Raw genomic sequence first — 57,671 nt, 5'->3', positions numbered from 1 at the left:
TTGACGATCCGATCGAACTCCTTATCCAAGATTATGATGTGACCTTGACCTTAGAAGACGGAACCGAGAGTGAAATCTTCATCCGCGGTAATTATCTCACGCTGAATAAACATAAGGTGGACGCGAAACGCGTAACCCGAATCCGAATTCATTTCTGCGCAACCTACGGTTCTCCTTACTATGAAGTGTTTGCTGTAAAATGCTTTGCTCCGAAATTAATAAGTGAGGGCAGGTGAAGTCGCGATGAAGGAACTTTTTTCTCGAAGAGGGCTGCCTAATGTCATTTCGAAGTTGGAAAACGGGGAAACCGTGACAATCGTCTATTTTGGCGGCAGCAATACGCGTTCTCAAGGATATAGGGTCATGACGGGAGAGTGGCTTCAAGGTAAGTATCCCCATGCGGAAATCCGCTCTGTGAACGCAGGCATTGATGGGACAGGATCGGACCTCGGCTGCGCCCGCTTGGATACGGATGTGCTGCGTCATCAGCCCGATCTCGTGTTTGTTGAGTTTGTTGGTAACGATGGCGGCGTTTCCGAGTCGAAGGCACGGATCGAAGGGATTGTCCGTCAAATCCGCAAGCGAAACCCATTTACCGATATTTTGTTCGTTTATACGCTGAAGGAGCGGGATGTGGCCTTATTCCAATCCGGCGAATACCAGAAGGGGGCTCATATGCAGGAGGAAGTGGCCGATTATTACGGCATTCCTTCCATTCATCTGGGCGTAGCGGTCAGTCAGTTGGTATCCGAGGGAAAACTCATTTTCACCTCTAGGGCAGATCAGCTCATTCCGGGAGCCGTTATTTTTACACATGATTCGGTCCATCCGACAATTCCCGAAGGGCATCAGATTTACACGGATACGATTACCCGATCATTTGAGAAAATAAGCGAGCTTCGCGACGATCAAGAAAGATCGGAACATCACTTGCCCCAGAATCCATTGGTTCCGGCTAATCCTTGGGAGTATGCATCCATGCTGCCGCTGGATCGTGTTGCTCTTTTTTCGGAAGGATGGTCTTACATGACCCCCGATGATTTTGCTTTAGTGCGCGAGTACAATTGGTTGTTCCCGGGCCTTTGGCGAGCAGTCGATCCTGGAGAGGCTATCACGGTGCAATTCGAGGGGACCCATATCGGGTTATTCGATATCGGAGGGCCTGATTCCGGCCGATTGAAGGTGTCGGTGGATGGAGGTGAATCCTTCCTTATCGATCGATTCACACCCTATAACGATCATAATCGAAATCAGTATGTTTTCTTGCCAGAGCTACCGAATGGGAAACATACGGTTCGCTTTGAAATCGATAACGAGAAGACAGACAAAGCGGCCATGTTTGAGGCAGGCGGCAATGAACGAAGCATGGAGCATGTTCGGCAGCATCCAGCTTGGTATGATCAAACGGTCATTCAGCTTGGAAAACTGTTAGTGGTGCAGCCGCCATTATAATTGATTTGTCCACTTGGAAAACCTACATTCTATCTGACTGCAATTGAGCGGTCAATTAGGATGTAGGTTTTTTCTTGAAATATCGGACAGGATATCATTTCCTTAAAATCTTATAAGAAATTGTTGAAATGAAAGAAATTTCATGATGGGGCGACATGCTATGATAAAAACGACGGAGCGGGGTTAGCCAGCAGGATAAGGCTAATTGCTTCTTTACGATCATTTTAGCAAAGGGGGCATTATTATTTTGGAAGCGTTATCATTAAAAGGAGAGGCTGTGAGTGGTTTGGTCAAAGGACTGGTCAAAAGGAAGCTGTTTTTCTTATTCGTTTTCATCGTGACGATAGTAGTTCCTTTCAGCCTAGCAGGAATAAGGACCGCTTATGCGGAGACCTTGCCTTATCAAACGATTATCATCGATGACGGGAGCATCACGATTAATGATGTTGTGACACCTGATGCGGGTAACGAGAACAATGGCTATTCTGCTCCCAATTGGACCACAAGCACAGGGGTGAAGGGGTATGACCAATCCAGCTCCAAATATACGAGTACAGCAGGCAGATCGATAACCTGGAATCCGCGCTTGGAAGCAGGAACGGCGAAAATATCGTTATACAAGCTTAACTGGGAGGATAAGGCAGACAGCAATGTGAAAATCGAAATCGTTCATAATGGAACGACGGATGTGCTCTATATGGATCTGAGGCCCTCATTTGGCGATCCTGCGGGATGGGTTGATTTGGGAGAGTACTATTTTTCCGGGGTTGGTGAAGAATTCGTTAAATTGACCCGGTCTACCGGCACCACGAGCACGATACTTACACGCGCTGATGCGGTCAAATTCGAAGGGAATATTCAGCAGAAAGAGCCTCATAAGACGATCATCATTGATGATGGAAGCCTTACGATTGACCATGTGGTCACCGTTGATGCAGGTAACGCGAGTAACGGGTTCTCTGCTCCTTATTGGACCACAAGCGCAGGAGTGAAGGGCTACAATAATTCCAGTTCCAAATATACGGATGCCGTAGGCAGAAGCATCACATGGAATCCGCGATTGGAAGCAGGGACGGCAAGAATATCGTTCTATAAGCTTGATTGGGCGGATAAAGCAGATAGTAATGTAAAGATTGAGATTGTTCACAATGGGATTACGGATGTTTTGTTTATGGATCTTAGGCCTTCGTCGGGCCCATCGGTCGGATGGGTGGATTTGGGGGAGTATTATTTTAGTGGCGACGATACCGAATTTGTCAGGCTGACCCGGACGCAGCCTACGACGGGCACGATTATTACCCGGGCCGATGCAGTCAAATTTGAAGGGAATATCCGGCAGCAAGCACCGCCGTTGCCCGCCTTGCGGAGCCGCACATTAACGAATCTCAGCTATACGGAAAAAGGGAGCATTGAAAATGCAAACTATAAGGCGACCTTCTATGAGGCAACATGGGATGGAGGCAAATCCATCGTTCGTGACATGTTCTACAAGAACGCGGACACGGGAAATTGGATGCCAATCCATAATGTGGCGGAAAGGCTTGAGGAGCAATGGGTTTTATTGGATGGTAATGCAGGGAGCCGAACCAATTACTACGATACGATGAACACACGCTGGATTACATTCGACGGGATTAGTTTTCCCAACAGCCAAACGGCGGTATTAACCGATGCTATGCATGGAAGCGATTACGATTTTGAAGTGAACTGGTCCATGGCAGGGAATAAACCAGATGTTTCCTTCAACTTTACGCCTCGCCGCGATGGCAATTATGTGATTGGATATCAGTCCTTCACAACAGAGCTAATCTCTGGCGTTAATGAAGTGTTAAATGGTTTCAGGTCGCATGCAAAAATGGTAGGTACGGTGGAATCAACAAGCTTGAGGGAGCTGAGCGCTCCGATGAGTCTGGTGGAGAAGAATGACGGTGCGGGAAATCCATTGACCTATGGGGTATTTGTACCTTCGGAAGAGCTTCCGGTTGAATTTGAACCGACGGGCGGCGTTACGAAACAGCGGCTTGGCATGAGCCTTGTCAACAACGAAGGCAGCGTGCAGCCGATTCTTTATGCCCCACAGCTGGGGACTTATTCGCAAATGGCCGCAGAAAGCACCTATCAATTTCATATGGGGCTAATCGCGGAGCGCGGCAACCTTTATGAGTCCTACGCGGATATTCTTCGCAATGAGTACGGTTATTCGGCATATCGGGAAAATGTCTCAGACCTGTCGCTTACCGACGCGATGTTCAATATGATCGATCTGCTAAAGGTAGAGCCGCAAGGGGACGACTCTGTTCAGTTTGTCCCGTCACCTAGCGGGTGGTGGAGCCGTGCCAAGGGCTTTATCGATATCGAAAACGAGGATAGTGTTCGAACAAGTTCGAATGCGGTTCTTCTGGGGGCTTACTATTTGACCGGGGACGACCAGCTTTACGATACGAGAGCATTGCCGTCCGTTCAGTATGGCGTATCGCGAAATGGCATCGGCTGGTCGCCGACGCAGAAGAAAGTATACGGGGTGCCTTCGTTATGGAAAATGGCCACCCTGCCGTTCGATGTTTCAAGCGTAGCCGCTGTTAATCAGATGATGGGCACTTCGGCAGGAATTAGGGCGCTGGCAGAGGAAGAATACCTCGTGCGCGATCCTGACCAGAAAGACCGGGGGCCAGTCATTCAGCCCCTCATGATGTATCGTATGACGGGAGAGGCGCAGTATTTACAGGCTGCCAAGGATGCAGCCGACAGCTACATCCTGCAGCATATCGATACTCCTGAATCCATCAATGTGAGCAAAAATGAGTTCATCTATTATTACAGCAAGCTGTGGATGGAGATTTTGGAGCTTTACGAGGAAACTCAGGATCCCAAATATTTGAATGCCGCATACAAGGAAGCCAAACGGTATGCCACCATGTTCGTTGCCCGTCCAGTTCCTGAAGGCACCGTTACGATTCCGCAGCCCGAGACGTATAATTACGCGGAGTCGTTCCATTGGCCGGAAAGCGGGAAATACCAATATCCTCGGAGCAAGCTCCCAGAAGACGTAGCCGGAGGCGTACAAGCGGATAGTTGGCTTGTTTCTCCGAGCGGATTGACGTTTGAAGCGGGAAGTACAACCGGCTATTATCGGATGAATGCCCAGGAAGCCCCATTCATGCTGAGATTGTCGCTCTATACCGGTGATAAACTGCTGCAGGATATTGCTCATAATGCGGTTATTGGACGATATTCCAGCTATCCGGGTTATTACTATAAGGGCTTTGCCGTCAGCCAACTTGAACCGGATTTTCCTCTGGAAGGACCAAGTGGGGCTACATCCATCTATTATCACCATATTCCGGGGCAGCTCGGGCAAACGATGGATTATTTGATCAGTGAACAATCCTTGAAATCGAATGGGAGCATTACCTTTCCTTCCGTATTCGAAACGAATTTTTTATGGTTTAAATATCACCTTTATGGCAATAAACCAGGTCATTTCTACGGCAATTCCGACGTTTGGCTCTGGATGCCCAAGGGGATTATCCAGACGAACGATCCTCAATTAAACTGGATAACGGGAGAGAGCGGGGATAAATTTTACATCGGGCTAAGCAATTCATCGTCCGAGGAAGTTCAGACTTCGATTGAATTGAATGCGCAAATCATTGGGTTCAACCCGGCACAGGATTATACCGTAACCATCATCCGCGATAATGGCACACCAGAGCAAGCGGTTATGCGCGGCGGAAGCATACAAGCTACGGTATCGAGCAAGGGAATAACCGCTATCATCGTAGAGGGACTTAATATTGACGTGCCGCTGCATCAGGTAAGAACGGCCGATTCATCGGATGCAAGCTATTTCTTCGATATCCATAGTCCAATCGATGCGGTTAAAGGCATGCTGATCGTAAAGCCTGACGAAACGGTTTATGATGCTTATGTGCAAGCAAAAACGACCAAACCGGCGACCATCCATTATTCCTTGGATGGTGGGGCTACGTATACGACCATCCCGGATACGATCTATCCGATGGAATGGTCGATTCGGGTGAACGATTTATCCGAAACCTTCACTTATTACGTGGAATCGGAGGGGAAACAGACCCGCAAGCGGACACTCTATCTGCCTGATCAGGTAACGGAAACTCCGGTCCAACCCGATTGGCAGGATGGTTCGTCTATCATTGTGGATAATACGGAGGCGGAGACAGAAGGAGCCTGGATAAGAGATACGACGGCTAACGATTATTACTATGATAATTATGTGTATGCCAAATCGACGGCCGGCACAGCTACAAGCAAAATCGTGTGGCGGCCGGAGCTGCCGGAAAGCGTGACTTACAGTGTGTATTACAAGCTTCCGCAAATAACCGCTGCGAGTGAAAATTGGGCAACGAATGCCTCATTTGCCGTTTATTATAGGGGGGGCTCCGAAACGGTTACCGTTGATGAGACAACGGCGAATGGCACTTGGGTGCACCTAGGCGATTATCCTTTTGCTGCAGGTGATAGCGGGTATGTGGAGCTAACCAATAAGGCCAACAAGTCGCGGGTAGTTGCCGATGCAATCATGTGGGTGGACCCGAACAGGATGCCGCAATTGGAGTCTGCGGTGATTCTGTCCGATCGGAACGAGCTCCAGATGACTCAAACCGCACAACTGAGCGTAACGGGCTATTTGGATAACGGTCTGATCGGTGATCTGACACAGGCCAGTGTGGAGTATTTCGTTGATCGTACGGATCTGGCCGAAGTGGACAGCAGCGGTAGCTTGACCCTACTGCATCTCGATGGGGAAACGGATCACATTGAGGTATGGGCCACGGTCACGATTGACGGAGCAACCTTAACAACACCGCCTTTGGCCATAACGATCAAGGACCTAACCGTTATCGTCGACAGTACAAATACAACGGGGCTATACACGACCGAAGGGTCTTGGAGCCAAAGCAATTTAGCCGGATACAAAATTGGGGTGAAGTCCCGCTATTCTACCGTTCAAGGATCATCAGCCACGTGGAAAGGCCAGTTCCCAGAGGGGACATATACGGTCTCCATCTACAAGCTTGTCCATACAACGGCAAACGATAATCATGTGAAAGTGGAAGTGAAGCATCAGTCGGGTACCGAGGTCAGCTATATCGATGCAACAGTCGGTTCATCGGGATGGCTTAATCTAGGAACGTTCGACTTTACGGGAGACGGGAGCGAGTATGTTCGCTTAACCAGAGTTACTCCTACAACGGTTGACCCGCCAACGCTTCCTGCCGATATGATCTATACGAGGGTTGATGCTGTCAAGTTCGAAAGGCATTCCGTTAGTCCCGAGCTGCTTGCGAATGAGGCTCCAGTTAACGAATAAAAGCGGTGTTGCGTCAGGCTTACATGGCAAAATAACCTTAAAAGCCGAGTGGATGGGAACGATCCGCTCGGCTTTTTCCTTGCTGCACGAAGGTTATCCTGTGCAACTATTAGTAAGCAACATAAACCTGAATATCTTGATCATAATTGCCGAACTGCTTTCCGAACATACTGAGGCCGCCGCTGTGCGCCGCCGTTTCCGGCGCGCTAATGCGGAACCGGATATCTTCGCCGATGCTTAGGCTGAGATCGTTTACCGCAGTGTCGGACATGCGGATGCCGTCGATAAAGGCACCTTCCGAGTCGACGGTGATTTGCTTAAGCAGCCCATGCTGGGTCCCGAGATCCCACCATTCTGGCGTATAGACGCCTCTTACGGCTCCAAAGTCGCCTGGGCATGTCCAGGTGCCGAGACATCTGTCGTTGATGTAAAAGGAAAGATCAGAGGGCCAATTTTCGTTGTAATGAGGAGCTTCCGAGCAGATTTCAAGCGAGATGGACAAGCTTCTAACGGTTTGTTTGCCAACTAAGTAATTAGGAATGCGGTATTCAATAAAGCCGCTGCCAAACCAGAGATGGCTTGCCTTCACATGCTCGGGGTCAGAGAAATAACGGGGATCGTCGACCATGCCGATAATTTTGGTGCTTGACGCAAGTCCGCAGGTTGGCTTGACCTCGTAATTCGAATACTGCCCAATCGGAATCGAAACGGCGTAGCGGTTTTGATCGGGCTTCTCTTTTACGCGAAATTGCAGTGTCGCCGAATCCAGCGTGAGATGGCAAATTTTTTGCCTGCCTCTAGTGCTTGGCACGCTTTCCGTCGTAACGATCGCTGCTTCTTCAAGCTTTTGAATATGCTTGGTGACGATCGCCGATGATATGCCGAGCGCCTCTGCCAGATCCTTGATGTTCATTGGTTTATGATTTAATAGTTCGATCATCTTGATTCTTGTTTCTGATGCGAAGCATTCAAGAAATTTGAGATTGCGGCTGTTTACCTCAATGTTCATGCGACTCAAGTCCTCATTCCGTTTGGTTTCTTTTAGTATATAACCCAAAAGTTAATGATACAATGTTTAGGTTCACTATAGTTGCAGCAAACATGCTGTATAGGCTGCTTTACAACAAAAAGATGCCCCGCTCAGTCGATATGACTTTGCGGGGCATCTTTGGCTGCCAATTCATATTAGTAAAGTGAAATTGTTAATGTATCACGCTCAAAATAGGAATGAAGCGTTGCTTCGCTGCCAACAATCTCTACGCTAATTAAAGATTTAAGACAGGTTTTCAAGGCGTTTTTGCCAGTGGTCAGTTTGCGATTAAGAACGGTAGACAGTTTTTCAATGGCTTGTTTATTCGTATCGGTTAAGTAGACGGGTATCGTTTTATTTTGGAACATCAGCATCGTTTTCATGGTATGGTCCTCCATCCCGTTAAGGATTTTTTTATAGTGTAAAGTATTTTTTTTATAGTGTAACTGACAATTATTAAATAATTCTTAAAATTCGGTGAGAATTTGGTTACAAAGCTGTAACTTTTGGCAAAAAAGCGTGCTGCGCCTACATTTTAACTTGTTATCCCCGGCGTTCTGACACGTCCAACTGTTTTTTTCGGAACTGGGAAGGTGTACATTTCATCATTTTGCGAAATACTTTAACGAAGTAACTGATGTGATCGAAACCGACATCTAGCGCCACCGCTGATATTTTGAGCTCGGGCCTCAGCAGCAGCTCGGTTGCTTGCCTGATCCTGTACGCGTTTAAGTATTCAATAGGCGTCTGTCTTGTCATCGTCTTAAAGAAGCGGCAAAATTGTCCTTCGCTCATGGGAATCTGGTCGGCGATTTCAGAGATGCGAACCGGACGATGGAAATTTTGCTGCATATAGACAATAGCTTTCTTCAGCCTGTCGATTTTGGTCGTGTCGGCCATGCTTGCCTCTGTGCGGTTGCAGAAGCAGCCTTGCTCCGCGATTTCTTGGAGCATCAGATACAAACGGCCCTTAACGGCAAGCTCAAGGCCGAGGGGTTGGCTCTCATAAGCTTTCATGATGCATTGCAAATGCTGGAGCAGGGCATGTCCCCATTCAGTGTCTGGTGTAATATGCCTTGGAAACGTACGTTTCTTATCCTGCAGGGGGGAGATAAAACGCTCCTGCGCAGCATCATAACTAGCACTTGCGAGCATATGGGTATCAAACACGATGGCGCAAAAAGAGCAGGCATCGTCTCCAAGGGCATGGCCCGCGTGGATATCGCCGCCGTCGATAAACACCGCCTCGCCCGCTCGTACGGGAAAATAATCGGTATCTACCTGAAATAGCACTTCGCCTTCAAGCACGTAAAAAAATTCAGCTTCTGCATGCCAGTGGCAATCCAGTACAGGTATGCCAGCCTCGGGATGCTCAATCCAATAAGCGGCAAGCGGGAACATATTGTCGCCATGCAAGCGGTCTTCCTTCAATGAATGACGAGTGGTTTGATCCATTTGTTACAGCCTCCTGCGCAGATATCGTTAGGTTTGGCTTTCATCAGAGGCAGATCGTCAAAATAGTGCTATAGATGAGCAGTATTCTGTTAGATTAGTACGATTAATTATCAGTATAATGCAATTATGAAGGATTGCAAATAAAACAAAACAGGAAGGTTGGTTCAGTCCATGAAATTTACAGACGGCAACTGGCTCATTCGTGATGAATACACAGTATTAGGAGCGGTACAGGTTCATGATTTTGAACAAAGAGACGGCAAGCTGACGGCATACGCTTCGCCGCAGCCGATCGTTACCCGGTCAAATATGCTAGATACGATGCTGCTGACGGTTCATTTCCATTCTCCATTGCCAGGCATTATTGGCGTTAAACTTGTACATCACGCAGGAGTTGCGGAACGAGGACCGGCATTCGAGCTGTCCAAGGCGACAGGCGACCACGTTATTATAGAAGAAACAGAAAACGAAGCGGTGCTTACCAGCGGGAATTTGAGCGTCCATATTCGCAAAGGCCCGGTTTGGGCGGTTGATTTCTTCCGCGGCGGCGAACGCATTACAGGCAGCACGCAGAAATCGATGGCTTACATTAAAGAAGACAACGGGAATACCTTTATGCGCGAGGAGCTGGATGTTGGCGTTGGCGAATGGGTATATGGTCTAGGCGAACGCTTTACGCCATTTGTAAGAAACGGACAAGTCGTAGACCTATGGAACAAAGATGGCGGCACTAGCTCCGAGCAAGCCTACAAAAACATCCCATTCTACATTACAAACAAAGGATATGGCGTATTCGTTAATCATCCTGAGCTTGTTTCGTTCGAAATTGCATCGGAAAAAGTTAAAAAAGCACAATTCAGCGTGGCTGGCGAATCGCTTGAATATTTCATCATCGACGGCCCAAGCATGAAGGAAGTTCTTAACCGCTACACGGATTTGACGGGCAAGCCATCCTTGCCGCCGGCTTGGACATTCGGATTGTGGCTGACGACATCCTTTACAACGAACTATGATGAAGAAACTGTTAACTCTTTCGTTGACGGAATGGCTGAGCGCGACCTGCCGCTGCACGTCTTCCACTTCGACTGCTTCTGGATGCGCGAATTCCACTGGACGGACTTCAAATGGGATGAGCGTGTGTTTCCGGATCCGGTTGGCATGCTGACTCGATTGAAAGAAAAAGGGCTGAAAATTTGCGTTTGGATCAATCCTTACATCGCGCAGCGTTCGCGCTTGTTCGAAGAAGGAAAACAAAACGGTTATTTGGTCAAAAAACCAAACGGAGATGTATGGCAATGGGATCTATGGCAGCCAGGCATGGCTCTTGTTGACTTCACCAATCCGGCTGCGTGCGAATGGTACGCGAGTTACTTGCGTGAGCTTGTAGACATGGGCGTAGACAGCTTCAAAACAGATTTCGGCGAGCGTATCCCAACTGATGTTGCTTATTTTGACGGCTCTGATCCGATGAAAATGCACAATTACTACACGCAGCTCTACAATAAAGTTGTATTTGAAGTGCTTGAAGAGAAGCTTGGCAAAAACGAGGCAGCTTTGTTCGCGCGTTCAGCTACGGCTGGCGGCCAAAAGTTCCCTGTACACTGGGGCGGAGATTGCTACGCGGATTATGAATCAATGGCAGAGAGTCTGCGCGGAGGCTTGTCGCTCGGCATTTCCGGCTTCGGTTTCTGGAGCCATGATATCGGCGGTTTCGAAAATACGGCACCTGAGCATGTATTCAAGCGCTGGCTTGCCTTCGGCTTGCTATCGAGCCATAGCCGTCTGCATGGCAGCAAATCGTACCGGGTGCCTTGGGCTTACGATACAGAAGCGGTAGATGTGACGCGTTTCTTCACGAAGCTGAAATGCCGCATTATGCCTTACCTGTTCAATACAGCCGTTCAGGCAACTGAATTTGGTTTGCCTTCCATGCGTGCGATGGTGCTAGAATTCCCTGAAGATCCGACTAGTGAAATTTTGGACCGCCAATATATGCTGGGCGATTCCTTGCTGGTAGCTCCTATATTCAATGAGCAAGGAAATGTTACGTATTACTTGCCAGCCGGCAAATGGACGCACTTACTGACGGGTGAGGTGGTAGAAGGCGGATCATGGCGCAAGGAGAAATATGATTTTTTCAGCCTGCCTTTGTTTGTTCGTCCGAATTCGATTATCGCACTGGGTGCTAATGACGTCCGTCCAGACTACGATTACGCGGACGGTGTATTGCTTGAGCTTCATAACCTGGAGGATGGCAAAACTGCAGAAACTCTTGTGCGTGACGTTAAAGGCTCGACGGAGCTTACGGTATCCGCAAGCCGAGATGGTAATGCTATTTCTGTGAAGGTTGATGGAAGCAGCAAACCATTTTCCTTTGGCATCAAAGGGCATGGCGACATCGTTTCCGTAAATGGCGTACAGGCTGAAGTAACCGGCAATGTGATCAAGCTTTCACCAAGCTCAAAATCATTGGCGTTCACGATTCATCTCTAAATGACAGGATAGAGCAGCTCTGCCGAGGCCGTAGGATGGCTTTCGCAGGGCTGCTCTTGTATTCTAAGCGAAATAAACAAGCTTTGACCAAAATCGCATAAGAAAAGGATAATAAAACAGCTGTTTTTAATAGATGACTGTCGATATAATGAAAGGCGTAAAGCAAAATCCAATACACTAAAATCAAAAATATAAGGGAGTGCAGCTCACATGACACGAATGAACGTAGGTTTGCAGTTGTACACAGTACGCGACGCAACAGCTCAGGACTTCGAAGGCACGCTTCGCAAGGTTGCTGCAATGGGTTATGAAGGCGTTGAATTTGCAGGATATGGCGATATCAAAGCGGAAGCAATGCGCGACTTGCTGCAAGAGCTGAACCTGAAAGCAATCGGAAGCCACATTGGTTTGCATCTCCTTGAGAGCCAGCTTGACGAAGAAATTGCATACCTTCAAACGATCGGTGCGAAATATGCGATTTGTCCATGGTTGCCTGCTGACGCGCGCGATACGGATGCATGGCGCGGACATCTCGTGAAATTCGAAGAGTATGGAAAGCGTTTCCGTGAAGTAGGCATTACTTTTGCTTACCATAACCATGAGTTTGAATTCGAAGTGGAAATCGATGGCCAAATCGTATTTGATGCGATGTACGAGCGTATTGATGCGCAGTATTTACAGGTTGAAATGGATATCGGTTGGGTGCAGTATTCGGGAGTAGATCCGCTTGCCTATATCGCGAAATATGCTGGCCGTTTGCCGCTTCTTCACTTGAAGGATTTCCGTGCAGGCGTAAAAGGCGAGCAAATCGATACGGTCGAGCTTGGTCGTGGTGATTTGCCGCTGCTGGATATTATCGATGCGGCTTCGAAAGCTTCTGTAGAGTGGCTCATCGTAGAGCAGGACACTTGCGCGAACCCGCCGCTTGAGGCTGTAGCTGAAAGCATGGAATGGATGAAAAGCAATTTTTTGAGCAAATAATTATAAAATAAAAATATTCTAACTTAGAACAGGTAGGGGAATAATAACATGTCTAAAGTACGCGTTGCAGTGATTGGCTGCGGATCTATCTCGAAATACCGTCACATCCCAGAGTATGCAGCCCATGAAAATGTAGAGTTTGTTGCCTTTGTTGACCCGATCATCGAGCGTGCAGAGCATTATGCTAACGAGCATGGCGGCAAAGCTTTTGCTGATTTCGAAACGATGCTGGCAGAAATAAAGCCGGATGCGGTTAGCGTATGTACGCCAAATGCATTGCATGCGCCTATGTCCATTGCTGCAGCCAATGCTGGAGCTCACGTGCTGGTTGAGAAACCAATGGCCGTAACAGACGAAGAAGCGGAAGCCATGATTGAAGCCGCTAAGAAAAACAACGTACATTTGATGGTTGGCCACAACCAACGCTTCATGCCTCCACATGTGAAGGCGAAGCAAGTCCTGCAATCAGGCATTCTTGGTAAAGTATTAACATTCCGCACGTCCTTTGGCCACCCAGGACCAGACGGCTGGAGCATTGACGGTGCAGAGAGCTGGTTCTTCCGCAAGAAAGAAGCGATTATGGGCGCAATGGGCGATTTGGGTGTCCATAAATCCGATTTGATTCGTTGGATGCTCGATGATGAGGTTTCCGAAGTTGCCGGTTTTGTAGGCACGCTGGATAAAGATACGGACGTAGACGATAATGCTTCCTGCTTGCTTCGCATGAAGAGCGGCGCAATCGGCACGCTTGTTGCAAGCTGGACTTACTATAAAGGTGAAGACAACAGCACGATTCTTTGGTGCGAGAACGGCGTAATGAAGATCGGTACGCATCATGACGATCAAGTGATCGTTGAGCTTCGCAACGGTACGATTGAGAAACATAAAGTAGGCGCGATTTCCACGAATGACAAGCAAGAATCAAGCGGCGTTGTCAATGCTTTCCTTGAAAGCATTCTAACGAACACTACGCCTGCGGTAAGCGGTGAAGACGGCCGTGCTTCCTTGAAAGTGATCTTGTGCGCTTTCGAATCGCAAGCGACAGGCAAGTTCATTTCGGTTAACTAATAAACCCAAATACCTCCGGTTGTCGAGCTTGTCTCGTCCGATCGGAGGTATTCTTTTTTAAACACTATCTTGCATTGTAGAATAGCATGTGGTAAATTGTAAAAAACAGCAAATCACGATGCCCCGCTATACTATAATGGTGAATAGTGAACTATGCTTTATATCGCAGGATGCGAGCCGCATAGGTTTCACTTCATTACTGGAGGACAAGGAATGAACATCCAATTTAAAAAGGGCGTACTTGAAATATGCGTGCTTGTGCTAGCAACACGAGGTGACCGTTACGGCTATGAGCTGGCAGTGAAAATTTCTGAAAAATTTGAAGTAGCCGTTGGCAGCGTTTATCCGCTGCTGAGCAGATTGACGCAGGATGGCTATTTCTCGACTTATTTGAAGGAATCGACAGAAGGCCCTCCGCGTAAATATTATCATTTGACGCCGGATGGCTGGAATCATATGAGAAACTTAATTGCGGAATGGGAAAATTTTACCCAGGCCGTAAATGAAATTGTAGAGGAAGGACTAAAGCCATGACGACAAGAGATCGGTATATGCTGGAGCTGGAAGGCATGCTTAAGGTAATCCCAGAAGCGCAGCGCAAGGAATGGTTATACGATTATTACATCCACTTTCAGCTTGCCGTTGAGAACGGACAAAGCGAAGAGGATGCTGCTCGGGAGCTAGGCGACCCCAAAATCATCGCTAATGAGCTTCTGTTAGGTTACCGGGTTAACCAGGCCGAATCGAATAGCAGCTTTGGCAAGCTTTCTAAAGCCGTCTTTTCGACGGTGAGCCTCGGATTATTTAATGTCATCTTCATACTGGGCCCTTATCTAGCCTTGGCTGCTGTTCTGCTTGCGCTCTGGGTCTCTGCTGTCGCTATGGGGATTGCGAGCGTAGGAGTTATTGTGGAAAGCTGGTTGAATGATACCTTTACGATTCCTCAGGCTCTAACCATCGGATTAATTATCAGTGCCTTGACGATCCTGCTGGTGATCGGTTTGAAGGCCCTTACGGGTGCCTTCTACAAAATGACTTTAAAATATTTGAAATTCAACACCAGAATCATCAGGGGGAATAATAAATGAAAAAGCTTGCTGCTCTTGCTCTTATATTGCTTGGCATCGGAGTGATTTGTGCCTTCTTTGTATTTGATAAAAATGATTTCGTTAAATTGAAAGGCGATCCTTATTTACAGGAAAAATCGATCGATGCGACCGCTATAAAGTCCATCTATACGGAAACGGACACCTTTGACCTAACGTATGTACAGGGTACCTCTAATGAAGTAAAGCTGCGCCTGGAGGGCAACGTTTCGAAAAAACTGATGGATAAAATCATATTTACCGCGGAAACGAAAGGTGATTCCCTTTATATAAAAAGCAATACGAAAAATCAGTTTTTTTCGTTTGGCATATCCATCGTAAACTTGCATATGACCATCGAGCTGCCAGAGAAGCTGTGGGACAACTTTCAGGCTGAAACCGACACCGGGAAAATTAACATCAATAAGCTGAATGCAGCTAACTTAGAGCTTGAGACAGATACCGGAAACATTGCGATCGGTCAATTGGAAGCCAAGAAGCTCTCGCTGAAATCCGACACGGGTGACCTGAAAGTATCTAATTATACGGTTTCTGATATTCAATTCGAAACCAATACAGGCAACGTGAAGCTCGAAGACGGAACAGGAACGCTTCAGGGAGAGACGGATACTGGCAATGTGCGCGTAGAAGCAGCAGAGCTGAAAAATGATATAGCGATTAGCACGGATACTGGAAATATTACGATCAACGTTGATAAACAGCCGACATCGGCAACCATTTTAATTAATAAGGAGATCGGGAAAACTCAAATTGAGTGGGAGGGATTGTCGGAGAGCAGTGACTCGAAAAGTAATGTAAAACGAGTGATTGGCGGCGGAGACCTTCAGATCGAATTGGAGTCGGATACCGGAAACATAAAGCTAGGTAAACGATAAGTTAGACAATTATAAGTTTATTCAGGTTAAAGAAGCGGGCTGTGGGAAATTCCATAGCCTGCTTTTTTGTGTATCTGCCGTTTCGGCACTCAGCACGCAGCATATGCTATAAGAGAGGTTTTCCCGAAAGGAAGCGATGCAAAATGGCTGTTGAACGCAAAAACTTCCGTAGATTCACCTATGCGGAATATATGGATTATCTGAAGCCCTACCTGACAAAGGTCAAGTTCTCGCAGGTTCATGTGCACGGGACCTGGAAACCGACGATTGCGGATTACCGCAAAGCAACCGATAAGATTAAGATCATCCAAGCGATGTGGAGGTTTCATGCCATTACGCAAAATTGGGGAGATATCGCCCAGCACGCGACCATTGATCCGGACGGATACATTTGGGAAGGCCGATCTCTGCTTCAAGCTCCTGCTTCGGCAGTAGGCTACAACGATTCGGATGATGACCGGATTCATCCGTTTATGTTCGAGATGATCGGAAATTTTGATGTGGGGGCGGAGAAGCTTGAAGGAACTCAGCTGGCTACGGCCGTTAAGCTGACAAGCAGCATTGCTGCGCTGTGGAAGCTTCCTGAGAGCCAGATCAAGTTCCATCGCGAAATGAATCCAGGCAAAACTTGTCCGGGAAGCAGCGTAAGTAAACCGGCCTTTCTAGAGCTTGTTCGCGATTGGAGGGAGGTCGAGATGAATCCAAACGACGCCAATAAAATTATAGCTAAATGGCTGTCTCCTGCATGGTTCGCGGCGGCTACAAAAGCTGAGCGTGATGAGATTCACCGCTTGGCGAATGAGCTGCGAAAAGCCAGTGGTCAACTCTAATATTCGTCCAAAATCGTTGATGAGCATATTCTCACAATGCAGTAGCAGTGCTGTTTTGCTAGCTGTTTTCAGTAGGTTACCAGTTTTTGTGTCATGAAACGGCCAAAACCCCATGGTAAGATAAGTGGCGTCAGGAAGAACAACACGCTAACAAAACGAATGCGCTGCTAGAATCATCATCAGTCGTCAGTCGCTTTGTATAAAAAAACTTATCTTATTAGGAGGAATTATTCATGAAGATGCAACCAATACGTGTAGGTGTCGCCAGCCTAATCGCAGCAACAGTAATCGGTACAGGGTTTACGGCTCCAACGGCAGGTGCAGCACCGGCTGTGAAAACCTACTCCAACATCCAAGCCTTTACACTTAGCCAAGATACAATCCAACAGATTGCAGATCGTTATGGCATAGATCTTAGTAAGCTGCTAAACGGCGGAACTATTCAATTTCCATCAACAGGCGGCAACACAGGCACAACGAACCCGAGCACAGGAACAGGCTCTGGTACAGTAACGAAACCAAGCACGGGTACAGGCTCTGGTACAGTAACGAAACCAAGCACGGGTACAGGCTCCGGTACAGTAACGAAACCAAGCACAGGTACTGGTACTACGACAAAGCCTAGTACTGGAGGCAGCACAGGCAATGGATCTACAACAGGCAACACAGGCTCTGGCAGCACGGATACCGGGTCTATGAGCGAGTATCAATCCCAAGTGGTTACACTTGTGAATCAAGAGCGTGCGAAAGCAGGTCTAGCGGCTTTGAAGACGGATGCGCTGCTGACTAAAGTAGCTACAGCAAAAGCGAAAGACATGGACGATAACAACTATTTCAGTCATACTTCACCAACATACGGCTCTCCATTTGATATGATGCGCTCATTCGGCGTCACTTATTCCTATGCAGGTGAGAACATAGCTTCGGGTCAACGTACGCCACAAGAAGTAATGACAGCATGGATGAACAGCGCAGGTCACCGTGCAAACATTCTTAGCCAAAACTTTACTAAAATCGGCGTTGGTTATGTAAACGGCGAGTGGGTTCAAGAATTTACAGGCTAGTTTACCGACTCTCATTGGATGAAGCTCGAACGTTAAGGGCGCATGTCGCCCTTAACCATTTTTTTTGACAAAAACGCTGCCGAAGTTGTGAAACTTCGGAATAGCATAGGAGGATTTACCTTAATGTTTAAAAAACGTAATGTAGCTGCAGCAGTTATCGGATTATCCGTCATGATGGCAGCAGGAACGGTCAGTGCGGCTTCCCAAACACATACAACGAAAGACAATGATACATTCTGGAATTTATCCAAACAATATAATTTGCCTTTGGACACGCTAATGAAAGCTAATCCAAAGATTGATCCACTTAACTTGTATAAAGGCCTGAAGCTTACGATTCCAACTGCTGCAGCTGATGCTTCTGCTGTACAAAAAACGGTTACGGCAAAAACAGCTGAAGCGGATGACTCCAAAACGGTTACTGCCATGAATGGTAAAGAATACGCTTACTCCAAAGCACTTATCGTACAAGCTACGGCATATACCTCTGCCGCTTCAGAGAACGGCAAGTGGGGAGCGGTTGACTATTTTGGGGACAAGCTTAAAGTAGGAACAATTGCAGTTGATCCCAAAATGATTCCTTTAGGAACTAAGCTTTATGTTACCGGCTATGACTATAACGGATTGCCTCAAGGCGGTATGGTTGCTACGGCAACCGATATCGGCGGATCGATCAAAGGCAACCGTATTGATATATTTGTACCAGGCGTATCCAGCCAAGCGATGTCGTTCGGCATTCAAAATGTAAAAGTATTCGTTCTGGAATAGGCTTGTATTAAAAAAACGTTAATTCGCGCAAAGCAGCGAGTTAACGTTTTTTTGTGTAGGCTGCTTACCGCGCGGCTGACTGGCCAACTAGCTCAGGCAGGGTGACAAGCTCATACCCTTTGCTTTTAAGCAAGTAAATAAGCTTTGGCAAAGCGTTTAGCGTGCCGGATAGATTTTGGCCGTTTCCACCACCGGCATGCTGAAGGACGATAGAGCCAGGCTGCAGCGTTTTTTTTATGTTTTTCAGAACAGCTGCACTGCTAGGGTTGTTTTTCCAATCCACGGAGTCGACATCCCAATTGACGATGGTATAACCAGCCTGCTCGCTCCATCTGATTTGCTGCGGCAGCATTTCGCCATAGGGCGGCCGGATAAAATGAGGAGAGTAACCAATGATATTTTTGATAATGGTATCGGTTTTCCCAATTTGTTTTTTATAATTGGTTAAGGTTAATGTCGACAAAACCGCGTGATTGTAAGAGTGGTTGCCGATCACATGCCCTTCATTATGTATTCGCTTTACCATTGCCGGATATTTGGCGGCACGTGTTCCAACAACAAAAAAAGTAGCACAAACGTGATGTTCGGCAAGCACATCTAAGATGGCAGGCGTATATTTGGAGTCGGGAGCATCATCGAATGTTAGAGCGACTCTTCTGGCATGGCGAGGTCCATTCAGGAGGAAAGCATTTGGAAATTGCTTGTGCAGCTTTACCCATGACATATCGGCTGCTCTTTGTTTTTTCGCTTCTGCTGCGGGTTTAATCTGCCGTTGCATATGCGTGTCGGAAGATGCCGCAGCGGAATCTGCGTGCACATTAAGCAGTAAACAACCTAATAAAGCGGTGGTCATCATCGGAAGCCATTTTTTTCGTGTTGCATTCCACATACCACATCCATCCTTATCCTTCATAATAAAATTTCTGTGCCGCTATTTTAACCAAACGGCGCCTAATCATGCGCTTTACATTGAAAAAGGACGAGCTTAAGATAATGAAAGAACAATATTTTCTTATTTCCATTCAAAGGAGAGCATAAGATGAAGCTGCTGCAATATAAGGAAAAGAATCAAGTGAAATTGGGCATCAAAACGGAACAGGGTATTATTAATGTTGAAGCAGCCTCACTGGCTACAGGCTTGCCTGTCCCAGCAACGATGGAAGGTTTAATTGAAGGCGGGACTGAGGCGTTGGCTCAACTAGGCTTGATTGTGAGAGCTGTTAGCGCTATGCATGGTCATACATGCGTGATGGAGGAGAGAACAATTTCCTTTGCTCCTGTCGTCTCCACTCCGCAGAAAATCATTTGCGTAGGTCTCAATTACCGCAAGCATGCAGAGGAAACGAAGGCGGATATTCCAACGTCGCCAATCTTATTCAATAAATTTGCGAATGCGCTTACCGGACACGGTCATGCTGTGAAGCTTCCAACTAAGAGTAACGAGGTCGATTATGAAGCGGAGCTTACGATTGTCATAGGCAAAACGGCTAAGGACGTCGAGGAGTCGGACGCGCTAGACTATGTCTTCGGATACAGCTGTGCTAATGATTTATCTGCACGAAACCTGCAGCGTCGCACCTCGCAGTGGATGCTTGGCAAAAGCTGCGACGGCTTCGCGCCTATCGGACCTTATATCGTAACTGCTGATGAAGTGATCGATCCAGATGCTCTAACGATCGCTTGCACTGTTAACGGTATCCGTAAACAGCATTCCAACACAGCGGATATGATATTCTCGTGTCGGGCCATTATCAGCTATATCTCGAAGCACATGACTCTAGTGCCAGGCGATATCATTATGACCGGAACGCCAGAAGGCGTAGTAATCGGGTATCCAAGAGATGAGCGCGTCTATTTGAAAGCAGGCGATGTGGTCACTGTAGAGATTGAGCAGCTTGGCGAGCTGACGATCACCATGGTTGACTCTCATTGATAATCATTGTCGGCCAATGTATAATTAATACAATTGTTATTCATTGTACAGGGGAAGAAATGAGGGGACGTGCGAGGTGCTGAATGAATCCATGCTGGAAAAGCTGGAAAATGATTTTGATCTAACGGTCAAAAAGCAAGAGAGTCCTGTGTTTAGCTGTCCAGCTGCTGAATTGACCGATGAGATCAAAATAAAGCAGTTATTAGAACTTTACACGCCTCTTGTCAAAGGGACGGATCCATCCGTTGGAGAGGTATATATGACCGGCTGGTTTAGAGGGCCTATCCTTGGACTTCTTTATATGTTATCTGCATGGAATAAAACAGCTGATCTCTCATTGGATAATCTAACGGTTCAAATGTATAAAGCATCTTATAATGGCCATGAATATTATGCAACTAACTTTCTGCTGAATCGTTTGGAGCTTCATGCTGGACCTGACGACCCACTAGAGCAGACCGCCTGGGCGGAAGAGAAGCTCGGCAGCTTTATCTCGCAGACGTTGCGACCGGTTTTTGAGACGATTGCGAAAGTAGGCACTTTGCAAGTGGGCATGCTGTGGAGCCAGATCCCCACCTCGCTTGAGTACGGGTATGAGAGGTTGATGGAATCCGATGAATGTGAGTCGGTTAAGGAGCAGGCGACGAGAAACTACGGTATTGTGAAGGCAATGGACGGTGCTGTATTTGGCAGAAGCAAAAATCCGTTTAACATCAAAATCCGTATGACTGAGTCACTGGCATCCCCTGATAAGCAGGTGCGGATGAAAGCAGCTTGCTGCCTGTACTATTTGGTTGACGGCGGCTACTACTGCTATACTTGCCCACGGTTGAAAGAAGCTGAGCGTGACAAAAGGCGCGCAGAATACAGAGCAGAGCAGCAAGCTAAATAAGGGGATAACGACAAAAAGACCACCTCTTTTCGCATTATTTCTGCGTGAGAGCGTGGTCTTTTTTTATTGTTATAGATTATTTCATTTTGAAAACGCTAATGGTTCTGAGCAATTGTGCGGCCATTGTGCGCATCCGCTCCGTCTCCTCTACAACGGCCTGAACGGAAGCGATCTGTTCGTTCATGGACGCTGACACCTGTTCGGTACCCGCAGCTGATTGCTGTGTAATGGCGGATATATTTTGTATAGCGCCAGAAATTTTACGCGCGCTCTCAAGCATAACATCGCTCTCCTGAGAGAAAACAAAGATTTTGTCCGTAATAAATTGTACGCTTTGGACGATTTCCGAGAATACCATCTCTGATTCTTTAATATGCTCCGTCTGCAGCTTTACAACCTCTTCGTTGGTTTTCATGTTGGTAATGGTTTGTTTGATGCCTTCATCGATGCTTTTAACCAAATTAAACACTTCTTTGGTCGACGCGCTGGATTCCTCTGCTAGCTTACGGACTTCCTGAGCGACTACTGCGAAGCCGCGGCCATGCTCGCCAGCCCTAGCTGCTTCAATAGAGGCGTTCAGTGACAGAAGGTTCGTCTGTTCAGCAATATCTGAAATCGTTGTCGTAATTGCGCTTATGCCTTTCGCTTTGCGGGCAAGCTCCTCGATCGTTGCAGAAACCTTCTCCGTTGCCTCTACGTTGCGGCGCATGCCGTCTGCTTGGACGTCTAGTGCTTTCATGCCTTTGTCTACGAGCTGTAGAGTCTGCTCCGAACGCGTATTCATCTCTTTGGTGGAGGTAGCGTAGTCAGATACTTTCTCTTCGATCTCGGTAATGGATTCGCTCATGTCCGAGACATCTTCAGAAATTTCATTTGCACCCGTCGCAAGCTCATTGGCGCTCGCAGCTACCTGCTGCATGGCTATTTGAATATTATTGTTTTTGTCAAAAATGCTGTGACTGGTATCCGATACATGACGGATGATGCTGCTTGTCTCCGTTAGGATATCGCGAAGCTTATCGATCATGCTGTTAAAGGAATGTCCGAGCTCGCCTAGCGCGGATGATGAGCTTGTATCAATTTTTTGCGTGAAATCACCTTTGGAAATCCGAAGCGCCGTTCCTTTAATTTCATCAAAGGAGTTGTTGATGGATCTCTCAATGAATGAAACAAACGGGAGAGTAAGGATGGCCATAATGATTGTAACAACAATACCAGCAATGAGCGAGCCACCTGATACGGATAAAATGAAAAGCATAATGAGGGCAAACACCGCTAAATTAAGATAAGAAGTGATCAGCAGCTTATTGCGCACGGAAAGCGAATAGTACCATTGGATCATTATGTAAGCGCTCCTTTTATTAGAATATCCATATTATAGCACCCGTCGCGAAATTGGTCTATAATTGTCGTTTCATAAAAAATAAATATAAATGACGGACCGCAAGCGGCTTTTCGGAAAATACTAAACCGTTTTTCGGTGTAACACTAATTAGAAAATGATACCATTACCGTTAAGAGATTATATATTGTTTATATACTGTAATTAGAATATTGTAATCTAATCTATCTTTAAACCTACGTCAAAAGTCGTGATTTCGAAGACGGGGATTTAGATTATAAATACGGTTGTTGAAACATACGACAAAAGATTCAATTTTAGCTTAATAGAATCTAAGTCTCTATTTAATTATGTAAAAGTAAGTAAATTAATAAAATTTTTGTGTCGAATTATAATAAATTTTTAAAAATGTTATTAAATTATTTGTTGAAAATGATAGAAATGAACTATATAATATGCGTTGAGGGATAATTGGAAACTCATATCCAAAAAATCATAAAGGAGGATAATTAGTATGCAAATGGATTCGTCATCACTTACCCGGCAAGTGGAATTTGTGTTTCGACAGCTCGAGGGAGAACTGACTAATGCGACAGCGGGCACTGTGTTAATTCATATCAGAAATAATGCGGTGGGGAAGTTTGGCGTCAGGCATCATCCGATTGAGAGCAAAAACGGAAAGTTTGAGAGCGTGGATAAAGGATTGACAGGAGCGCAGGTACAAGCCTTCAAGCAAATGGCGATCGAATCCCTGAGGTATCGGAAGGATTGGACGCATGGCGAAATTCTTTATGATTTCTCAGTAAGAGCGAGTGCCAATTCATGGTCAGCAAGCATTTTGTTTGAGTCTAATTACAATATGGCTAACTGGAACTCACGCTATTATCCGAGAAAAAATGATTTATGGGATTCACAATAGACTTGCAGCAAAGGAGGAGCTGGCACTTGGTGCCAGCTCCTCCTTTATTGCTCAGCCAAAATCCAGATCGGGATACACGTAGGGTGATTCAGGCGCTTGGATGCGCTCGATTTTGACGACCTCTAACGTGATGATTTCATTATCCATGTAAGTGGAGGTGGTCAAGGTTCCTCTCACAGAGATCCATTCATCTTCGGCATAATCTATCGCTTTTGGCCAAATGATCATTAAACCGTAAGGAAGCGCATCCGCAGAGCAGCAGTTCATGGCAAAGCGGCTGACGGCAAGGCGCTCATGGCCCATTTCTTCTTCACGATAGACAAAACCTGTAATTTCAATCTCTTTGCCCATAAACGCTTCACGGTACAGGTCAAGTGTTGTTAAGGTTTCGATAAACTGTTTCTCAGGAACGGTGATAAGCGATTGCCTATATAGCTTCTTCCCGTATGCCGCGTGGGCTTCTGTATATTCGTCATATGGAAATAGCGCAACCAATGGATCTTGGGTGGTCGCTTCGGGCTGCAGTGCAGGTACAGGAGACACCGCTATTGAAGCTTCATCTTTTGGAGCTAACGGGCTTGGAGCGGATGTTCGCTCATATCCGATGATTCCCGTGAGACTCACCCCTTTTTTGGAGGCAAGCGCACTGCCAAGCGTTCCTGTGGGCACGAGAAACCCAAGCAGTAAAGGAAATATAAACAGCCCATAAATGATGATGTTTTTGAAGACGGACGGCGAGGGATCATGCTCGCAATCACACGCCGGAGAGGCTTGGCCAATCCGTTTTTGCAAAGCAGCATAGACCTGGTAAATGGCTGCGGCATATAGCCCTATTGCCGAGAGTTTAACATAAAGCTCCATTCTGGGCGCGATATAAAGCATCATTTCTCCAGTGCGGTCCAAGTAGACGATAAACATGGCAAATCCGGTCAAGATGGCTGCTCGAATGAGATGATGTGTCATAGCAATACCTCCATGATCCAGGCACCAACCAAGGTCAGGCCTGCGGTTAAAGCAATAAGGATCAATACAAACTTAACACGGAACGTAGTCAGCAGCATGAGCGTATTTTTGAGATCGATCATTGGTCCGAACACGAGAAAGGCAAGCAGTGGACCGAAATCGAACATTCCGCTAAATGACGACGCGATAAAAGCATCAGAGGTGGAGCAGATCGATAATATAAAAGCAAAACCCATCATAAACAAATATGAAAATAAGGGCTGGTCAGCAAACGCAGTCAGGGTGCTGCGGTCAATGATGGTCTGGAGCACGGCTGTTAGAAGAGCGCCAATTATTAAATACTTGCCCATTTCGAAAAACTCGTCTGAAGCATGAGAGAGAATGGAAGCGACACGGCTCCTGAAGCGCTTGCCAGCTGAATCGTGATCATGACTATGCGAATGCCCGTGAGGGGCAAACCTTGTATGAGTCGCTGATTTTAGAGGGCTCGTGCGCATGAACTTGTAAAGCAGCAAGCCGACAATGACGGAAACGGCAAAAGCTAGTCCCATTCTGGAGTAAGCCATAGCCGGTGTCGTCCTGAAGGCTGTGAACGTCGAAGCATAAACGATAGGGTTGACGATGGGACCGGCCAATAAATAAACGATACCTATGTAAGCAGGCATTCCTTTGCGGATTAGGCGGCGGACAACGGGGATCATGCCGCACTCGCATAAAGGGAAAAGCAGTCCGAGCAAGGCGCCGAATAGAACGCCGGCAATGGGATTTTTGGGGGTGAATTTTTTTATCATAGCATCGGTGACAAACACCTGAAGCAGAGCCGAGAAAACGACACCAAGCAATATAAAGGGAAAAGCCTCTAATATGATGCTTATGAATAATATCTTGAACGATTGCAGATTGGCACCGCTGAAAAGATGTGCGGGAAGCTCTCGGTTCGTTAAGATAAGAGCCAGCATGACTAGACATCCCGCGGCTATTAGGGGAGTAACGAAGCGAAATGAAAATTTGCGCATAGTGTAATACCCTCTCTTCATTGTAAAGATTACGATTATCAGTATAGCGTATGCTTGTACACCTTACAATAGGACAAATTTTTATCCGCTTGACTTTATGTTTCACAAAGGTATAATCGTTTTAAATGCAATGATGGGAATAAGTAAGCTCGATTGTTTTGCGTGCAGAGAGCCGGTGGATGGTGCGAACCGGTGCAAGCATCGATGCTGAATGGGGCCCGGAGCCTACATGCGGAAACGGACGGCCATACGCCTCCTTTATATGTTTGTACGGCAGCTCCCCGTTACGGAGCATCAAGGCTTATGGATGAACAAGCGCTTTGCTATAACAAGCGTTCCATAAGCGAATTAGGGTGGCACCACGGTCCCTCGTCCCTTGCGGCGGGGGATTTTTTGCGTTTTTTTATAAGCTGGCTAGTCCAGAAATTAAGGATGAAAAGGGGTAGAATCAAAATGAAAAAGGTACTTTCCGGCATTCAGCCAAGCGGACAGCTTACACTCGGAAACTATATCGGAGCCATGCAAAACTTCGTAAAGCTGCAGCATACGGAGGAATGTTTCTTTATGGTTGTAGATCTTCATGCAATCTCGGTTCCTCAGGAGCCTGCTGCGCTGAGAGAGCAGACGGAGGCGGTAGCCGCTTTGTTTATCGCAGCGGGCATTGATCCGCTGAAAGCCAATGTATTCGTTCAATCTCATGTGAGGGCCCATGCGGAGCTTGGCTGGTTGTTTACGACGCTTGCCAATATGGGCGAGCTGGAAAGAATGACGCAGTTCAAGGATAAATCGTCAGGCAAAGATTCGGTTGGCGCAGGCTTATTCGTTTATCCAACGCTGATGGCGGCCGATATTTTGGTCTATAATGCAGACCTCGTGCCTGTAGGCGACGATCAGAAGCAGCATTTGGAGCTGACTCGCGATCTGGCGCACCGCTTTAATACAAGATTTGGCAACTACTTCACGCTTCCAGAGCCATATATTCCAAAGGTTGGCGCCAGAGTGATGTCTCTCGACGATGCCAGCAAAAAAATGAGCAAAAGCAATCCGAATGTGGGCAGCTTTATTGCTTTGCTTGATCCACCGGATGTTATCCGCAAAAAAATCAGCCGGGCGACGACTGATTCGGGCCGTGAAGTTAAATATGATCCTGCGAACAAGCCGGAAGTCAGCAATCTGATCAGCATCTATTCGCATTGTGCCAACATGAGTATTGAAGAAATAGAGGCTCGTTATGAGGGGCAAGGCTATGGGCCGTTCAAAAAGGAGCTTGCAGAGCATGTTGTTTCGGTTATTGAGCCGCTGCAAGCTAGGTATCATGAGATTCGCAGCTCGGGCGAGATTCATCAGATTTTGAAACAAGGGGCTGAGCGTGCTTCTGTTATTGCAGATCGTACGCTTGCTGAAGTGAAAGAGCTTATGGGCTTTCTTGCACCCCGTGCATAATAGATACTTGAAGAAACAAGGCTGACGCTTGCGTCAGCCTTGTTTTTTTCTTCGCAAGCGCGCCTTCACAATGAAGCCTGCTCCTATGGTGAAAAGACTAAGCAACCCGAATAACAATACCAGCCAGCCACTATAACTAATGGAGACAGCCATCGCGCTCATAAAGAGAATGGCTAGCACAGAGAAGAACAAAGAAAGCGGTTTGGACATGGTATTTTCTCTCCTTCACAAATCGTCAATATATTTTTTTAGATTTAAGAATAGTTTCTGTGACCGTGCACATAATAAGTTTGCAAGCTTGCAACACACATCAAAGTGCAGAGGACGAAAGGAGCAATACATTATGGCAGGAAGCAGAAGCAATCAACTCGTTGTACCACAAGCAAACCAAGCACTACAACAAATGAAACTTGAGGCAGCACAAGAGCTGGGCGTGCAAATTCCTCAAGATGGTTACTACGGTAACGTTTCAACTCGCGATGCAGGCTCCCTTGGTGGCTACATTACGAAAAAGCTAGTCCAAATTGCTGAACAACAGCTTTCTGGCGGCAACCGCTAATTACTACTAATACACAATGAAGAATTGAAGCCCAAGGCATGCCTTGGGTTTCTTTGCTGTTTAAGCACGATTAACCTCAAAAAAAAGAAAGCCCCTTCTATTTTGCGCCAAGGGCTTTCCCGCGTCAATATCAATAAGTATCCATGCGAAGTCTCTTCATCAAACGCTCGTCGCTTAACCAACCAACATAAGAACCGATCGTCTCGTATTTCTTATTCATGAGAAGCACGCCAACGAAAGGATATTGCTTGCGGTGACGATATCGAACGTCGCACCATCTCACTTCAAAGCCCCAATGATGTTCCCGAACGTCAGCACAAGCAAAGCTTGTAAAATATAAAAAGGAGCGAATCGCAGGATCACTTTTGGATTTGGCTACGGCCGGATGCTCAGAGCACTGGACTCTGTCCAGCCATTTTAAAGTGCTGCCGCGCAAATTGCCAATGACGAAGCCACCGCTTTTTGCTTGCTTCACAATATTCCATACAGACAAGGAGATCGTTGGGATCGCGATGTAAACATCGCCTTCTTCAAATTCGTCATCAAGCTTCTTCATTCTCTGGACGGTGCTTCTAGCCGTCAATGTTCGCCATACGAAATAGGCGGCTAGGAACAAATACATCAGAGGAAACAGAAATGCAGGATTTACGAAGCCGCCTGCCCACAGTAAAATAGCTATGACATGTGCCGTGAAAATAATGGGATCAAAAATATGGATGATATTCCACGAAATCCACTTTTCTGTAAAAGGCCTCATCGCTTGCGTGCCATACGTATTAAATAAATCCGTAAACACGTGGACGCATACGGCAAGCAGCACCCAGCCACCTATATGAAGCCATGGCAAGGAGCCACGGTAAAAGAGCTGCAGAATGCCGGTTATTAATAAAGTCCAAATAGCAATGGCAGGCAGAGAATGGGAAATTCCGCGATGATTGCGAATGTAGACCGCGTTCCCTTTTAATCGCAGCAGCCCGTCCAAGTCCGGAGCCTGCGATCCGATTACTGTACCGAGCAATACAGCGGTATGAATCGATGTATCTGCTGCAACGATAGGATCGACGGCTGCAAGTCCGGCGAGGCCAATGCCCATGACGAGATGTGTGCCAGTATCCAAGTCCATTCCTCCTGTATTCATAATGGTCACGTTTAGTATCGACGGAGAAAGGGAACTTTATCAATACCAACCAAAGGAGACTGAAGGGAAATGTATATCTGTTTTGCAGAATACCGTATAGTGCCGCAAAGGCGGGAGCAATATTTGGCGTACACAAGCGAACTGCTCAAAGGCGTGTCTAACCTCTATTTATATGAAGGAACAGATCAGCCAGGCTTGTTCGTGGAGGTGTGGAACGCTGCAACGTTCGAGGAAGCGGAGCAAATAAAAAAAGAACGCTGCGGGGAGCGTTCTTCTTGGTTTCGCATATCGGAGTGGATCGTTGGAGGTGCGGCAAAAATGCATATCTGGACCTTTAAACCGGCGCATCATGGCGGAGTCAAGGAAATTAACGGCTAGAATTGACCGTGCCCAGGGTTGCCGTTCCAAGTGGTGTTGAGGAGCTTACGACGCCGCCTTGAAACGGATATTCATAAGCGATTGGCTCGTCGAAGGTCACATAATCAAGATTGAGCGTTAAGAGTAAGTAACGCATACCAGTCGAAGGATCACTGATAATGATATGATCGCGACCGGCAGCCTCAATAATGCCTTTGAAAATTTTAGCGTTCCACTCACGGTTGTTTTCATATGTCATGTAGAAAGTCGCCATCTTGCCGCGATTAAGACGCAATATGTTTTCTACATAGGATTCCTCAACAGCGGGGAGTGTAACGATATTGCCCCCTGATGGCGTAATAAATGAACCGCTCGGAACCATTGGCGGCATCATTTGTGGAGCTTGCGCCTGGAAAGCAGGGAATGTGGTAGCTTGCTGCATAGCCATTGGCTGCTGCTGCATGCCCATTGGATAACTATAGTGACCGTAGCCGCCTTGGCCGTAGCCTTGGTTTGGACCTGTATTTGCGGGACTTACCTGATTTTTGTAGCCATAACCATTAGACATGTTGAAATTCCTCGCTTTCACACATTAGAAATAATTGATTTTAATAAACGGAAGGGCAATCCTCCTGCGTTGGAATGAAGAAGCAGTGGGCCTTGTATCTTCCGCTGTTGGATTGGTCATACCAAGTGTCAGGGCAGTCGCCTGCCGGACGGAAAAACCATAGAGCATTGGAAGCAGGATGCTGGCGCTCTCCATTAATAATCCTTTGGGCTAAGCGGATATCTTTGTCCCGTGCGCTCTGATAGAAATAACCTTTTGTGATTGCCTCGAACCCGCCAGGGCTTTGGTACACCATATCCGGGATGGAGCGGATATTTCTGAAGTCCAGGCAATTGCCGCGGACGCGATTTACGCCAACATTGCCAACCATCAGCATTCCGAGCTCACCTTCGCCCTCAGCTTCGGCACGCATAAGGCGGGCCAGCATTTTAGTATCCTCGGAGTTGGTTTTAATGACTGCCATAGACTGGATGGGTCACTTCCCTTCGCATACTGTTGAGAGGTTTGATGCGCTGATTCATCTGGGCATCAAACTACATAGTCAGTGTACTCTGCGCCCAGCCAATTGGTTACTAAATGATTTGTCACAATTTGCGTGGCAAAATGATGAACAAAGCCGTCGAACGTTGTCATCGCAACCTTTTTTCGGTATGATTAAGAACGATTCATCAATGGATGATAGACGTATCAGGCGTCTTGTCGCATAACTTGGGAGGCTCGCTTCGTGCTGAAAGACTTAATTGCATTGACAAAACCGCGGCTACTTCGACTTAATGTGTTTGCTGCACTAGGTGGTTTTTTGGTCGCTTCTAAATGGAACGTTGACTTCATGCTGCTCCTATGGGCGCTCATTGGATCAACCTTAACAATTGCCTCAGCTACCGTAATTAATAATTATTGGGACCGGGAGCTTGATTTGAAAATGGAGCGGACGAAAGACCGTGCTCTGCCTACCGGCCGCATGCAGCCGGGGACCGTATTGGCTTACGGCATTACTTTGGGAATCGTTGGTTTGCTTATTTTGTTTTTGCTTGTCAATCCGCTATCGGGCTGGCTTGGCCTGCTCGGATGGTTCGTATACATTGTCATTTATACGATGTGGTTGAAACGTACATCGACTTGGAGCACATCGGTAGGGGGAATATCGGGGGCGATGCCGCCGGTTATCGGCTATTGTGCTGTAACGAACGAGGTTGATGCAGGTGCGTGGATTTTGTTTGCCCTATTGTTCTTATGGCAGCCGGCTCATTTCTGGTCGCTGGCAATTCGCAGAGTAGAGGAATACCGCGAGGCAGGCTTCCCATTATTGCCTGTCGTTAAAGGAATTAAACGGACGAAGCTGCAAATGATTCCCTATATTGTACTGCTTCTGCCAACGGGAATCTTCTTTTACACGTATGGTTATGTAGGCATTTATTTCTTAATTATCTCGGTTGTTGGCGGACTCGTATGGCTAGTTCATACGCTGCGTGGGACAGGCGCTAAGGACACGGAAAAATGGGCAAAAACAAATTTTCTTATTTCAGTTAATTATTTGATGGTTATCTTTTTAGTTATGATTTTGAATACGACAGGATCTTAAGCAATTTTTTGAGGAGTGACTTACGTGGCGTTTGTGAAGAAGCATAGCTTCAAAATCGCGGTACTTGCGCTTTGCGCAGCTATGGGCATTTATTTATTTATTACTTACGGCATGGCGCCGAAGCAGACTCTGCCCGTCGAGATGGCTGCACCAGCCTTCGAGATGACCGATATCGACGGTCAGCCTGTGTCGCTTGAATCAACCAACGGCAAAGCTCGGATCGTGTATTTCTACTTTGCGAACTGTCCAGACGTATGCCCGCCAACCACCTTCTTGCTCTCGCAGGTACAGGAGAAGCTCGAAGCACAAGGGAAGCTTGGCACGAAGGCTGAACTGATCTCGATTACCTTCGATCCGACGCGTGACACGCCGGAGGTTATCCGTGCGTTTGCAGAGCGCAACTTTGCGGCCTTGAACGGCTGGCGCTTTCTCCGTGGAGAAGAAGAGAGCACGCTTCAGCTCGCTAAGGATTTTGGCGTAGCCGTGCGGAAAGAAGATGATGGCTCCTATACCCACATGAACGTGATTACCATCGTGGACAAAGACGGCCAAATTCGCAAATGGATTAACGGCAGCAAGGAAGAGCTGACGGCAGACGAAATCTTAGCCGAATTGAACAAAATTATTTAGAACTCATCTTTGATCCATAGGGAGGCGGGGCTCTGCGCAGCATAGTTAATATGCGCGTCGAGGCCCGCCTTTTCTAATTGCTCAATTAGATATTCTTCTGGCGTATGTTCCACGCCGGAATAACCTCTGCGGGTATAAATATGCTCGGCGTCAGGAAAAACGTCGCGCAGCAAATAACGGATTCTTTTGCCCGAAGAATCGTTGTCAGTGAAGATATAGGCTTGATGATGCCCAACCTGCTTGCGAAGCTTGTCCAACTGCTCCGAGCCAGGGGTACCAAAAGTACAATAGATTGGAACCTCCTCATGAAGCACGCGCCTAAGCCTCGATTTGTCGTTTTTTCCTTCTACAATTATGGCGATATCCATAGCGATCACCTCGGGTACGAATGAATTAGAATAAGGGGTATTGCTCTTAAGTATAGTGTACCACCTATTTTAGATTTTACTGATATTCTGTACAAAGGGGAAAAAACGGCCTGCGCGAGGCAGGCCGTTATCGTTTAGTACAAGCAAGTGCACGCGATAATCACGAGCAGGATAAACAAGACAAGGATAATGCCAATGTTATTGTGGTGGTGGCCGTTGTGCCCGCAACCTTGATTTACGGAAGCTACATGTCCAGACATGTTTGGATTCACCCCTTTTCTCTTTGCAAAAGAGCGCTGAGCCATCAGCATGATTGTGCTGTCTTGGCTAGTCATTTGCCATAATGCAGTCTATGTAGCGGAGGGGAATTAGCCCTGTGCTCCTACCCAGTTTCATGAAAAATGGGTGCGGGACGAATGGGAGCGCGAAATATGCAAAGGCAGCAGGGTAACAGCAATCATAAGTGCGATAAAGGCAATATAATAAGGCGATACATGCTCTCGAATTTGGCCAGCGGCCATCGGACCGATAAACGCGCCGACAGAAAAGGCGATGGACAAGACGGAGAAAGTTCGGCCATACCTAGCGCCTCCACTGAGCTCGATGAGCAAGGTGGACAAGGCAGGAAGGATGACCCCTTTGGCCATCCCGACAAAAAGCAGCATGACCATGAGCGGCAATGGAACTTGAGATGCAATGCCAAAATAGACGATAGCAAGAATAAGGGAGCCCCATAATGTTCGCTGATATGCGGATACGCGGTTTAAGAAAAGCATGCTTAGCGTCACTAGTGCGCCTATGCTTACCACAGAGAAAAGCAGCCCTGTTGTCATCATTGCTTCCTGCGTCTTGGCGAGCAGCGGCAGCTCGAAGGATAGGATGCCCTGTGCGCAGCTCAGCGCAACCGGCAGCAGGAACACGAGCCATGGAATCGGGACTGGCTTCTCGAGCGGCAGCTTTATTTTGCTTTTTGCATGCCCGGCTGGAGCCGGATTTGGATCAGCGTTCAGCTTGATATCCCTTATAAAAAAGAGAGCGCAGACCGAGGTAACGATCAGAATCCAACCAAGCAGGGTAAAAGCGGTTGTAAATCCGATTTTGGCTACTAAATACGCACCGGCAGCTGGCGATATTACGGAAGCAAGGGTATGGACAAGGCCGTTGCCCGCCATGAGCTTGCCTTGCTCGGCGCGGTCGCTAGTCATTTTGGCAAGCAAGGAAAGGCACGCCGGCGATAGAAATGCAAGCACGAAGCCGCTGATGGATCGAAGCAGCAGCAGTTGCCAAGGATTGGTTACATGTGATTGGAACAAAAGCACGATCCCTGCTGCCATGAGACTGAATACGATAAAAAATCGGCTGCCATAGCGGTCAACGCCAAAGCCTGCGATCAGATTGCCCGGCAAATGAGTAATGGAGTACATGCCCATCATCAGTCCGATAAAGGAAGGGGCTGCTCCTAATGAGATAGCAAAGGGCGTTAAAATCGGATATTGCGCATGCAAATCGAAAAAGGCGACAAACAAAAATAAATAAAGCCAAACCGCGGTTTTCACAGGGCTGCCCTCCTTGCAAATACAATACTTATATACTTGTACGTTTAAATGGGACAGGATATGTCTGGATAAAAAGGAAGCAAGCGTTTACGCCCTATATTTCGTAGGTTATAATATTTTGTAATGGGAAAGTGTACGAGGTATAATGGAGGGGATCGCGTTTGGATTTTTTGAATTTTTCGACCTATGATTTGGACACATGGACAGCTTTTTTCAAGGAACACTGGCTTGTACTGGTTATTGCGCTTATCGTTCTGCTCATTATTGTGCGTATTGTGAAGACCGTCCTGAAATGGGCGCTCGTAGCAGCGATCGTACTGGGACTTGTCGTATACAGCGGCTACAGTATGGATGACTTGAAAGAGATCGGAACGAAGGTAGCAGATACAGTCAAGCAAGAAGCCATTAATGCGATGGTCGGCGAGGCGAAGGATGCCACGTTCGTCAATAACGGAGACGGAACCTTTACCGTCAAAACCAAAAATGTAGAGCTCTCCGGAGAGCCTGGCGTGAACGAAGTTGCGGTTTCATTTCGGGGCACCCAGCTCGGCAAGTGGGAGATTGACAGTACGATACAAACCTTCATCGATAAAGCTAAGCAGAACGGGTAACGGTTATGACAAGCTGGATTGAACCATTGAGCAAGCTGGAGCCTATTGCCGTTATTGTGCTTTTCTTGCTGCTTGGCTCTCTTGTGCAGGGGATCAGAAGAGGCGCATCGGGATCTGCGAGGCGTCTTTTCTTTTTTGTATGGGAGGGCATTGTCGTTGTCCTATGTTTGGTGTTGGCCGCGCAGCTTACGAATAAATTATCGCCCGTGCTGGCCAATTGGCTCACTGTCCGCGTAAAGGTGCCGCTCGAAGAGCTTAGCAGCCTGGAGCAAGCCTGGTATACGCTGCTCACAAGCCTACGTGATTTTACACTGCTTCGTTATGCCGTTCTATTTATTCTTGGCTATTTGCTGCTGCGTGTATTGGCGGCTTTCATTGAGCCCCTTATCGAGCGCTCTGTTGAAGGTTTGCTTCGCAGCGGCAGGGAAGAGCCTGTGGCTGGCTTAAGAGGAAAGAGAAGCGCAAGCCGCGTTGTTGGAGCTGTCATTGGAGCTGCGCATGGTGCGGGGCGATCCTTTATATTCGTTGCTTTGTTGTTCGTTTATGTGTCCTTGATGCCAAACGGCTGGTTTGTCGACAAAATATCTGAATCACAGGTTTATTCCCACGCAGCTGAGTGGCTGAGCCCGGTTGCGGGTGACGTTCTGGCAGGGCAAGGGCCTGTGCTAACCAAAGCGGTTGAATCGCAGTTTAAGCAGATTTTACAACGCAAGTATGAGATTATCGATTACGCTATTCCTGCGGAAATCGAACAGGCGGCACTTTATGTCACGAAGGATGCGCAAACGAAAGAAGAGAAGGCACGCGCCCTTTACGATTGGCTTGGCACCAGAATTGCTTACGATTACGACAAAGCTCGCAATTACGAGGAGCAGGGCATTTGGAAGGAACAGACACCGCCCGAAACATTTGATACGCGAAAAGGCGTATGTATAGATATAGCACGTTTATATGCCGTCATGGCAAGGTCAGCAGGTCTAGAGGTGCGGGTCGTGACGGGAATGGGAGCGGATGGCCGCGGGGGCTTTGGTCCACATGCTTGGAACGAGGTGCAGATTGGTGAAGGCGAGTCAGGATGGATTCCACTAGATGCCACTTGGGCCAATGCAGGGGACTGGTTTAATCCGCCAGCTTTTGACGATACACACATACGCGAGGCTTAAGTAAGTAAGATATGGTTCATTTATTTAAAAGACATGAGGTGATTAAGTATGCAAGATGATCCGCAGAAGCGAGAAATTATAAATCGGCGCCATTTTTCGTTCCGATTGAACTTATTTTTCTTTATTACGTTTGCATTATTTAGTATTTTGATCGTTCGGCTCGCTATTTTGCAGTTTGTGGAGGGGCCTATGCTCAGCGCGGAGGGGATCGACAAGAGCACTCGCAACGTGCCAATTCCGCCTATTCGGGGCAATATTTATGATTCCACAGGGTATCCTATCGCCTATTCTACCTCGACGCAATCCCTTTATTTTACGGTTCAGCCTGAGCTTAAGCTGGAGGCAGCCAAGGACAATGCAAGGGTGATGGCTGCTAAGCTGTTTGAGGTGTTTACGGAATACGGGGATCCAGCAAAAGCGATGACGGTTGATGATATTATTCGCCAAATGGATCTTGATTTCAGAAGAAACAACATTTCGACTCCACGACGCATTAAATCGGGATTAACAAACAAAGAAATCGCCTATTTAATGGAGAACCAAGCTGCTTATAAAGGGATTGAAATTATGGAGGAAAGTGTTCGGAATTATGATTCGAACTCCATCGCCGTGCAGTTGGTAGGCTACCTGAAAAAATATAAGGGCGTAAGGGAAACCGTTGATTTCTATAAGGAAAAAACGACGGAAAAAAATGCGACTCTTCAATATTTGGAGGAAGAGGACGTGGGCATGGATGGCCTTGAATTTATGTACCAGGATGTCCTGCGCGGCACGAATGGCTTGAAGACCTACCCTGTCAACAATGCGGAGCGGGTCATCGGCCCCATGCAAATTACGAATCCGCAAAAGGGCTCAGACATATATTTGACGATCAATAAGAACGTCCAGCTCAAAACCGAGCAAGCCATTATGGATCAATTGAAAAAGATAACGACGTCATCGAATAAATATGAACGAGCAGATTTTGCAAAGACGGGCTTTGCTGTCGCCATGGAAGTGGATACAGGAAAAATCGTTGCGATGGCAAGCATGCCGGATTACGACCCGAACATTTGGGCAGGCGGCCGGATCAGCGCGGAGGATTACGAGAATTTCTCGAACGTATTGGAAAACGGGACGATTCGCAGCGTGTACGGGAAATATGATTCAGAGGAAGAACGGAAAAAACATCCTTCCTCGATCGTTCCTCCCGGTTCAACGATGAAGCCCCTTTCCGTCCTGATCGGGTTAAACGAGAAGTTGTTCACCACAAATACCTATTACAATGATAAAGGTTTATTCACCTATGGTAAGAAGGGCTATGAAACCTTTATCCGAAATTCACAGCGGCATGTGTATGGCAATATCGATGCAGCGGGTGCGATTCAATATTCCTCGAACACGTTTATGGCTGAATTAATCGGCAATAGGCTGTATATGCGCGGTACGGTTGAGGGAAGAAGCAGCGTGGAGATTTGGGATGACTACATGAAGCAGTTCGGGCTTGGCATACTTACGGGGAGCGGGCTGTTCGGTGAGTCCAAAGGGGTTATCGAGTACTTCGGCGAGGCTGAGCGAGGAAGCTCGCAGTCAGCGCTGATTCAAGCCTCGTTTGGCCAGCAAGGGCGGTATACGACGCTGCAGCTTGCACAGTATGCAGCGATGCTTGCGAATCATGGCAAACGGCTAAGACCTCAGTTCGTTAATGAAATTAAAGACGCTGAAGGAAATCTTCTGCAAGGGTTTACTCCTGAAATATTGAACGAAGTGGTCTTTAGAGAAGAATATTGGAAAGAGATTGAGCTTGGAATGTCTAAAGTAAGCTCGCAAGGCTTTGAAGGCGTTGACTACACGTACAGGCGGAAGACGGGTACTTCTGAGCAGGATGTAGCCAAGCGACGGGCAGAGAACGCGGTATTTATTGCTTATGCGCCTGCTGAGAACCCTAAGCTGGCAGTAGCCGTAGTTGTGCCGGATGGCGGCTTCGGAAGCTACGGAGCATCGCCAATTGCGCGTCAAATCTTCGATGCGTATGACGAAGAAGTCGGCTTGAATGGCGTACCAAAGAAAAAATCCGCAACGACCGATACTGACGGTGCTGCGGATAATGGTACAGCTTCTGGAAATGAAACAGATGGGGTAGATACCGCTCTTGGCAACAATGAATAAACGATTAGGTATGAACATGGAACGATTTTATCTTTTTTCCCCCGTGTTGCAATGGGCGATTTAGGCCTTCATGGTAGCTCGGAAAGAACCTTCAATGCCGCTTAAAAGCTGCGTTGAAGGTTCTTTTTATTGGCAAGCGTTGTTCTCTCCAGTCTGACTCTAAAGCCCTTCCCAATTAAGCAAGAAAACAAACGAAGGGCCCATTTCAAAATAAATGTTGCACTAGAGAAACATTTTTGTGTATTATTAAAAAAAAGGCATTAGGCAAACTAAGATTCATAAGGGCAAATATTTACGCATATAAAAAATGACAAGGATCTGGGAGGTTTTTATTCATGCGCAAGGGGTACAAGACAAATTCGGCTTTACGGAGATTTATTATGACCATTGTTTTTTTGACAGTTACGGCAATCGTAACTTCTGCCTGCGGGGATAAAGCAACAACCGATGGGAGCGGCAAACTGAATATCACGGCAACGACAGGTATGATCACCGATGTTGTGCAAAACGTTGGCGGTGAATATGTCGAGGTGAGCGGCTTGATGGGAGCGGGAATTGATCCCCATTTGTATAAAGCTTCGCAAGGCGATGTGAAAAAGCTGGATAACGCCGACATTATTTTTTACAACGGCTTGCATTTGGAAGGCAAGATGGCGGAAATGTTTGAAGCGCTGGAGAAACGGAAGCCGACGGTTGCGGTATCCGAATATTTGACGGAAGATCAGCTGCACGCAGCGCCTGGGCAAGGAGCAGGCATGCATGATCCGCATATTTGGTTTAATGTGAAGCTTTGGATTTCTGCTACAGAGGTCATTCGCGATACGTTGGTTGAGAAGGATGCCGTCCATGCTGATTATTACAAAGAAAAGGCAGATTCCTATATTAAGCAGCTAGAAGAGCTTGATACTTATGCGAAGGAACAAATTGCATTAATTCCAGAAGCAAGCCGCATACTGGTCACTGCTCATGATGCTTTTGGGTATTTCGGCGAGGCATATGGTCTAACTGTCACGGGTTTGCAAGGAATGAATACGATGTCTGAATACGGCTCGAAGGATGTAAGTAAGCTGCGCGATTATCTCGTTGAGAAGAAAATCAAAGCCGTATTTATTGAATCCAGTGTTCCGAAAAAGTCGATTGAATCGGTCATTGAAGGTGCACGCCAGCTAGGCCATGAGGTTAAAATTGGCGGCGAGCTGTTCTCTGATGCTATGGGCGATGCAGGAACGGTGGAAGGCACCTATATCGGAATGGTACGGCACAATGTGGATACGATTGTAGCCGCTTTGAAATAGCAAATACAAAGGCAACGAAAGTGAGTGATAACGATGATTCAAACACCTGCACCAGTAAAATCAAGGAAAACTGCAGTTGCTCCGCTCAGCATAAAGAATCTAAGTGTGGCCTATCAGAAGAAGCCTGTGCTTCGGAATGTGTCCTTTGAAGTAAACGAAGGAGAGCTGATTGGCGTCATCGGTCCGAATGGGGCAGGCAAATCAACCTTGATGAAGGCTGCTCTCGGTCTTATCCCAAGCATTGGCGGCGAAGTGCTAGTGTATGGAAAGCCTTATAAGCAGCAGCGGAAGGTGATCGGTTATGTGCCGCAGCGGGAATCGGTGGATTGGGATTTTCCGACGAATGCGCTTGATGTTGTCCTTATGGGACGTTATGGCCATTTAGGGTGGTTTCGGAGACCAGGGGCCAAAGATAAGGCGCTTGCGCTGGAATGTCTGGCTAAAGTCGGTATGGCCGATTATGCAGGAAGGCAGATCAGCCAGCTCTCCGGCGGACAGCAGCAGCGTGTGTTTTTAGCCCGGGCGCTTGCTCAGGACGCAAAGCTTTATTTTATGGATGAGCCCTTTGCAGGCGTGGATGCCGCTACGGAGAAAGCGATTATTACCCTGCTGCAGGAGCTGAAGCTGCAAGGGAAAACGGTTATTGTCGTTCACCATGATCTTGCGACGGTTCAGGATTATTTTGATTCGGTATTGCTGCTAAACGTCGAGGTTCAAGGTTTCGGTCCGACCGAGCAAACCTTTACGCAGCAGCTGCTTCAGCATACTTATGGCGGTAGGCTTGCTTTTCTGGACCGCAGTCTTCAGCCACCGTCCCGGTTAGACGGAAAGGGTGAGTAAGTATGGAACGCATATGGTCAATGCTGGCTGATCCGAATATGCAGTGGATTTTCCTAGGCTGTACGCTGCTAGGACTTAGCAGCGGCGTTATCGGCTGCTTCTCTTATTTGAGAAAACAAAGCCTCATGGGGGATACGCTGGCGCATGCCGCTTTACCCGGAATATGTATCGCATTTATGCTTACAGGCATAAAATCGATTGGACTTTTTCTGATAGGTGCCGGTATAGCGGGAATCATCGCTACGTTTGGCATCGGATATATTACTCGGAATTCCAAGCTGAAGCAGGATGCGGCAATGGGAATTGTGCTATCGGCCTTCTTTGGTCTCGGTATCGTGCTCCTGACCTTAATTCAGCATGGCAGCTACGGCAACCAAGCAGGACTGGATAAGTTCTTGTTCGGGCAGGCGGCTTCGATGATTGCTTCGGATGTCATTACGATGACTATTGTATGTATTTCACTTATTACGATTTGTACACTGCTGTTTAAGCAGTTTAAAATTATTTCCTTTGATCCTGGGTTCGCTAGAGGACTTGGTTATCCGGTTGCTTTTCTGGAGCAATTGCTGATGCTGCTTATTGTCGTTGCAGTGGTAGCAGGAATACAGGCGGTAGGCGTTGTACTCGTTGCGGCGCTTCTTATTACACCGGCTGTGTCAGCTAGGTATTGGACGGACCGACTGGGACTGATGGTCGTATTGTCGGGCTTGTTCGGAGCAGTCAGCGGAGCTATTGGCACGTGGATAAGCGCCTCGGTATCTAATTTGCCAACGGGCCCTGTAACGGTGCTTGCTGCTACTTTGCTATTTGTAGTATCCATTCTGTTTGGGCCACAGCGCGGCTTGGTAGCCAAACGGCTGCTGCGCAAAAGCGTCAAGCAGCGCTACCAGCGGGAGAACGAGCTTCAGCTTGAGGGCAGCATAAAGAAGGAGGCAGCCTTATGAGTGATTTTTGGATTTTGCTAACAGGCGCGCTTGTAGCGAGCTGCTGCGGTGTGCTTGGGGTATTTCTCGTCCTTCGCAAAATGGCTATGATTGGTGATGCAATCAGCCACTCGGTTATGCCAGGTATTGTTATTGCGTTTCTGCTCAGCGGCTCTCGGGACTCGCTGCTTATGATGTTTGCGGCATTGCTTTGCGGCTTGCTGACAACATTCCTGATTCAAATGTTTCAGCAAAGCGGGATTCAGTCCGATGCTTCCATTGGTGTAGTGTTTACTGCTTTGTTCGCTATAGGGGTCGTATTGGTTAGCTTGTATGCACGCCAGGTGCATTTGGATCAGGATGCGATTTTGTACGGTGAAATCGCCTATGTGCACTGGAATATATGGGAGCTGGGCGGCGTAAATATGGGGCCAAAAGCCGTATGGCTGCTAGGCATAACCCTTCTGATTATTTCGACGGTAATCGGACTGTTCTACAAACAGTTTAAGCTTTGCGCGTTTGATCCGGCGCTTGCGGCCGCGATTGGCATACCGGTAGCTCTTTTTCATTATTTGTTGATGGGTCTTGTTTCTATGGCTACGGTCAGCTCTTTCGAGAGCGTAGGAGCTATCTTGGTCGTAGGCTTGCTCATTATTCCGGCTTCGACCGCTTACTTGCTGACCGACCGCCTTGGTTTGATGATTGCCTTAAGCGTCGCGGTGGGGGTAGCAAGCACGTTCCTCGGGTACGGGACAGCGGTCTTGTTAGATGCCTCTATTGCAGGCTGTATGGTGTGCGCGGCAGGCTTTCTGTTTGTCCTTGCTTTTTTGTTCTCGCCATCCCAGGGCATTATCATCAAGAAACTGCGGATCAGAAAGCTAGCCTAATCGTATATTAAAAAATTTATTTCAGCAAAAAAAGTATTCGGAGCTCGAATGCTTTTTTTGCTGTGTATATACAAAAAATGAAAAAAACTGCAACTTTTTTTCAGTAACCTACGTACTATATTTGGTACATATTAGGATATAGTGATAGGGGAGAGGGAGAAAAGATGAAAGCATGGTTTAAATGGGTTACGCCAATCGCTCTGACTGCCTTAGTGGCAACAGGCTGCAGCTTTGGAGGCGGCAACAAGGGGCTGGATAAAAACGAGCCATCCACGCTGAAGGTAATGTATTATGATGAAGGTTCGTTTTTTCAAGATTATGGAATGATTTTTTCGGCTTTGTATCCAAATATTGACATTGAAGTTTTAAGCACGCAAAGCATTTACTCTGGAGAGCAAGAAGATTATGAAGCAGCCTTCGATAAGTTTATCGAAGAGAAGCAGCCTGATATTCTCATGCTGAGCAGCGAACAGTACAAAGAATGGGCATTGGATGGCAAGCTGTATGATCTCGATACGATGATCGAGAAGGAGAAATACGACACCGAAGGGTTAATCCCTGGCATGCTGGACTACTTGCGCGAGCAGGGCGGCGGCAGATTATATGCGATGACGCCGAGCTTCTATAGCCAAGTGTTGTACTATAATAAGGATTTATTTGATAAATACCAAATCGAGTACCCAACCGATCGCATGAGCTGGAGTGAGACGCTGCAGTTGGCTCGCCGTTTTCCAACAGAAGGCGAACCTAAAGAGCGCGTATACGGTCTGAAAATGAGCTATAATGATGATCTGTTTCAAATGGCCAGTGTCTTTGCGGCTTCTGAAGGAATCAGCTATGTGAATCCCGCACAGAAGCAGGTGACGATCAATTCGGATTCCTGGAAAAATATATTCCAAACAGCGCTCGATGCACTGTCTTCAAAGGCTCTTTTCTATGACAGCATCATGTACGAGCAGTCAACCGATGGACCATCTGCCAGCAGCTATGAAGACTATTTGCTGAGAGATCCCTTTGTCTCTGGGCGACTTGCGATGGCGATTGGAGACAGCAGTTTTGTAAACCAAATCAAGCAAGCCAGCAGCAATGAGAAGGTTAAGGATCAGATTGTGAAAAACTGGGATCTCGTCACCGTGCCCGTTGGTCAGCAAAATCCCGATCAGTCAAGTATGACAGCCTTCCATAATTTGCTTGCAATCAGCGCAACGGCGACGAATACGGAAGCCGCATGGCAGTTGCTTAGCTATTTGAGCAGTGATGAATATGCGAGAGTGAAGTCCAAATCCAACAATTACAATGGCTTGCCGGTTAGAACCAAATATATTACAGATACAGAAGGACGCAATTATGCCGCTTATTATAATTTGAAGCCTAGCAGCTTTAATGCTTACAAGGATTATGACAAGCTGCCGCAAAATTTCTGGAATGAATTTATGGCAGTTGCTCAGACGGAGCTCCAGAAGGTGAAGGATGACAAACAGTCGCTTGATGCTGCGCTTGATCTCCTTCAGGTCCAAGGGCAGGAAATGATCCTGAAAGAAGATCCGGTGAAGGATGACGCAGCTGCAGATGTGCCTTCGGTAGAGGGCGGGGCTTCAACATCCGTTACGGTTGAGGCGCAATAACGGATCAGAAATGAAGAGCATGCTTTCGCCATTGGGCGGAGGCTGCTCTTTTTTTTATATTAGGAGTGTATATCCTTAGACCATTCATTCTCCATATTTATCGGAATGAACCGCTCCGCCAAAGGAAGGCGATAGCCGCTTCACTTTATGCGGTCTATTTCTTTAAACTTCAATTTCATTTGGAATCTGCCGCAAATGTGCTAAAATAATTTACTAGTGAGATAACAACAGTGAATCGGCTTTTACGAGGAGGCACAAAATTGGGAGACTACAAACTGGTTGCGCTCGACATGGACGGGACGCTTCTGAATGAGCAAAGCGAAATTAGCGCAGAAAATGCGGAATGGATTCAAAAAGCGCTTGATGCAGGGGTTATTGTCAGCTTTTCAACAGGACGTGGCTTTCGCAGCGCACTGCCCTACGCGGAGCAGCTTAAGCTGGAAACGCCTATGATTACCGTAAACGGCAGCGAAATATGGCATCGCCCGCATGTGCTGCACAAACGGACGCATTTGAGCTCCGTTTATGTGAAAAGACTGCATGAGCTGGCACTCGCGCATGGCGAGCCATGGTTCTGGGCGTATACCGCTAATGATATTTTCAATAAAGAAAAATGGATTAATCCAGCCGATGATTATGATTCCCATCACTGGCTGAAATTTGGTTATTATACCGAGGATGACAGCATCAGAGCCAAGCTGCTCGCCGAAGTACAAAGCTGGGGCGCACTCGAGATTACGAATTCCTCTCCTTGGAATTTGGAGCTTAACCCGTTAGGCGTATCCAAGGCTAGCGCGTTGCAAGAACTGTGCGGCCTCCTTAACATCGAAATGTCGCAAGTGATTGCCGTAGGCGACAGCCTAAATGATATTGCGGCAATTCGCGAGGCGGGGCTTGGCGTGGCGATGGGCAATGCTCAGGAGGCCGTCAAGGAAGCCGCCGATTTTATTACCTTTACCAACAACGAGCATGGCGTTGCAGAGGTAATTAAACGATACGTTTTGAAAGGGTGAGAAACGTATGGATATTTTAGGCTGGAGTCTCGTTATCCTATTATTCGTAGTGGGAATGGCCGGAGCGATCTATCCCATTCTCCCCGGTGCGCTTGCGATTTATGGCGCGTTTTTTATTTATGGTTGGTTCTTTTCTTTCAAAGAATTTGGCTTGTGGTTCTGGCTCATTCAGACCGTTATTGTCATCGTGCTGTTTATTGCCGATTATGCCGTCAGCGCCTGGGGAGTCAAGCGGTTTGGCGGCTCTAAGGCTTCTATTATAGGCAGTACGATCGGTCTCATCCTTGGTCCTTTCGTTATTCCTGCGTTTGGTCTGATTATCGGTCCATTTGCCGGTGCCGTTATTGGGGAGGTTATTATCGGAACAAGCTTAAAAAATTCACTTAAGGTAGGGCTTGGTTCGGTTGTAGGCTTGTTTACAAGTGTAGTTGTCAAAGTGATTTTGCAACTGGCAATGATTGTGGTATTTGTGCTATGGCTTGTATTCTAAATGATCATAAAGGTGGATGCTGCGATGATTAAAGTAACGGTATGGAACGAGTTTTTGCATGAGAAAATTCATGAAGAAGTGAAGAACGTATACCCGGATGGCATTCATCAGGCACTCGCAAAAGGAATTGCCAGCGGCGAGATCGAAGTGGCAACTGCAACGCTGGAGGAGCCCGAGCATGGGCTAACGGTGGAACGTTTGGCGAATACGGACGTTTTAATTTGGTGGGGACATATGGGGCATGACCGTGTGGATGACGCGATCGTAGAGCGTGTTCAGCAGCGTGTATGGGAAGGGATGGGGCTCATCGTCCTTCATTCCGGCCACTTCTCTAAAATATTCAAGAAGCTGATGGGTACCAGCTGCGATTTGAAATGGCGGGAAGCAGGCGAGAAAGAGAGGTTGTGGGTCGTCAATCCATCGCATCCGATTGCCGCAGGCTTGCCGGAGTACATTACGCTTGAGCATGAGGAAATGTATGGCGAGCATTTTGATATTCCCACACCGGATGACATTATATTCGTCAGCTGGTTTGAAGGCGGAGAGGTGTTCCGCAGCGGCTGTACGTTCAGCCGGGGACAAGGCAAGATTTTCTACTTCCGCCCGGGACATGAAACATATCCAACCTACTATAACCCGCAGGTGCTTCAGGTTATTCAGAATGGCGTTCGCTGGGCTGCCCCATCACATGCCGCTGTACCGGTTCGTGGCAATCATCAGCCGTTGGAGCCCATTGGCAATAAAGGATAGGGAGACTTGTATAAACTATTATGCTAAAAAAAGACTCATTAATTAAAGGCACACTTATACTGGCGGCCGCTGCGCTGATCGTTCGTTTTCTAGGTCTATTTCAGCGCATACCGCTTGACTACATGCTGGGGTCCGCCGGACAGGCGGCCTTTAACTCTGCGAACACCATTTATTTATTGCTTCTAACGATTGCAACCGGGGGAATTCCACTCTCGATTAGCAAAATGATTTCGCAGCGCTACGCGTTAGGCAGACCGGATGAAGCAAAGCGGATCTACCAGGCAGCTCTGATGTTTGGAGCGGTGACGGGTGTGCTCCTGGCAACAGCCATGTTCGTCTTTGCTCCTGCGTATGAGAAAATATCCAAAGTGCCGGATTCGGTACTGTCCTTGCGAGCCATCGCTCCCGCCCTGCTTCTGTTTCCGATCATTGCCATGATGCGCGGCTATTTTCAGGGAAGGCAAATCATGTCCGCTGGCGGTATTTCGCAAATTATGGAACAAATTTTACGGCTGATCGGCGGTATCGGCTTGGCACTCATCGTGCTGGGTTGGGGCTGGGGCGATGAGTATGGTGCCGCGGCGATTGCTTTTGGCTCCGTCCTAGGCAGCATCGGGGCGTTTGGGGTCATGATGTGGTTTTGGCGCAAGCTGAAGAAGCAGGACGTTACAGAGAAGGCTAGAGCAGCAGCAGCCGCTCCAAAGTCTCCTGTGAAGTCAGGTGTTGCTTTGCCTTACCGTACTATTTACCGGGAAATATTAGCTACTTCGATCCCTGCGGTCGTTACGGCTATGACCGTGCAATTTTTATATTTCTTTGATATGACGCTGTTTATGCGGCTAACGAATTCCTTCTATAATGCATCTGCTGCAACGGAAGTATTAGCCAACTATACAACGAAAGCGATGGGGATTGCCGGCATTCCGCCTATTTTGGCGATTGCCCTTGGCGCATCAATCATTCCCGTCATTTCGTCTGCGTTTTCATTGAACAATATGAAGGAAGTACAGCGTCAGTCCTCGCTCGTCATGCGAATCGTCTGCTTTACCGGCGTACCGGTGGCCTTGCTCCTGACCGTAGCCTCTTTTTCCGTTACGGGGCTTCTGTTTACAAGCCCTGAAGGAAGCGGAACCGTTGCGATGCTGACCGCGGGCGCGATCTTTCAAATTACGATGATGATTTCTAACTCAATCTTATATGGTTTGAATAAATCTAAGCTGCCTATGTACCACACCTTTATCGGTCTCGGGCTGAAGATTGTGTTCAGTCTGGCGCTTGCGCCGGTATTCGGCGTTTATGGACTTATTATTGCTTCTACCATTTGTTTCGTTGTCATAACGCTGCTGAATGTTAGACAGATCAACAAGGAAGTCAGCCTTAATATTCTTGGCAGCAAATGGTTCGCTTATCTCGCTGCGATTGCCGTACCTGCTCTTGCCGGCTGGGCCGCTGAATATGGGGTACTGGAATGGACAAAAGCTTGGCCGGACAAGCTGTCCTACCTTCTGGCAGCAGCAGTGACGTCAGCTATCGTAGGCGGGTTTTACTTGCTGCTGCTTGCAGCCCTGCGCGTCATAACGCCTGAGGATGTCCGTTCATTCCCTGGGCCGCTGCGCAAAGGCATGACGCTGCTGCTCAAGCCGTTCTACAAGAAAGCAGTATGATAGGCTGCGCTGCTGCGTGAGGTATGAATGCTGAACGGCTTCATGCCTTGCTTGGCTGCTGCAAGCTTTTTCATTTGGATTAAGACGTGTTTCCATCCATGCACTTTGCATAAAAAAAGGGGTATCCCTCAAGGTCTCTGGCCTTGAGGGATACCCTATTGTTGTTTGCGAGCAGCGATATATGCTTTGAACAATAGAAATGAAGTTTAAGCGAAGCGAGAAGATCGTTCTGGAGAAACGAAGTATTCTTCTTTGTAGTCGAATTCTTACCTTTACATGACTAAGTCAATCAAAGAATCTCTTAACAACCGCGACCCTAAAAGATGATCTACTCGCGCAGCGAACAAAATGCAATTGTTAGTTCGCATAAAGAAACAACTTTTTGAAAGAAAACGAGACTTTTTTGCTAAAATATTGTTTAATGGTTTAAGCTGGGTTGACAATCCATAGATATCCCATAAGAATAGATTTTATATGTTTAAATTAATCGTTGAACCCCCAAGACATCCAAGAACATCATAAATGGCATTCCTAATTTTAAGAAATGAAATGAGGTAAGGCATAATGATTGTCATTGATAAGGTCAGCAAACAATTCAATCAGCGAGATGGCAGCAGCTTTCAAGCATTAGATTCAATTAGCCTATCCATTAAGGAAGGCGAATTCGTATCCTTGCTTGGACCGTCAGGCTGCGGAAAATCGACCGTATTGAATTTAATAGCGGGTTTTGATAAAAGCACCAGCGGCGTCATCAAAGTCAATGGCGGCGATATTAAGGCGCCAGGACCGGATCGTGTGGTCGTATTCCAAGAGCATGGCTTGTTTCCTTGGCTGACCGTTCTTGAAAACGTTGCATTTGGGCTAAAGCAGAAAGGAATCGGCAAGAAGGAGAGGCAGGAGCTTGCGCTTGAGCAAATCCGCGCCGTTCATTTAAGCAAATTCGCTGATCGTTATCCGCATGAGCTGTCCGGAGGCATGAAGCAGCGTGCCGCGATCGCGCGTGCCCTCATTATGGATCCGCAAATTTTGCTCATGGATGAGCCCTTCGCAGCGCTTGATGAGCAAACGAGGCTGGTGCTGCATAAGGAACTGGAAGAGATTTGGCTGCGAACGGGCAAGACGATTCTTTTTATTACTCATAACATCAGGGAAGCGGTAATGTTGTCGGACCGTGTGCTTGTCATGTCCACGAGACCGGGAACGATCAAGAAGGAGTTTGTCGTGCAGGCAGCAAGGCCGCGCGAAAGCTCCGATCCTCTGCTCCATCATGTGGAGCGCTCGATTATGGAATGCCTGGCCGATGAGCTGGAGAAAGTCGTAAAGGAGGAGATGGGCGATGACACCTACAGTTTTAAGAAGAACAATATTTCTGATCGGAATTTTGGTGGTATGGGAAGCGGCATATAGAATGATTGGCTGGGAGTCGTGGAAGTTTCCTTCTTTATTCCAGACGGTGGAATCCTTCTACAACGGCTTTGCTCACGGACAACTGCTGGAGGCCATTATCAATTCACTTCGCAGGCTTCTCATTGCTTTTGCCATATCCATATCGATAGGGCTGCTGCTTGGCTTGATGTTCTCGAGATCGAAGGTCATTGATGATACCTTAGGGTTTGTCGTTATCGCACTGCAAACGGTACCAAGTATTGCTTGGCTGCCATTTGCGATTATCTGGTTTGGTTTTAATGACAAGTCCGTTATATTCATAACTGCCCTTGGCGCTACCTGGACGATGGCTATCGCTACCCGCACAGGGATCAAGAACATTTCCCCGATCTACATTCGAGCGGCGCAGACGCTTGGCACCGGCACCGGCTGGCGCATGTTTACGCAAGTGTTGGTACCAGGTGCTTTCCCGCATTTGATGACGGGAATTCGGGTTGCTTGGGCATTTGCTTGGCGTGCTCTTGTGGCTGGGGAATTGATTGCGAACGGTGCAGGTCTAGGCCAACTGCTGCAGGATGGCAGAGGGCTCGGAGACACGGCATTAATGCTGAACGTCGTTATTATTATTGCGGTGTTAGGTACGATTTCCGATCATTTTTGCTTTAAGAAGCTGGAAGACAAGCTCCTTATCCGCTACGGATTGGAAAGTCATACAAAATAAAAAAGCATTGACAAATTTAACTAATCCGATAGAATTAGTTGGAGTAAGGTTTTAGAGAGAAAACGAATTAAAGAAGGGTAGGAACAAACATGAAAAAAACATTGGGTCTCATTCTAACACTGGTTCTCGTATTAACGCTTGCGGCTTGCGGCGGCAAAAACAACGCTTCAGAGAGTCCATCGCCTGCTGATGGTAACGGTACAGCTACTAAAGAAACATCGGCTAAGCCCGTAACCGTGAAGCTTGGTATTTTCAAAAACGTAACTCATGCAGCAGGATATATTGCACTCGAAAAAGAATTTTTCCAGAAGCAGCTAGGCGATCATGTAACCATTGAAGTGCAAGCCTTTGACAATGGTTCTGATTTCTCGACAGCGATTGCAACTGGCCAAATTGATTTGGGTTATGTCGGTCCTGGACCGTCCACTAACCAATTTTTGAAAAGCAGCAACTTCCGAGTGATTTCTGGCGCAGATAACGGTGGAGCTGTTCTTGTAGCCGGCAAAGATTCCGGTGTTACTACGGTAAAAGATTTGGTAGGCAAAACGATTGCGATTCCGACTAAAGGTAGCACTAACGAAATTTCGCTGCGCTTGCTGCTTGAGCAAGAAGGCGTGAAAATTACAACGGATAATTCCGGTGCACAAATCGTTGCACGTGCTCCTTCCGATACACTTGTAGCGCTTCGCCAAAATGAGGTTCATGCCACACTTATTCCTGAACCATGGGGAACTCAAATTGAAGAAGAAGGCATTGGCAAAGTGATTGTGCCTTGGGATCAAATTCCTCCTAACAACGGCGACTACCCACTCGTTATTCTCGTAGCTAGCGATAAATTCATTAGCGAGCACAGAGATCTTGCGGTAGCAGCAGTAAAAGCAAATCTTGAAGCTATTGATTTCATCAATGCCAATCCGGATGAGTCTTATGAGCTGATCAATAAACGCCTTAGTGAGTTGAGCGGAAAAGGTTTGGACATCGCTTTGATTAAAGCAGCGCTTTCCCACATGAAGCTAACTTCAGACGTCAGTGAGGCTGCGATTGAAGAAATGGCTAAAGTATCGATCGAAGCCGGCTATATCAAGGATGTTACGGTGGATACCCTTGATCTGAGCAAGTTCCTTGATCTTACCATTCTTGAAGATGCCAAGAGTGGGAAATAATAAGTACATCTAATTGGAAAAAAGGTATTCCGGCCGCAGTTAAAACTGCGGCAAGGAATACCTTTTTTTGCGCTGGGTAAGACTGTTAAATTACCTAATGCTGCTTAACATGTTATATTTAATGCTACGGGAAGAGGAGAGAATCATTTCATTACCCTTACCGTGAACTAAGCAATGGATGAAAGGGAGTACAAGCATGAACAGGGAAACCATTCTGATGGTGGATGATGAGAAGGAAATTTTGAAGCTGATGGAAATTTATTTTAAAAATGATGGGTTCAACATGCTGCAGGCATCTAATGGTCTTGAAGCGCTGGAGCAGTTGAAAAACTATAAAGTTGATCTCATTATTCTGGATGTCATGATGCCTGTAATGGATGGGTTGGAGGCATGCATGAGAATTCGTGAGCAAAATAATATACCGATTATCATGCTTTCAGCCAAAACGCAGGATATCGATAAAATATCGGGATTAAGCCTTGGAGCTGATGAATATGTAACGAAGCCGTTTAGCCCGCTAGTCTTGCTGGCAAGCGTTAAATCGCATATTCGAAGAGCAAGACAGTTTCATTCCAAAGCGACTCTCAATGCAAATGAGATTATTATTGATGAACTCATTATTAATACAGCTACGCATACCGTTACGATGGACCAGCAGGAGATCAAGCTGACGCCCTTGGAGTTTACCATCCTTAAGTTGCTAGCCGTTAATCGGGGAATCGTGCTTAGCATGGACAAAATTTATGAAGAGGCTTGGAACGAGCCCTTTATGGAATCAAAAAACACAGTAATGGTTCATATCCGGAAAATTCGCGAAAAAATAGAAAAGGATACACAAAATCCGAAATATATAAAAACGGTATGGGGAATCGGATATAAAATGGAGGCTCTGTAGCTTTATGTTCAAGAAGCAAAATCTTATTGTTACATTGGCAAGTCTAACGGCAGCCGTTATTGCGGCATTTGTAGGCAGGTTCATTGTAAGCTTCATGATGCAGGTTCCTCCGTACGCCGATATATTTATTTGGCTAATCAATAACGTTGGATCGATTCCGATTATGGTTGTGGCAGGCATTGTTTGTTTCGCGATTTGCTATGTACAGCTTGTGAAGTTAAGAGCGGAGGCTAACGGGCAAACGGTAAGCAATAAGGTGTTCCGTACAATTCGCTGGACGTTCATGGTCGCTTTGTTCAAAAGTCTTGGACTTATGGCTGCTATATTGATCATTGGCCATTTGCTCGCGTATTACTTTATTCAGGAAACAACCTATAATGAGCCGCTCCGCTGGATCATCCAGAACATTGGCTCAACGCCTGTTATGGCCATATTCGGCTGCGTCGTTTTTTTAGCTCTGTTTTTTTGGACAAGCCGAAATATGATTTCTTACTTGAAGGAGATCAGCTTCGGGCTTAGGCAGCTTTCCTCCGGCAAGCTCGATTATGTCATTCCGGTTAAATCAGCAGACGAGCTTGGCGAGATCGCTGAGAGCATTAACGTCTTAAGCGAGCAGTTCAACAAGCTTCTGGAGGACGAGAGAAATGCAGAAAAAACAAAAAATGACCTGATTACCGGCGTCTCCCATGATTTGCGGACACCGCTCACTTCCATATTAGGATTTCTTGAGCTGATAGAGAAGGATGGCTATCAAGATGAAGTAGAGCTTCGTTATTTTGTTAACATTGCCTATGAGAAATCGCTTCGGTTGAAGCGGCTGATTGATGATCTGTTCGACTACACGAAGCTTAATAACGGAATGCCGCTGGATTTAACGAAAATTGATCTTGTGGATTTTATGGGACAGCTGGCTGAAGAATTTGTTCCTAGTTTGGAGAAGGCGGGAATGAGCTGCCGCATACTCACCGCGGAGAACACCCTGATGATCATGGCAGATGGAGATTTGCTCGTTCGCGCTTTTGGCAATTTGATCGCCAATGCCATACAGTACGGCTATGCAGGGAAATTTGTTGAAGTGCGGATTGATCGGAAGCAGGACGAGGCGGTTGTTCAAATTGCTAATTACGGACAGCAAATTCCAGCGCAGGACCTGCCTTTTATCTTTGACCGCTTCTATCGCGTAGATCGCTCGCGTACAGCAGAATCGGGAGGAACGGGCCTGGGGCTTGCAATCACGAAAAGCATTATGGAAGCCCAAAACGGGCGCATTACGGCTAGAAGCTCAGCCAAGGAAACCGTGTTTGAAACAAGTTTCCCGCTAACCCGCGATTAACTTAAGCATTCGTTAAGCTTATCTTAAGCGTTAGCGAGCATGCCTGGTAAGATCCATCCTCTACACTATCCTTTAAAGGGATAATGGAGGGGACAAAACATGGATCGAACGAAGCAAACCATGATTGCAACAATCGTCGCTGTCGCAATGATGATGGGCTGGCTGCTGGCTGGTTGTACCAAAGAAGGGGGGACGACGGGTGCCCAACTTTTTTTGGACGGTGCAAAGATAAACGAAGAGATGCCCATTCATATGAATAATGGCAGGCTGATGGTGTCGGAGAACTATATTGAAACCGTGTTTAACAAGCAGGTAGACTGGCTTGTGAAAAAGCCGGAAGATGGAACCGCTTACTACTCCAACCAAGTAGCTGTGCTGATGTACCATGATATGGAGCCAAATCCGAAGAGCGATGGAATTATTGCGGTAGATCGCTTTGAACGCCAAATGCAGCTGTTGAAGGATAATGAATTCCAAGTAATCAGTATGGAGCAATATACAAGCTTTATGCTTGAAGATGCGACAGTGCCAAATAACGCCGTATTAATTACATTCGATGATGGCTACGAAAGCTTTTATACCTATGCCTATCCCATTCTGAAGAAATTCGGCTATCCGGCAGTTAACTTTGTAATCGTATCCTCAATTGACAACCGCAAGGTGCCAGGAACGCCGAAGCTCAGCTGGGAACAGATGAGAGAGATGAAGGCGGCGGGGATGAGTTTCCGCAATCATACCTATGCTCAGCATCGCTACGGGGCTGTTAATAAAGAAGGTGATGAATCTCCGGTCACGGTTCGTATGCTATATAACAAAGAGAAGGATATGCTGGAAACGAATGAAGAGTACAGCAAACGAATAGCCGAAGATTTGCAGAAGTCTGAAGAGAGATTACGTACGGAGCTTGGCAATACACAGAGTGCGCTCGCATTTCCGTATGGGGTTTTTAATGACGCCCTCATACAATTGACGAATGCGGCGGGCATTGCGATTACGTTCAGTACAAGAGAAGGCAAAAATTCAAAGTTTCACCGCAACGGCTACCGCGTTAATGGAGCTCAAAAAGGTGAGACGGAGGATGAGCTGATGGAGAGAATGAAGCATCTTGGCGGCGATGGCAATCAAGCAGAGTTGTTGTTTATCGATGGTCATGAGGCCATGGGGATTAGCTATGTTAATGAGCCTCTTGGACAAGGGAAAATGATAGGTTTGCGTGATTTTTGCGAGTTTGCTGGCTGGAGCCTCCATTGGAACAACGCCAAAAAACAAGTTCAAATCAAGACGCAGCAAGGAGCCTGAGCCGCTTGGCCATTCTCGGATTTTCGACAAAACTAGTGCTTTCCATACATTTACAATAAGTAAAGTCTCCTGTACAATAAGTAGAGTTTGTCAGTAATGATGCCCTACTATATGAGATTATAAGGAGACGAACGGATGAGAAAATTCACAGTGAGACCAAGTAAATTAATGATACTTCTATTGGCTTTTACGCTCGTATTTGTGGCTGGCTGTCAAGCCATTTCCAACCTTGATTTTAATACGGTGCTTAAGAATGCTATGAAAGTAACATCAAGTGAGAGCAAACAATCCGTAGAGCTTAAGCTGCTGCTGGATGAATCACTTTACGAGGGTATTCCAGAAGAGGAACTGGCACTAATGAAGCTGGTATCGAATCTGAAGCTGCAGCTAGATAATATAAAGGCGCAAGACAGCTCTCATGTTTCCCTTGATGGAAGCTTGATTCTTGGCAATGCGGCAAGCATTAAATTTAATTTGAAAATGTCAGATACACTGGCTGTTCTAGAGCTTGAGGGTGCGAAGCAGCCTTTCACGCTTGATCTGACGAGCGAGGGCTTACTGGGATTAGCAGGCCTCTCGGATTTTGAGGACCTCCCTGTAGATGATTCAACTGAAGCTGCTCCAGCACTGGATGAAGCAGCCTTAACCGCTTTGGGCCACCAACTGTTGGATACAGTAGGTTCGTTTGTTATTGATAATCTGCCTAATCCGGAGCGAATTGAGGTAAAGCCTGTTAATGAACCGATTAATGGCACTTCGACATCCATGATGCATGTTCATTTCGACCTGAATGGTCCTGAGCTTTGGACATGGGTGAAGAAATATGTTGATGCATTAGTCGCTGACCGTGCAGGATTGGATAAAATGGTAGCAGGCGTGTTTGAAATCCTGAAGACGAACCCGGATATTTGGAACGCTGCTGGAACGATCAATCCGTTTGAAGAAGGCGGACTGGACACCCAATCTCCTGAAGAGATTTTGAAGGAAACGACAGACGGTCTTGCGATGCTTCTTACTGAGCTGCAAGGGGAGCTTCAACTGATGGAGGAAGAAGACCAAGAAACGCTGGATGAAATATTTACGAAGGATCTGACTGTTAAAGCGGATGTTTACGTGGACAATAAGCTTGATATCCGTAAACAATCATTTGAAGTTTCTTATGTACCATCTGGTGAACTGGAGTATGACGTTATTCCATTTAAAGGTCTGAGCATCAAGCTCGAGAGCGAATCGTGGAACGTAAATGGGACGGTTAAAGCCGATGCTCCTGTTGCTTCTAAATCGGATCTTTCGGTCGAGAAGCTAATGGATATGCAAGGCTACCAAATTTTAAAACATTTTGATGACAAATCTGTTGCTTATGATTTGTTGAAAAATAAGCTGCACATTAACAAACAAAATATTACTTGGTATTCTTATGAGTATTACAATCCGGTCATCGTAACTGCAAATCATATTACGCTTGTTCCGCTTCGCGACACGGTTGAGCAGCTTGGTGGGAAGCTCACTTATGATGCCAAAACAAAAAACTTGAAAATCGTTGACGAAGCGACGAACACAACGATAACGATCAAGAATGGAAGCGACACGGCTGTCGTCAATGGCAAAACCGTGAAATGGTCCTTCCCTGCAACCGTGATTGATGGTGTAACGTATGTTCCGGCAAGAAATCTGGCGACAGCTCTTAAAGCAAAGATTGGCTGGACTGATCTTAGCGATGACATGAGAATTTTTACGCTTGATCGGGAAGTCTAAGAACAGCTAGGACGCGCGTGAAGTATTTAAAATGTTTGTTAGGGGTGCGAAATGAAAAAATTAGTAACGGATGCCGAGTTTCGCGAAGTGGTCGCTAGCGAAGGGCTAACGATTGCCGTATTTAAAACGACCTGGTGCAAGGATTGTCACTTTATTGATCCATTTATGCCGGATCTGGAGCGGCAATATGAAGGCAAAGTCCAATTCGTTGAACTTGATCGCGATGATTTGCCGGATTTATGCTCAGAGTTGAACATATTGGGAATTCCAAGCTTCATTGCTTTCCGCAGCAGTCAGGAACTGGTTCGATTCGTAAATAAGCTGCGTAAATCACGTGAGGAAATAGAGGAGTTTGTTGAACGGGCCATACAAGTCAGCGAAGCGCTGACCCATAAGTAAACGATAGTCCGCGCAGCAGGGAGAGCTTTCCCTGTGCGCGGGCTTTCCTTTTTTGCTATGTTTCTACTCGGAAGTGTCACATTTTCAACATGGCTTTTGCCTTTTTTTATGGCTATAATTGAACTGTTATTAAAACATGAAATAAGGTGATTTTATTATGGTAACCGGGCGTTTTCGCGCGTTAGCTATCGCTGCGTGCATCGGAATGCTTCTTGTACTGCTCGGCGGTGCACTAGTCACGAATACAGATTCAGGCCGCGGCTGCGGTGATGATTGGCCGTTGTGCCACGGGAAATTTATACCTGCTTATACGATTGAATCTCTGATTGAATATTCCCATCGTCTGATTACGGGCTTTGAAGGACTGCTTGTACTTGCGACGGTCATTGCGGCATATCTGAAGTACAGAAAGAATCAATCGGGATTTAGAGAACCTTTGTTCTATGCGGGTGGAGCGCTGCTGTTTACGATTATTCAAGCGCTAATGGGGGCTGCGGCCGTTATGTGGCCGCAATCGCCGCCAGTTATGGCTATTCATTTCGGCATATCCCTAATTGCATTTGCTGCTACGTTACTGCTTGTCATTTGGACGTTTAGAGCCAAGCATGGGCCGCCGGCTGTTTTCCAAGTACCAAGATCGATTTTCCCCCGTGTGCTGCTTACAGCCCTTTTCTGTTATGTTGTTGTTTATTTGGGGGCATTTATCCGGCATACGGAGTCAGGTGGCGGATGCGTTGGCTGGCCGCTTTGCAATGGAGAGATTGTTCCGGAAATTACCGGGGCTACCGGAGCGGTCTTCATTCACCGCGTGGCAGCCTTGCTGCTGGCTATCAGCTTGGCAGGCTTGTATATTCATATTCGCAAAGTGAGCGCTGGGGGATCTGGCTTGACGAAGGTTTCGGCATGGACGCTTGGTCTTGTTGTAACCCAAATTTTCAGCGGTGCGCTTCTTACCATAACGATCACAAATACGAATTGGTTTTTGTTTACGAATCTTTTGCACAATTTAATTGTTACGGGGTTGTTCGGCATATTAATGGATCTATTGATTCGTTCATGGCGTTTAAGGGAAGGGCGCCGCTAAGCTTGCGGTAACATCTTTTTTGACAGAAGGGACTGCTCACCGATGCTGCGTTTCCTGTTCAATGAACCTCAAAGAGAAGCGGAAGGAACACTTGCTGAGACGTTTAAATTAATGGATCAGTTCGTCACAATATTGTCCAGCAAGATGAAGGACGGCGGTGATCGTGTCCAGCAGCTGCGTAAATATGAAATTTGGACATTGGGGCTGCGTTCATCACTAGATGAGCTTGAGCAAAGCCATTACGTCGCACTTCGCTTTCAGCATAACATCAAATCCTCCTCCTTGAAACAAATGACAGAAGAGGAAAGAATTCAGTATAATCGTTATATCTACTTTGATAAAAACGCTTTTATTCGCGTCTTTTCATTATTGGACAAGCTCGGGACATTGCTGAACGAGCTGCTCGATATGCGGACCGAGCGAATCAAATCCCATTTCTCTTATTTTACCGTTTTGCGTAACATGCGGGAGAAGAAGGCACATCCGGAG

55 protein-coding genes and 1 other annotated feature (2 of these 56 cut by a window edge) are annotated in these 57,671 nt (G+C 46.9%); of the genes, 42 read left to right on the top strand and 13 right to left on the bottom strand.

Annotation, left to right across the window (positions count from 1 at the left end):
* The 3 genes from E0496_RS03185 to E0496_RS03175 all read left to right on the top strand — a co-directional run.
* A protein-coding gene (locus tag E0496_RS03185; protein ID WP_141500213.1) for an FAD-dependent oxidoreductase crosses the window boundary here: on the top strand, positions 1-236 show its final stretch. It extends 1,990 nt beyond the left edge of the window; 236 of the gene's 2,226 nt are visible here — the last part of the coding sequence; its start codon lies off the left edge, out of view; it ends in the stop codon at positions 234-236.
* A 7-nt stretch (positions 237-243) separates the two neighbouring features.
* Entirely contained in the window at positions 244-1,452 is a 1,209-nt protein-coding gene (locus E0496_RS03180) for an SGNH/GDSL hydrolase family protein (protein WP_141500210.1), read from the top strand.
* 205 nt (positions 1,453-1,657) lie between these two features.
* Positions 1,658-6,802 (top strand): golvesin C-terminal-like domain-containing protein, encoded by a 5,145-nt coding sequence (locus E0496_RS03175; protein ID WP_206669700.1) that lies wholly within the window; start codon positions 1,658-1,660, stop codon positions 6,800-6,802.
* Positions 6,803-6,911: 109 nt separating this feature from the next.
* Here E0496_RS03175 and E0496_RS03170 read toward each other — a convergent pair whose 3' ends face one another.
* The 3 genes from E0496_RS03170 to E0496_RS03160 form a co-directional block, all read right to left on the bottom strand.
* Positions 6,912-7,811, bottom strand: a complete 900-nt coding sequence (locus tag E0496_RS03170; RefSeq protein WP_141500207.1) for an ArsR/SmtB family transcription factor — start codon at positions 7,809-7,811, stop codon at positions 6,912-6,914.
* Positions 7,812-7,987: 176 nt separating this feature from the next.
* Entirely contained in the window at positions 7,988-8,215 is a 228-nt protein-coding gene (locus E0496_RS03165) for a 3-dehydroquinate dehydratase (protein WP_138754710.1), read from the bottom strand.
* A gap of 160 nt (positions 8,216-8,375) precedes the next feature.
* A complete protein-coding gene (locus E0496_RS03160) occupies positions 8,376-9,287 on the bottom strand; it encodes an AraC family transcriptional regulator (RefSeq protein WP_141500205.1) in 912 nt (303 codons plus the stop codon).
* A 171-nt stretch (positions 9,288-9,458) separates the two neighbouring features.
* On the opposite strand from E0496_RS03160, the gene yicI reads away from it, so the two are divergent.
* The 9 genes from yicI (at position 9,459) to E0496_RS03115 (ending at position 18,472) form a co-directional block, all read left to right on the top strand.
* Positions 9,459-11,780 (top strand): alpha-xylosidase, encoded by a 2,322-nt coding sequence (gene yicI / locus E0496_RS03155; RefSeq protein ID WP_141500204.1) that lies wholly within the window; start codon positions 9,459-9,461, stop codon positions 11,778-11,780.
* Between the two features lie 210 nt (positions 11,781-11,990).
* The gene (locus E0496_RS03150) at positions 11,991-12,761 is read left to right on the top strand and encodes a sugar phosphate isomerase/epimerase family protein (protein ID WP_141500202.1); all 771 of its coding nucleotides are present in this window, start codon (positions 11,991-11,993) and stop codon (positions 12,759-12,761) included.
* Positions 12,762-12,809: 48 nt separating this feature from the next.
* Positions 12,810-13,829, top strand: a complete 1,020-nt coding sequence (locus E0496_RS03145; protein WP_141500201.1) for a Gfo/Idh/MocA family protein — start codon at positions 12,810-12,812, stop codon at positions 13,827-13,829.
* 213 nt (positions 13,830-14,042) lie between these two features.
* The gene (locus E0496_RS03140) at positions 14,043-14,363 is read left to right on the top strand and encodes a PadR family transcriptional regulator (protein ID WP_139992009.1); all 321 of its coding nucleotides are present in this window, start codon (positions 14,043-14,045) and stop codon (positions 14,361-14,363) included.
* Positions 14,360-14,917: an HAAS signaling domain-containing protein gene (locus tag E0496_RS03135; RefSeq protein ID WP_141500200.1), complete on the top strand. Its 558-nt coding sequence runs from the start codon at positions 14,360-14,362 to the stop codon at positions 14,915-14,917. The genes E0496_RS03140 and E0496_RS03135 overlap by 4 nt, the downstream gene beginning before the upstream one ends.
* Positions 14,914-15,810, top strand: a complete 897-nt coding sequence (locus tag E0496_RS03130; RefSeq protein ID WP_141500199.1) for a DUF4097 family beta strand repeat-containing protein — start codon at positions 14,914-14,916, stop codon at positions 15,808-15,810. Before E0496_RS03135 ends, E0496_RS03130 begins: the two co-directional genes overlap by 4 nt.
* A 143-nt stretch (positions 15,811-15,953) precedes the next feature.
* Positions 15,954-16,640 carry a peptidoglycan recognition protein family protein gene (locus E0496_RS03125; protein WP_141500197.1) on the top strand — a complete coding sequence of 229 codons (687 nt, stop codon included), beginning with the start codon at positions 15,954-15,956 and terminating at the stop codon, positions 16,638-16,640.
* Between the two features lie 233 nt (positions 16,641-16,873).
* The gene (locus E0496_RS03120) at positions 16,874-17,704 is read left to right on the top strand and encodes a CAP domain-containing protein (protein ID WP_141500195.1); all 831 of its coding nucleotides are present in this window, start codon (positions 16,874-16,876) and stop codon (positions 17,702-17,704) included.
* 123 nt (positions 17,705-17,827) lie between these two features.
* Entirely contained in the window at positions 17,828-18,472 is a 645-nt protein-coding gene (locus E0496_RS03115; protein ID WP_141500193.1) for a 3D domain-containing protein, read from the top strand.
* 64 nt (positions 18,473-18,536) lie between these two features.
* Here the strand turns inward: E0496_RS03115 and E0496_RS03110 are convergent, their stop codons facing one another.
* Positions 18,537-19,361 carry a polysaccharide deacetylase family protein gene (locus tag E0496_RS03110; RefSeq protein WP_141500192.1) on the bottom strand — a complete coding sequence of 275 codons (825 nt, stop codon included), beginning with the start codon at positions 19,359-19,361 and terminating at the stop codon, positions 18,537-18,539.
* 150 nt (positions 19,362-19,511) lie between these two features.
* Between E0496_RS03110 and E0496_RS03105 the strand changes: the two genes are divergently transcribed.
* Positions 19,512-20,405: a fumarylacetoacetate hydrolase family protein gene (locus tag E0496_RS03105; protein WP_141500191.1), complete on the top strand. Its 894-nt coding sequence runs from the start codon at positions 19,512-19,514 to the stop codon at positions 20,403-20,405.
* A 76-nt stretch (positions 20,406-20,481) separates the two neighbouring features.
* Positions 20,482-21,297 carry a (2Fe-2S)-binding protein gene (locus tag E0496_RS03100; protein WP_241674540.1) on the top strand — a complete coding sequence of 272 codons (816 nt, stop codon included), beginning with the start codon at positions 20,482-20,484 and terminating at the stop codon, positions 21,295-21,297.
* A 76-nt stretch (positions 21,298-21,373) separates the two neighbouring features.
* Here E0496_RS03100 and E0496_RS03095 read toward each other — a convergent pair whose 3' ends face one another.
* Positions 21,374-22,639: a methyl-accepting chemotaxis protein gene (locus E0496_RS03095; protein ID WP_141500189.1), complete on the bottom strand. Its 1,266-nt coding sequence runs from the start codon at positions 22,637-22,639 to the stop codon at positions 21,374-21,376.
* Positions 22,640-23,153: 514 nt separating this feature from the next.
* Between E0496_RS03095 and E0496_RS03090 the strand changes: the two genes are divergently transcribed.
* Complete coding sequence (locus E0496_RS03090) at positions 23,154-23,558, top strand: O-methyltransferase (RefSeq protein WP_141500187.1); 405 nt, start codon at positions 23,154-23,156, stop codon at positions 23,556-23,558.
* Positions 23,559-23,609: 51 nt separating this feature from the next.
* Here the strand turns inward: E0496_RS03090 and E0496_RS03085 are convergent, their stop codons facing one another.
* Together E0496_RS03085 and E0496_RS03080 are read right to left on the bottom strand one after the other, a co-directional pair.
* The gene (locus E0496_RS03085; protein WP_141500186.1) at positions 23,610-24,521 is read right to left on the bottom strand and encodes a TIGR03943 family putative permease subunit; all 912 of its coding nucleotides are present in this window, start codon (positions 24,519-24,521) and stop codon (positions 23,610-23,612) included.
* On the bottom strand, positions 24,518-25,480 hold the full coding sequence (locus E0496_RS03080) for a permease (protein ID WP_241674538.1): 963 nt from the start codon (positions 25,478-25,480) through the stop codon (positions 24,518-24,520). Before E0496_RS03080 ends, E0496_RS03085 begins: the two co-directional genes overlap by 4 nt.
* A 178-nt stretch (positions 25,481-25,658) precedes the next feature.
* Positions 25,659-25,917 (top strand) — a binding site (T-box leader).
* Between the two features lie 73 nt (positions 25,918-25,990).
* Between E0496_RS03080 and trpS the strand changes: the two genes are divergently transcribed.
* Complete coding sequence (gene trpS / locus E0496_RS03075) at positions 25,991-26,980, top strand: tryptophan--tRNA ligase (RefSeq protein ID WP_141500183.1); 990 nt, start codon at positions 25,991-25,993, stop codon at positions 26,978-26,980.
* Positions 26,981-27,013: 33 nt separating this feature from the next.
* Here trpS and E0496_RS35490 read toward each other — a convergent pair whose 3' ends face one another.
* Positions 27,014-27,190, bottom strand: a complete 177-nt coding sequence (locus E0496_RS35490) for a DUF5325 family protein (RefSeq protein ID WP_161601292.1) — start codon at positions 27,188-27,190, stop codon at positions 27,014-27,016.
* Between the two features lie 133 nt (positions 27,191-27,323).
* Between E0496_RS35490 and E0496_RS03070 the strand changes: the two genes are divergently transcribed.
* Positions 27,324-27,539, top strand: a complete 216-nt coding sequence (locus E0496_RS03070) for an alpha/beta-type small acid-soluble spore protein (protein ID WP_139991969.1) — start codon at positions 27,324-27,326, stop codon at positions 27,537-27,539.
* A gap of 130 nt (positions 27,540-27,669) precedes the next feature.
* On the opposite strand, the gene E0496_RS03065 is transcribed toward E0496_RS03070, so the two are convergent.
* The gene (locus tag E0496_RS03065) at positions 27,670-28,656 is read right to left on the bottom strand and encodes a metal-dependent hydrolase (RefSeq protein WP_141500181.1); all 987 of its coding nucleotides are present in this window, start codon (positions 28,654-28,656) and stop codon (positions 27,670-27,672) included.
* A gap of 90 nt (positions 28,657-28,746) precedes the next feature.
* On the opposite strand from E0496_RS03065, the gene E0496_RS03060 reads away from it, so the two are divergent.
* Positions 28,747-29,055: a hypothetical protein gene (locus tag E0496_RS03060; RefSeq protein WP_141500180.1), complete on the top strand. Its 309-nt coding sequence runs from the start codon at positions 28,747-28,749 to the stop codon at positions 29,053-29,055.
* Here E0496_RS03060 and gerQ read toward each other — a convergent pair.
* Together gerQ and E0496_RS03050 are read right to left on the bottom strand one after the other, a co-directional pair.
* Positions 29,045-29,602: a spore coat protein GerQ gene (gene gerQ, locus E0496_RS03055; protein ID WP_141500178.1), complete on the bottom strand. Its 558-nt coding sequence runs from the start codon at positions 29,600-29,602 to the stop codon at positions 29,045-29,047. The two genes, E0496_RS03060 and gerQ, sit on opposite strands and share 11 nt — an antisense overlap.
* 40 nt (positions 29,603-29,642) lie before the next feature.
* Positions 29,643-30,065 (bottom strand): cell wall hydrolase, encoded by a 423-nt coding sequence (locus E0496_RS03050; protein ID WP_141500177.1) that lies wholly within the window; start codon positions 30,063-30,065, stop codon positions 29,643-29,645.
* A 261-nt stretch (positions 30,066-30,326) separates the two neighbouring features.
* On the opposite strand from E0496_RS03050, the gene cyoE reads away from it, so the two are divergent.
* Positions 30,327-31,184, top strand: a complete 858-nt coding sequence (cyoE, locus tag E0496_RS03045) for a heme o synthase (protein WP_141500175.1) — start codon at positions 30,327-30,329, stop codon at positions 31,182-31,184.
* A 24-nt stretch (positions 31,185-31,208) separates the two neighbouring features.
* On the top strand, positions 31,209-31,814 hold the full coding sequence (locus E0496_RS03040) for an SCO family protein (protein WP_141500174.1): 606 nt from the start codon (positions 31,209-31,211) through the stop codon (positions 31,812-31,814).
* Here the strand turns inward: E0496_RS03040 and E0496_RS03035 are convergent.
* Positions 31,811-32,182: a toprim domain-containing protein gene (locus tag E0496_RS03035; protein ID WP_141500172.1), complete on the bottom strand. Its 372-nt coding sequence runs from the start codon at positions 32,180-32,182 to the stop codon at positions 31,811-31,813. The genes E0496_RS03040 and E0496_RS03035 overlap by 4 nt on opposite strands.
* 392 nt (positions 32,183-32,574) lie before the next feature.
* Entirely contained in the window at positions 32,575-33,738 is a 1,164-nt protein-coding gene (locus tag E0496_RS03030; protein ID WP_141500170.1) for an MFS transporter, read from the bottom strand.
* Positions 33,739-33,899: 161 nt separating this feature from the next.
* Here E0496_RS03030 and E0496_RS03025 point away from each other — a divergent pair, with 161 nt between their 5' ends.
* From E0496_RS03025 to E0496_RS02920, 22 genes are all read left to right on the top strand, one after another.
* Positions 33,900-34,349, top strand: a complete 450-nt coding sequence (locus E0496_RS03025; protein WP_141500168.1) for a hypothetical protein — start codon at positions 33,900-33,902, stop codon at positions 34,347-34,349.
* A 5-nt stretch (positions 34,350-34,354) separates the two neighbouring features.
* On the top strand, positions 34,355-35,512 hold the full coding sequence (locus E0496_RS03020; RefSeq protein ID WP_141500166.1) for a transglutaminase domain-containing protein: 1,158 nt from the start codon (positions 34,355-34,357) through the stop codon (positions 35,510-35,512).
* A 48-nt stretch (positions 35,513-35,560) separates the two neighbouring features.
* Positions 35,561-37,660, top strand: coding sequence for a peptidoglycan D,D-transpeptidase FtsI family protein (locus E0496_RS03015; RefSeq protein WP_141500164.1), 2,100 nt, complete (start codon positions 35,561-35,563; stop codon positions 37,658-37,660).
* Positions 37,661-37,995: 335 nt separating this feature from the next.
* Positions 37,996-38,955, top strand: coding sequence for a metal ABC transporter solute-binding protein, Zn/Mn family (locus E0496_RS03010; protein WP_141500162.1), 960 nt, complete (start codon positions 37,996-37,998; stop codon positions 38,953-38,955).
* A 33-nt stretch (positions 38,956-38,988) separates the two neighbouring features.
* Positions 38,989-39,795 (top strand): metal ABC transporter ATP-binding protein, encoded by an 807-nt coding sequence (locus tag E0496_RS03005; RefSeq protein WP_141500160.1) that lies wholly within the window; start codon positions 38,989-38,991, stop codon positions 39,793-39,795.
* Between the two features lie 2 nt (positions 39,796-39,797).
* Positions 39,798-40,739, top strand: a complete 942-nt coding sequence (locus tag E0496_RS03000) for a metal ABC transporter permease (RefSeq protein ID WP_141500158.1) — start codon at positions 39,798-39,800, stop codon at positions 40,737-40,739.
* Positions 40,736-41,605: a metal ABC transporter permease gene (locus E0496_RS02995; RefSeq protein WP_141500157.1), complete on the top strand. Its 870-nt coding sequence runs from the start codon at positions 40,736-40,738 to the stop codon at positions 41,603-41,605. The genes E0496_RS03000 and E0496_RS02995 overlap by 4 nt, the downstream gene beginning before the upstream one ends.
* Before the next feature lie 164 nt (positions 41,606-41,769).
* Positions 41,770-43,230 (top strand): ABC transporter substrate-binding protein, encoded by a 1,461-nt coding sequence (locus E0496_RS02990; protein WP_141500155.1) that lies wholly within the window; start codon positions 41,770-41,772, stop codon positions 43,228-43,230.
* Positions 43,231-43,490: 260 nt separating this feature from the next.
* Positions 43,491-44,243, top strand: a complete 753-nt coding sequence (locus E0496_RS02985; RefSeq protein ID WP_141500153.1) for a Cof-type HAD-IIB family hydrolase — start codon at positions 43,491-43,493, stop codon at positions 44,241-44,243.
* A gap of 7 nt (positions 44,244-44,250) precedes the next feature.
* Positions 44,251-44,733, top strand: coding sequence for a DUF456 domain-containing protein (locus E0496_RS02980; RefSeq protein WP_141500152.1), 483 nt, complete (start codon positions 44,251-44,253; stop codon positions 44,731-44,733).
* Positions 44,734-44,757: 24 nt separating this feature from the next.
* The gene (locus E0496_RS02975; protein WP_141500151.1) at positions 44,758-45,483 is read left to right on the top strand and encodes a ThuA domain-containing protein; all 726 of its coding nucleotides are present in this window, start codon (positions 44,758-44,760) and stop codon (positions 45,481-45,483) included.
* A 20-nt stretch (positions 45,484-45,503) separates the two neighbouring features.
* On the top strand, positions 45,504-47,147 hold the full coding sequence (locus tag E0496_RS02970) for a putative polysaccharide biosynthesis protein (protein ID WP_141500149.1): 1,644 nt from the start codon (positions 45,504-45,506) through the stop codon (positions 47,145-47,147).
* Between the two features lie 564 nt (positions 47,148-47,711).
* The gene (locus E0496_RS02965) at positions 47,712-48,554 is read left to right on the top strand and encodes an ABC transporter ATP-binding protein (protein ID WP_141500148.1); all 843 of its coding nucleotides are present in this window, start codon (positions 47,712-47,714) and stop codon (positions 48,552-48,554) included.
* Complete coding sequence (locus E0496_RS02960; RefSeq protein ID WP_241674537.1) at positions 48,484-49,254, top strand: ABC transporter permease; 771 nt, start codon at positions 48,484-48,486, stop codon at positions 49,252-49,254. Before E0496_RS02965 ends, E0496_RS02960 begins: the two co-directional genes overlap by 71 nt.
* 89 nt (positions 49,255-49,343) lie before the next feature.
* Positions 49,344-50,417, top strand: a complete 1,074-nt coding sequence (locus E0496_RS02955; RefSeq protein WP_141500147.1) for an ABC transporter substrate-binding protein — start codon at positions 49,344-49,346, stop codon at positions 50,415-50,417.
* 196 nt (positions 50,418-50,613) lie between these two features.
* Positions 50,614-51,312 (top strand): response regulator transcription factor, encoded by a 699-nt coding sequence (locus E0496_RS02950; RefSeq protein WP_141500145.1) that lies wholly within the window; start codon positions 50,614-50,616, stop codon positions 51,310-51,312.
* A gap of 4 nt (positions 51,313-51,316) precedes the next feature.
* A complete protein-coding gene (locus E0496_RS02945; protein ID WP_241674536.1) occupies positions 51,317-52,645 on the top strand; it encodes an ATP-binding protein in 1,329 nt (442 codons plus the stop codon).
* Between the two features lie 99 nt (positions 52,646-52,744).
* Positions 52,745-53,944 (top strand): polysaccharide deacetylase family protein, encoded by a 1,200-nt coding sequence (locus E0496_RS02940; protein WP_141500144.1) that lies wholly within the window; start codon positions 52,745-52,747, stop codon positions 53,942-53,944.
* Positions 53,945-54,079: 135 nt separating this feature from the next.
* Positions 54,080-55,699, top strand: a complete 1,620-nt coding sequence (locus tag E0496_RS02935; protein ID WP_141500143.1) for a copper amine oxidase N-terminal domain-containing protein — start codon at positions 54,080-54,082, stop codon at positions 55,697-55,699.
* A 51-nt stretch (positions 55,700-55,750) separates the two neighbouring features.
* Entirely contained in the window at positions 55,751-56,098 is a 348-nt protein-coding gene (locus E0496_RS02930) for a thioredoxin family protein (protein ID WP_141500142.1), read from the top strand.
* A gap of 157 nt (positions 56,099-56,255) precedes the next feature.
* Positions 56,256-57,182: a COX15/CtaA family protein gene (locus E0496_RS02925; protein ID WP_141500140.1), complete on the top strand. Its 927-nt coding sequence runs from the start codon at positions 56,256-56,258 to the stop codon at positions 57,180-57,182.
* A gap of 42 nt (positions 57,183-57,224) precedes the next feature.
* On the top strand, positions 57,225-57,671 hold the 5' portion of the coding sequence (locus tag E0496_RS02920; RefSeq protein WP_141500138.1) for a Cthe_2314 family HEPN domain-containing protein. 267 nt of this gene lie beyond the right edge of the window; only the first 447 of its 714 coding nucleotides appear in the window; the start codon lies at positions 57,225-57,227; the stop codon falls past the right edge of the window.

Source organism: Paenibacillus luteus (assembly GCF_006542765.1).
In the GTDB taxonomy this organism is placed as follows: domain Bacteria; phylum Bacillota; class Bacilli; order Paenibacillales; family Paenibacillaceae; genus Pristimantibacillus; species Pristimantibacillus luteus.
Note: the sequence above shows the minus strand (reverse complement) of the source record. Positions and strands in the feature narration are given on the sequence as shown.

Bases quoted from the DNA above. Each gene is read 5' to 3' on its own strand.
- E0496_RS03180 (WP_141500210.1), top strand. From the start codon at position 244: ATGAAGGAACTTTTTTCTCGAAGAGGGCTGCCTAATGTCATTTCGAAG.
- E0496_RS03170 (WP_141500207.1), bottom strand. From the start codon at position 7,811: ATGAACATTGAGGTAAACAGCCGCAATCTCAAATTTCTTGAATGCTTC.
- E0496_RS03165 (WP_138754710.1), bottom strand. From the start codon at position 8,215: ATGAAAACGATGCTGATGTTCCAAAATAAAACGATACCCGTCTACTTA.
- E0496_RS03160 (WP_141500205.1), bottom strand. From the start codon at position 9,287: ATGGATCAAACCACTCGTCATTCATTGAAGGAAGACCGCTTGCATGGC.
- yicI (WP_141500204.1), top strand. From the start codon at position 9,459: ATGAAATTTACAGACGGCAACTGGCTCATTCGTGATGAATACACAGTA.
- E0496_RS03150 (WP_141500202.1), top strand. From the start codon at position 11,991: ATGACACGAATGAACGTAGGTTTGCAGTTGTACACAGTACGCGACGCA.
- E0496_RS03145 (WP_141500201.1), top strand. From the start codon at position 12,810: ATGTCTAAAGTACGCGTTGCAGTGATTGGCTGCGGATCTATCTCGAAA.
- E0496_RS03140 (WP_139992009.1), top strand. From the start codon at position 14,043: ATGAACATCCAATTTAAAAAGGGCGTACTTGAAATATGCGTGCTTGTG.
- E0496_RS03135 (WP_141500200.1), top strand. From the start codon at position 14,360: ATGACGACAAGAGATCGGTATATGCTGGAGCTGGAAGGCATGCTTAAG.
- E0496_RS03130 (WP_141500199.1), top strand. From the start codon at position 14,914: ATGAAAAAGCTTGCTGCTCTTGCTCTTATATTGCTTGGCATCGGAGTG.
- E0496_RS03125 (WP_141500197.1), top strand. From the start codon at position 15,954: ATGGCTGTTGAACGCAAAAACTTCCGTAGATTCACCTATGCGGAATAT.
- E0496_RS03120 (WP_141500195.1), top strand. From the start codon at position 16,874: ATGAAGATGCAACCAATACGTGTAGGTGTCGCCAGCCTAATCGCAGCA.
- E0496_RS03115 (WP_141500193.1), top strand. From the start codon at position 17,828: ATGTTTAAAAAACGTAATGTAGCTGCAGCAGTTATCGGATTATCCGTC.
- E0496_RS03110 (WP_141500192.1), bottom strand. From the start codon at position 19,361: ATGTGGAATGCAACACGAAAAAAATGGCTTCCGATGATGACCACCGCT.
- E0496_RS03105 (WP_141500191.1), top strand. From the start codon at position 19,512: ATGAAGCTGCTGCAATATAAGGAAAAGAATCAAGTGAAATTGGGCATC.
- E0496_RS03095 (WP_141500189.1), bottom strand. From the start codon at position 22,639: ATGATCCAATGGTACTATTCGCTTTCCGTGCGCAATAAGCTGCTGATC.
- E0496_RS03090 (WP_141500187.1), top strand. From the start codon at position 23,154: ATGCAAATGGATTCGTCATCACTTACCCGGCAAGTGGAATTTGTGTTT.
- E0496_RS03085 (WP_141500186.1), bottom strand. From the start codon at position 24,521: ATGACACATCATCTCATTCGAGCAGCCATCTTGACCGGATTTGCCATG.
- E0496_RS03080 (WP_241674538.1), bottom strand. From the start codon at position 25,480: ATGCTGGCTCTTATCTTAACGAACCGAGAGCTTCCCGCACATCTTTTC.
- trpS (WP_141500183.1), top strand. From the start codon at position 25,991: ATGAAAAAGGTACTTTCCGGCATTCAGCCAAGCGGACAGCTTACACTC.
- E0496_RS35490 (WP_161601292.1), bottom strand. From the start codon at position 27,190: ATGTCCAAACCGCTTTCTTTGTTCTTCTCTGTGCTAGCCATTCTCTTT.
- E0496_RS03070 (WP_139991969.1), top strand. From the start codon at position 27,324: ATGGCAGGAAGCAGAAGCAATCAACTCGTTGTACCACAAGCAAACCAA.
- E0496_RS03060 (WP_141500180.1), top strand. From the start codon at position 28,747: ATGTATATCTGTTTTGCAGAATACCGTATAGTGCCGCAAAGGCGGGAG.
- gerQ (WP_141500178.1), bottom strand. From the start codon at position 29,602: ATGTCTAATGGTTATGGCTACAAAAATCAGGTAAGTCCCGCAAATACA.
- E0496_RS03050 (WP_141500177.1), bottom strand. From the start codon at position 30,065: ATGGCAGTCATTAAAACCAACTCCGAGGATACTAAAATGCTGGCCCGC.
- E0496_RS03035 (WP_141500172.1), bottom strand. From the start codon at position 32,182: ATGGATATCGCCATAATTGTAGAAGGAAAAAACGACAAATCGAGGCTT.
- E0496_RS03020 (WP_141500166.1), top strand. From the start codon at position 34,355: ATGACAAGCTGGATTGAACCATTGAGCAAGCTGGAGCCTATTGCCGTT.
- E0496_RS03015 (WP_141500164.1), top strand. From the start codon at position 35,561: ATGCAAGATGATCCGCAGAAGCGAGAAATTATAAATCGGCGCCATTTT.
- E0496_RS03010 (WP_141500162.1), top strand. From the start codon at position 37,996: ATGCGCAAGGGGTACAAGACAAATTCGGCTTTACGGAGATTTATTATG.
- E0496_RS03005 (WP_141500160.1), top strand. From the start codon at position 38,989: ATGATTCAAACACCTGCACCAGTAAAATCAAGGAAAACTGCAGTTGCT.
- E0496_RS03000 (WP_141500158.1), top strand. From the start codon at position 39,798: ATGGAACGCATATGGTCAATGCTGGCTGATCCGAATATGCAGTGGATT.
- E0496_RS02995 (WP_141500157.1), top strand. From the start codon at position 40,736: ATGAGTGATTTTTGGATTTTGCTAACAGGCGCGCTTGTAGCGAGCTGC.
- E0496_RS02990 (WP_141500155.1), top strand. From the start codon at position 41,770: ATGAAAGCATGGTTTAAATGGGTTACGCCAATCGCTCTGACTGCCTTA.
- E0496_RS02980 (WP_141500152.1), top strand. From the start codon at position 44,251: ATGGATATTTTAGGCTGGAGTCTCGTTATCCTATTATTCGTAGTGGGA.
- E0496_RS02975 (WP_141500151.1), top strand. From the start codon at position 44,758: ATGATTAAAGTAACGGTATGGAACGAGTTTTTGCATGAGAAAATTCAT.
- E0496_RS02970 (WP_141500149.1), top strand. From the start codon at position 45,504: ATGCTAAAAAAAGACTCATTAATTAAAGGCACACTTATACTGGCGGCC.
- E0496_RS02965 (WP_141500148.1), top strand. From the start codon at position 47,712: ATGATTGTCATTGATAAGGTCAGCAAACAATTCAATCAGCGAGATGGC.
- E0496_RS02960 (WP_241674537.1), top strand. From the start codon at position 48,484: ATGACACCTACAGTTTTAAGAAGAACAATATTTCTGATCGGAATTTTG.
- E0496_RS02955 (WP_141500147.1), top strand. From the start codon at position 49,344: ATGAAAAAAACATTGGGTCTCATTCTAACACTGGTTCTCGTATTAACG.
- E0496_RS02950 (WP_141500145.1), top strand. From the start codon at position 50,614: ATGAACAGGGAAACCATTCTGATGGTGGATGATGAGAAGGAAATTTTG.
- E0496_RS02945 (WP_241674536.1), top strand. From the start codon at position 51,317: ATGTTCAAGAAGCAAAATCTTATTGTTACATTGGCAAGTCTAACGGCA.
- E0496_RS02940 (WP_141500144.1), top strand. From the start codon at position 52,745: ATGGATCGAACGAAGCAAACCATGATTGCAACAATCGTCGCTGTCGCA.
- E0496_RS02935 (WP_141500143.1), top strand. From the start codon at position 54,080: ATGAGAAAATTCACAGTGAGACCAAGTAAATTAATGATACTTCTATTG.
- E0496_RS02930 (WP_141500142.1), top strand. From the start codon at position 55,751: ATGAAAAAATTAGTAACGGATGCCGAGTTTCGCGAAGTGGTCGCTAGC.
- E0496_RS02925 (WP_141500140.1), top strand. From the start codon at position 56,256: ATGGTAACCGGGCGTTTTCGCGCGTTAGCTATCGCTGCGTGCATCGGA.